At 73.1% G+C, this 57,671-nt stretch carries 45 protein-coding genes, 1 tRNA gene and 1 pseudogene (1 of these 47 running past the window's edge); 34 read left to right on the top strand and 13 right to left on the bottom strand.

From position 1 onward, the window contains the following. Positions 1-1,227, bottom strand: the beginning of a protein-coding gene (locus tag ACIRBY_RS12105; protein WP_403899758.1) for a SulP family inorganic anion transporter. The gene continues 1,272 nt to the left of window position 1, outside the view; only the first 1,227 of its 2,499 coding nucleotides appear in the window; its start codon is at positions 1,225-1,227; its stop codon lies beyond the left edge, outside the window. Between the two features lie 234 nt (positions 1,228-1,461). On the opposite strand from ACIRBY_RS12105, the gene ACIRBY_RS12100 reads away from it, so the two are divergent. Then, positions 1,462-2,772: a hypothetical protein gene (locus ACIRBY_RS12100; RefSeq protein ID WP_403899755.1), complete on the top strand. Its 1,311-nt coding sequence runs from the start codon at positions 1,462-1,464 to the stop codon at positions 2,770-2,772. On the opposite strand, the gene ACIRBY_RS12095 is transcribed toward ACIRBY_RS12100, so the two are convergent. Continuing rightward, positions 2,729-3,739 (bottom strand): ATP-binding protein, encoded by a 1,011-nt coding sequence (locus ACIRBY_RS12095; protein ID WP_403899752.1) that lies wholly within the window; start codon positions 3,737-3,739, stop codon positions 2,729-2,731. The two genes, ACIRBY_RS12100 and ACIRBY_RS12095, sit on opposite strands and share 44 nt — an antisense overlap. Before the next feature lie 109 nt (positions 3,740-3,848). On the opposite strand from ACIRBY_RS12095, the gene ACIRBY_RS12090 reads away from it, so the two are divergent. Continuing rightward, positions 3,849-4,670: an oxidoreductase gene (locus tag ACIRBY_RS12090; protein ID WP_403899749.1), complete on the top strand. Its 822-nt coding sequence runs from the start codon at positions 3,849-3,851 to the stop codon at positions 4,668-4,670. A gap of 431 nt (positions 4,671-5,101) precedes the next feature. Here the strand turns inward: ACIRBY_RS12090 and ACIRBY_RS12085 are convergent, their stop codons facing one another. Continuing rightward, entirely contained in the window at positions 5,102-5,971 is an 870-nt protein-coding gene (locus tag ACIRBY_RS12085) for an HAD family hydrolase (RefSeq protein ID WP_403899746.1), read from the bottom strand. 492 nt (positions 5,972-6,463) lie between these two features. Here ACIRBY_RS12085 and ssd point away from each other — a divergent pair, with 492 nt between their 5' ends. The 7 genes and pseudogenes from ssd to ACIRBY_RS12050 all read left to right on the top strand — a co-directional run. Further along, the gene (gene ssd / locus ACIRBY_RS12080) at positions 6,464-7,636 is read left to right on the top strand and encodes a septum site-determining protein Ssd (protein WP_403899743.1); all 1,173 of its coding nucleotides are present in this window, start codon (positions 6,464-6,466) and stop codon (positions 7,634-7,636) included. Then, positions 7,633-8,781 (top strand): TadA family conjugal transfer-associated ATPase, encoded by a 1,149-nt coding sequence (locus tag ACIRBY_RS12075; protein ID WP_403899740.1) that lies wholly within the window; start codon positions 7,633-7,635, stop codon positions 8,779-8,781. The genes ssd and ACIRBY_RS12075 overlap by 4 nt, the downstream gene beginning before the upstream one ends. After that, the gene (locus tag ACIRBY_RS12070) at positions 8,778-9,662 is read left to right on the top strand and encodes a type II secretion system F family protein (RefSeq protein WP_403899737.1); all 885 of its coding nucleotides are present in this window, start codon (positions 8,778-8,780) and stop codon (positions 9,660-9,662) included. Before ACIRBY_RS12075 ends, ACIRBY_RS12070 begins: the two co-directional genes overlap by 4 nt. Beyond that, complete coding sequence (locus ACIRBY_RS12065) at positions 9,659-10,441, top strand: type II secretion system F family protein (protein WP_403899734.1); 783 nt, start codon at positions 9,659-9,661, stop codon at positions 10,439-10,441. The genes ACIRBY_RS12070 and ACIRBY_RS12065 overlap by 4 nt, the downstream gene beginning before the upstream one ends. Positions 10,442-10,528: 87 nt before the next feature. Further along, positions 10,529-10,726: a DUF4244 domain-containing protein gene (locus ACIRBY_RS12060; protein WP_403899731.1), complete on the top strand. Its 198-nt coding sequence runs from the start codon at positions 10,529-10,531 to the stop codon at positions 10,724-10,726. A 49-nt stretch (positions 10,727-10,775) separates the two neighbouring features. Beyond that, on the top strand, positions 10,776-11,105 hold the full coding sequence (locus tag ACIRBY_RS12055; RefSeq protein WP_403899728.1) for a TadE family type IV pilus minor pilin: 330 nt from the start codon (positions 10,776-10,778) through the stop codon (positions 11,103-11,105). Next, a pseudogene (locus ACIRBY_RS12050) lies at positions 11,102-11,362 on the top strand (Rv3654c family TadE-like protein); the annotation flags it as partial. The gene ACIRBY_RS12055 and the pseudogene ACIRBY_RS12050, both read left to right, overlap by 4 nt. A 102-nt stretch (positions 11,363-11,464) precedes the next feature. Here the strand turns inward: ACIRBY_RS12050 and ACIRBY_RS12045 are convergent. Beyond that, a complete protein-coding gene (locus tag ACIRBY_RS12045; RefSeq protein ID WP_403899725.1) occupies positions 11,465-13,912 on the bottom strand; it encodes a DEAD/DEAH box helicase in 2,448 nt (815 codons plus the stop codon). A gap of 80 nt (positions 13,913-13,992) precedes the next feature. Here ACIRBY_RS12045 and bldG point away from each other — a divergent pair, with 80 nt between their 5' ends. From bldG to ACIRBY_RS11990, 11 genes are all read left to right on the top strand, one after another. Beyond that, on the top strand, positions 13,993-14,334 hold the full coding sequence (bldG, locus tag ACIRBY_RS12040; protein ID WP_049716377.1) for an anti-sigma factor antagonist BldG: 342 nt from the start codon (positions 13,993-13,995) through the stop codon (positions 14,332-14,334). A 116-nt stretch (positions 14,335-14,450) separates the two neighbouring features. Further along, entirely contained in the window at positions 14,451-14,891 is a 441-nt protein-coding gene (locus tag ACIRBY_RS12035) for an ATP-binding protein (protein WP_403899721.1), read from the top strand. A gap of 256 nt (positions 14,892-15,147) precedes the next feature. Continuing rightward, positions 15,148-17,553, top strand: a complete 2,406-nt coding sequence (locus ACIRBY_RS12030; protein WP_403899718.1) for a sodium-translocating pyrophosphatase — start codon at positions 15,148-15,150, stop codon at positions 17,551-17,553. A gap of 170 nt (positions 17,554-17,723) precedes the next feature. Then, positions 17,724-18,278, top strand: a complete 555-nt coding sequence (locus tag ACIRBY_RS12025; RefSeq protein WP_403899715.1) for a small secreted protein — start codon at positions 17,724-17,726, stop codon at positions 18,276-18,278. 175 nt (positions 18,279-18,453) lie between these two features. Continuing rightward, positions 18,454-19,968, top strand: coding sequence for a methyltransferase (locus tag ACIRBY_RS12020; RefSeq protein WP_403899712.1), 1,515 nt, complete (start codon positions 18,454-18,456; stop codon positions 19,966-19,968). Between the two features lie 139 nt (positions 19,969-20,107). Further along, a complete protein-coding gene (locus ACIRBY_RS12015) occupies positions 20,108-20,305 on the top strand; it encodes a hypothetical protein (protein WP_403899709.1) in 198 nt (65 codons plus the stop codon). A gap of 267 nt (positions 20,306-20,572) precedes the next feature. After that, complete coding sequence (gene topA / locus ACIRBY_RS12010; protein WP_403899706.1) at positions 20,573-23,413, top strand: type I DNA topoisomerase; 2,841 nt, start codon at positions 20,573-20,575, stop codon at positions 23,411-23,413. A 150-nt stretch (positions 23,414-23,563) separates the two neighbouring features. Next, entirely contained in the window at positions 23,564-26,803 is a 3,240-nt protein-coding gene (gene tmk, locus ACIRBY_RS12005) for a dTMP kinase (protein ID WP_403899703.1), read from the top strand. 109 nt (positions 26,804-26,912) lie between these two features. Further along, positions 26,913-28,124: a DNA polymerase III subunit delta' gene (locus ACIRBY_RS12000; RefSeq protein ID WP_403899700.1), complete on the top strand. Its 1,212-nt coding sequence runs from the start codon at positions 26,913-26,915 to the stop codon at positions 28,122-28,124. Positions 28,125-28,267: 143 nt separating this feature from the next. Next, positions 28,268-29,803: an alpha/beta hydrolase gene (locus tag ACIRBY_RS11995; RefSeq protein ID WP_403899698.1), complete on the top strand. Its 1,536-nt coding sequence runs from the start codon at positions 28,268-28,270 to the stop codon at positions 29,801-29,803. A 107-nt stretch (positions 29,804-29,910) separates the two neighbouring features. Then, positions 29,911-29,987, top strand: a tRNA-Thr gene (locus tag ACIRBY_RS11990). A 138-nt stretch (positions 29,988-30,125) separates the two neighbouring features. On the opposite strand, the gene ACIRBY_RS11985 is transcribed toward ACIRBY_RS11990, so the two are convergent. Then, positions 30,126-30,260 carry a hypothetical protein gene (locus ACIRBY_RS11985; RefSeq protein WP_403899695.1) on the bottom strand — a complete coding sequence of 45 codons (135 nt, stop codon included), beginning with the start codon at positions 30,258-30,260 and terminating at the stop codon, positions 30,126-30,128. Between the two features lie 1,291 nt (positions 30,261-31,551). Here ACIRBY_RS11985 and ACIRBY_RS11980 point away from each other — a divergent pair. Both ACIRBY_RS11980 and ACIRBY_RS11975 read left to right on the top strand, forming a co-directional pair. Then, positions 31,552-32,067, top strand: a complete 516-nt coding sequence (locus ACIRBY_RS11980) for a SigE family RNA polymerase sigma factor (protein ID WP_403899693.1) — start codon at positions 31,552-31,554, stop codon at positions 32,065-32,067. Between the two features lie 82 nt (positions 32,068-32,149). Beyond that, positions 32,150-33,418 carry a hypothetical protein gene (locus ACIRBY_RS11975; protein WP_403899691.1) on the top strand — a complete coding sequence of 423 codons (1,269 nt, stop codon included), beginning with the start codon at positions 32,150-32,152 and terminating at the stop codon, positions 33,416-33,418. A 60-nt stretch (positions 33,419-33,478) separates the two neighbouring features. On the opposite strand, the gene ACIRBY_RS11970 is transcribed toward ACIRBY_RS11975, so the two are convergent. From ACIRBY_RS11970 to ACIRBY_RS11940, 7 genes are all read right to left on the bottom strand, one after another. Beyond that, positions 33,479-35,212, bottom strand: coding sequence for a type IV secretory system conjugative DNA transfer family protein (locus tag ACIRBY_RS11970; RefSeq protein ID WP_403899689.1), 1,734 nt, complete (start codon positions 35,210-35,212; stop codon positions 33,479-33,481). Between the two features lie 86 nt (positions 35,213-35,298). Beyond that, entirely contained in the window at positions 35,299-37,347 is a 2,049-nt protein-coding gene (locus ACIRBY_RS11965) for a peptidoglycan DD-metalloendopeptidase family protein (RefSeq protein ID WP_403899686.1), read from the bottom strand. A 6-nt stretch (positions 37,348-37,353) separates the two neighbouring features. Further along, positions 37,354-38,028, bottom strand: coding sequence for a hypothetical protein (locus ACIRBY_RS11960; protein WP_403899683.1), 675 nt, complete (start codon positions 38,026-38,028; stop codon positions 37,354-37,356). A gap of 190 nt (positions 38,029-38,218) precedes the next feature. Further along, positions 38,219-38,608, bottom strand: a complete 390-nt coding sequence (locus ACIRBY_RS11955; protein ID WP_403899680.1) for a DUF4913 domain-containing protein — start codon at positions 38,606-38,608, stop codon at positions 38,219-38,221. Continuing rightward, a complete protein-coding gene (locus ACIRBY_RS11950) occupies positions 38,605-39,792 on the bottom strand; it encodes a hypothetical protein (RefSeq protein ID WP_403899677.1) in 1,188 nt (395 codons plus the stop codon). Before ACIRBY_RS11950 ends, ACIRBY_RS11955 begins: the two co-directional genes overlap by 4 nt. Beyond that, positions 39,789-40,424 (bottom strand): hypothetical protein, encoded by a 636-nt coding sequence (locus tag ACIRBY_RS11945; protein ID WP_403899675.1) that lies wholly within the window; start codon positions 40,422-40,424, stop codon positions 39,789-39,791. The genes ACIRBY_RS11950 and ACIRBY_RS11945 overlap by 4 nt, the downstream gene beginning before the upstream one ends. Before the next feature lie 40 nt (positions 40,425-40,464). After that, complete coding sequence (locus ACIRBY_RS11940) at positions 40,465-40,923, bottom strand: hypothetical protein (protein WP_403899672.1); 459 nt, start codon at positions 40,921-40,923, stop codon at positions 40,465-40,467. A 274-nt stretch (positions 40,924-41,197) separates the two neighbouring features. Here ACIRBY_RS11940 and ACIRBY_RS11935 point away from each other — a divergent pair, with 274 nt between their 5' ends. From ACIRBY_RS11935 to ACIRBY_RS11885, 11 genes are all read left to right on the top strand, one after another. Continuing rightward, positions 41,198-42,832 carry a conjugal transfer protein gene (locus ACIRBY_RS11935; protein ID WP_403899669.1) on the top strand — a complete coding sequence of 545 codons (1,635 nt, stop codon included), beginning with the start codon at positions 41,198-41,200 and terminating at the stop codon, positions 42,830-42,832. A gap of 83 nt (positions 42,833-42,915) precedes the next feature. Continuing rightward, complete coding sequence (locus ACIRBY_RS11930; RefSeq protein WP_403899666.1) at positions 42,916-43,176, top strand: hypothetical protein; 261 nt, start codon at positions 42,916-42,918, stop codon at positions 43,174-43,176. 107 nt (positions 43,177-43,283) lie between these two features. Next, entirely contained in the window at positions 43,284-43,838 is a 555-nt protein-coding gene (locus ACIRBY_RS11925) for a hypothetical protein (RefSeq protein ID WP_403899663.1), read from the top strand. A 7-nt stretch (positions 43,839-43,845) separates the two neighbouring features. After that, positions 43,846-46,842: an ATP-binding protein gene (locus tag ACIRBY_RS11920; protein WP_403899660.1), complete on the top strand. Its 2,997-nt coding sequence runs from the start codon at positions 43,846-43,848 to the stop codon at positions 46,840-46,842. A 49-nt stretch (positions 46,843-46,891) separates the two neighbouring features. After that, complete coding sequence (locus ACIRBY_RS11915; RefSeq protein WP_403899657.1) at positions 46,892-47,422, top strand: hypothetical protein; 531 nt, start codon at positions 46,892-46,894, stop codon at positions 47,420-47,422. 135 nt (positions 47,423-47,557) lie between these two features. Then, complete coding sequence (locus ACIRBY_RS11910) at positions 47,558-49,810, top strand: hypothetical protein (RefSeq protein WP_403899654.1); 2,253 nt, start codon at positions 47,558-47,560, stop codon at positions 49,808-49,810. Between the two features lie 276 nt (positions 49,811-50,086). Continuing rightward, on the top strand, positions 50,087-50,704 hold the full coding sequence (locus ACIRBY_RS11905; RefSeq protein WP_403899652.1) for a hypothetical protein: 618 nt from the start codon (positions 50,087-50,089) through the stop codon (positions 50,702-50,704). A 124-nt stretch (positions 50,705-50,828) separates the two neighbouring features. Beyond that, positions 50,829-52,208, top strand: a complete 1,380-nt coding sequence (locus ACIRBY_RS11900) for a WhiB family transcriptional regulator (protein ID WP_403899650.1) — start codon at positions 50,829-50,831, stop codon at positions 52,206-52,208. Positions 52,209-52,220: 12 nt separating this feature from the next. Then, positions 52,221-52,478: a hypothetical protein gene (locus ACIRBY_RS11895; RefSeq protein ID WP_403899647.1), complete on the top strand. Its 258-nt coding sequence runs from the start codon at positions 52,221-52,223 to the stop codon at positions 52,476-52,478. A gap of 188 nt (positions 52,479-52,666) precedes the next feature. Next, the gene (locus ACIRBY_RS11890) at positions 52,667-53,875 is read left to right on the top strand and encodes a serine hydrolase domain-containing protein (RefSeq protein WP_403899644.1); all 1,209 of its coding nucleotides are present in this window, start codon (positions 52,667-52,669) and stop codon (positions 53,873-53,875) included. A gap of 73 nt (positions 53,876-53,948) precedes the next feature. Beyond that, entirely contained in the window at positions 53,949-54,413 is a 465-nt protein-coding gene (locus tag ACIRBY_RS11885) for a GNAT family N-acetyltransferase (RefSeq protein WP_403899642.1), read from the top strand. A 70-nt stretch (positions 54,414-54,483) separates the two neighbouring features. Here ACIRBY_RS11885 and ACIRBY_RS11880 read toward each other — a convergent pair whose 3' ends face one another. Further along, positions 54,484-56,196 carry a bifunctional 3'-5' exonuclease/DNA polymerase gene (locus ACIRBY_RS11880; RefSeq protein ID WP_403899639.1) on the bottom strand — a complete coding sequence of 571 codons (1,713 nt, stop codon included), beginning with the start codon at positions 56,194-56,196 and terminating at the stop codon, positions 54,484-54,486. A gap of 177 nt (positions 56,197-56,373) precedes the next feature. Between ACIRBY_RS11880 and ACIRBY_RS11875 the strand changes: the two genes are divergently transcribed. Continuing rightward, positions 56,374-57,540: a DUF2786 domain-containing protein gene (locus ACIRBY_RS11875; protein WP_403900535.1), complete on the top strand. Its 1,167-nt coding sequence runs from the start codon at positions 56,374-56,376 to the stop codon at positions 57,538-57,540. Positions 57,541-57,671 lie beyond the last annotated feature (131 nt).

Raw genomic sequence — 57,671 nt, 5'->3', positions numbered from 1 at the left:
GATCCCGACGGCCACGCCCTCCAGCACCCCGCCCAGCACCACGGCCGCGATCGTGGTCGCGTAGACCAGGATCTCGCGGTGCCGCGAGACGGTTCGCAGGTGCGTGATGCTGACCATCTGGATCCCGACGAACATCACCAGCGCGGCCAGGGCCGCGAGGGGGATCAGGTCCAGGACCGGGACGAGCAGGCCGGCCGCGAGCACTACCCACAGGCCGTGGAACATGGCCGATTTCCGGCTGACGGCGCCCGACTTGACGTTCGCCACGCTGCGCACGGCCACACCCGTGATCGGCAGCCCGCCCAGCAGCCCGGAGACGATGTTCGCCGCGCCCTGGCCGCGCAGCTCCCGGTCGAGGTCGGCGCGGGGCGGGCGGTCCTCCGTACCGCGTTCGGAGGCGATCAGCTTGTCGGTGGCGACCGAGGACAGCAGGGACTCCACGCTGCCGACCAGCGTGATCGTCAGGACGGCGGCGATCAGCCCGAGCACCGGCCCCTCGGGCAGCTCGGGCAGCGCGTGGCTGCTCCAGGACGGCAGGTCGACCCGGGGCAGGGAGAGCCCGGCGAGCGCCGCGAACGCCGTGGCCGAGGCGACGGCGGCCAGCGCGGCGGGCACCTTGCGCAGGGCGCGGCCCGCCCGTCCGGGCAGCCGGTTCCAGCCGAGCAGGACGCACAGCGTCAGCGCGCTCACGGCCAGGGCGGCCGGATGCGGATCGGCCAACTGGGCGGGCAGGCCCAGCACGTTGGCCACCGCCGAGCTCTGCGGCGTGCCGCCGAGCACGATGTGCAGCTGGGCCAGCGCGATGGTCACGCCGATGCCCGCGAGCATCCCGTGCACGATGGCCGGACTCACCATCAGCGCTGACCGCGCGGTGCGCAGGAAGGCGAGCCCGAGCTGGCAGCAGCCCGCCAGGACGGTGATGGCGCAGGTGGTGCGCCATCCGTAGCGCTGGATCAACTCGGCGGTCACGACCGTGAGTCCGGCGGCGGGGCCGCTCACCTGGAGCGGCGCCCCGCCGAGCAGCCCGGCCACGATCCCACCCGCCGCCGCGGCCACCAGCCCGGCCTGCAGAGGGGCGCCGGTGGCCAGTGCGATGCCCAGGGAGAGCGGCAGGGCGATCAGGAAGACGGCCGTGGAGGCGGACAGGTCGGCCGGGAGGTCCTTGCGGAAGTTCCCCGCGCCCGATGGCTTCCGGTGGGCGGATGGGGCTGGTGCGGTGGCTGTCATGGGTTCCCGTCTCCTCTGCGGAGGGATGAAGCGGCGGGAGTTTCAACACTCAGTAAATGGATGGTAATGGAGAGTAAAGAAGGGTGGGGGAAAATACGGGCAGGCGGTCTAGAAACCCACCCTTGAGGGTGATTAAGCATTTTGTCTGGCTTGTCACACCTTCCTAAAACCGCACCGCATGGGACGTTGCGTCGCGAACGTCCTGCATCGGTACTGCGAGGGAGAGGTGTGCGGATGATGGCCGCCACGAAGAAGATCGCCGGCGGGCTGGTCGCCACGGCCCTGGTCCTGTGCGCCGCCGGGTGCAGCGGCTCGGGGTCCGCGGGGCGTGCGGCCCCCGGCGGGCCGAACGGGAGGAAGGGCGCCGCCGCCCCGGAGGCCCCCGGCAGCGCCAACCGGCTCATCGGCGACGGCTCGACCGCCTACACCGGTCCGCAGCCGAACGTGCAGAAGCCGCAGAAGCTGAAGCCCGGTGAGAAGCCGCCGCAGTTCGTGGTGTTCTCGTGGGACGGGGCCGGCGAGGACAGCCAGAAGCTCTTCTCCCACTTCCGCGAGGTCGGCAAGGAGCACAACGCGCGGATGACCTACTTCCTCAGCGGCGTGTACATGCTGCCCGAGGAGAAGCGTTCCCTCTACACCGCGCCGCAGCACGCGCCGGGCCGCTCCGACATCGGGTTCGGCGACCTCCAGGGCATCAAGGACACCGCCGACCAGGTCCGCGCGGCCTGGCTGGAGGGCAACGAGATCGGCACCCACTTCAACGGCCACTTCTGCGGCCCCGACGGCGGCGTGGGCACGTGGTCCGTCGAGGAGTGGAAGAGCGAGATCAACCAGGCCAAGTCCTTCGTCAAGAACTGGAAGACGAACGCCGGCCTGAAGGACATGGAGCCGCTCCCGTTCGACTACGACAAGGAGCTCATCGGCGCCAGGACCCCCTGCCTCGAAGGCCAGAAGAACTTCATGCTGGCGGCCAAGGACATGGGCTTCCGCTACGACTCCAGCGGGATCAGCAAGCAGGTCTGGCCGAAGAAGACGGACGGGCTCTGGGACCTCCCGCTCCAGCTGGTGCCGATGCCCGGCCGGGCCTTCGACACACTGAGCATGGACTACAACTACATGGTCAACCAGTCCGGTACGACCACACAGGGCGACCCCTCGCAGCACCAGTACTGGGGCGACCAGATGCGCGACGGCCTCAAGCAGGCCTTCGACCGGGCCTATCAGGGCAACCGCGCACCGCTGATCATCGGCAACCACTTCGAGTCCTGGAACGGCGGCACCTACATGCGCGCCGTCGAGGAGTCCATCAAGAGCATGTGCGACCAGAAGGAGGTCCGCTGCGTGCCCTTCCGGGAGCTGGCCGACTGGCTGGACGCCCAGGACCCGAAGACGCTGGACTGGCTGCGGTCCCTGGAGGTCGGCCAGGCACCGAAGGAGGGCTGGACGAAGTTCCTCACCGCGGGGCCGCCGGCCGCCCCGGCAGCCCCGCCGGCGGGCAGGGTCAAGCCGGCTGAGGGGCCGGCCGGCGAGCCGGACGAGGGCTGACCAGGCCCTCGTGGAGGACGAAGCCGGGGTCGACCTGCTCCGCCAGGTCGGCCCCGGTCTTGGCGTTGCCCCAGCTCTCCGCGTTGCGCAGGTGGAAGTGGACCATCTGCTCGGTGTACTTGTCCCAGTCGCGGCCGGAGTAGGAGTCCTCGGCCGCGTGCCGGAGGGTCTCCAGGGCGTGCCGGTTGGTCGCCTCCAGCAGCTCGAAGGCGGCCGGGCGGCCCCGCTCCATCGCCCGCACCCAGTCCGAGTGGCCGAAGGCGACCAGCAGGTCCTCGCCCACCTCGTCCTGGAGGAACTCGATGTCCTCCGGACCCTGCACCTTGTTGCCGACGACCCGCAGCGCGACGCCGAAGTCCCGGGCGTACTCCTTGTACTGGCGGTAGACCGAGACCCCCTTGCGGGTCGGCTCGGCCACCAGGAAGGTCATGTCGAAGCGGGTGAACATGCCCGAGGCGAAGGAGTCCGAGCCGGCCGTCATGTCGACGACGACGTACTCGTCCGGCCCGTCGACCAGGTGGTTGAGGCAGAGCTCCACCGCCCCGACCTTCGAGTGGTAGCAGGCCACCCCCAGATCGGACTCGGTGAAGGGGCCGGTCGCCATCAGCCGTACGGAGTCCCCGTCGAGCGGCAGCGTGCGCGCGCAGGCCTCGTAGACCGGGTTGTCCTCGTCCACCCGCAGCAGGCGCGAACCCGCCCCGGGCGGCGTCGTCTTGATCATGCTGTCGGCCGAGGCGATGCGCGGGTTCGAGCCGCGCAGGTACTCCTTGATCAGGGGCAGGTGCGCGCCCAGCGCCGGGAGCGCCGCGGCCTCCTCCTCGGCGAGCCCGAGGGCGGCTCCGAGGTGCTGGTTGATGTCGGCGTCCACCGCGACGACGGGGGCTCCACTGGCTGCGAGGTGGCGGATGAAGAGGGAGGACAGCGTCGTCTTCCCGCTGCCGCCCTTTCCCACGAAAGCGATCTTCATGTTCACCAAGAGTAGTTGACCGACAGCGGGGTGTGGTCAAGGTGAGTGAAGAAGACCACTCCAAGGAGGGGTCGGTGCTATGGGTCCGCAGTGCGTAGGCTCCCTACTTATGAGTAGCGCTTCCGACCCGCTGGCGCCCCTGGGTGCCCTCCCGGGCGTCGCAGAGTCCGTGGAATCCGTACGCAAGGCCGTGGACCGGGTCTACGGGCACCGGGTCATGCGCCGGCGGGGCGGGGAGATCACCTCGGAGGCCGCGCTGCGCGGTGCCCGGGGGAGCGCGGCGCTGTCGGGGGCCGACTGGGCGCTGGAGGAGGTGCGCCGCCGGACCGACTTCGGTGCGGACCCGGAGGCGCTGGCGGTCGGCGCGGCCCTGCGCCTGACGGCGGAGGCCGGCCAGCTGCTGAGCATCTGGCGCCAGTCGCCGATGCGGGTCCTGGCCCGACTCCACCTGGTCGCGTCCGGTTCGGCCGAGGCGGGGGACGTGGTGGGCCGTCCGCGCCTGGCCGGTGAGTCGGTGGACGAGCCGCTGGTCGACCTCCCGCTTCCGGACGCCGACGAGGTCGCGGGCCGGCTCGACGGACTGTCGAGGGTGGTCATCGCGGGCGGGTCGGCTCCGGCCCTGGTGACCGCCGCAGTGGTGCACGGCGAGCTGCTGGCCCTGCGCCCCTTCGCCTCGTACAACGGCCTGGTCGCGCGGGCCGCGGAGCGGATCGTGCTGATCAACAGCGGGCTGGACCCGAAGGCGATCTGCCCGGCGGAGGTCGGGCACGCCGAACAGGGGCCGGAGGCCTACCTGGAGGCGTTCAAGGGCTACGTCTCCGGCACCGCGGAGGGGATGGCGGCCTGGATCGCGCACTGCGGCCGCGCGGTCGAGCTCGGCGCCCGCGAGTCGACGGCGGTCTGCGAGGCGCTCCAGCGCGGCGCGGCGTAGGTTCGCGGCGGGGTGGGTCCGGGGCGGGCGGGGCGCGGGTGCGTGTCGGCCGCGCGGGCAACGGGTTGCGGCGACACCGTCCTGCTCTGGTGTCGCCGCTGGCATTCGCGCCCAGTTACCAAGCGTCCTCGATGGTGCCCATCAGGCCGGGTACTTTGCCCGTGGCCTGGTGCGGCTGGCCCGTAATCGACGGGTCGACGTCGCGTGGGTGCTCGGCGCTCCTGCTTCGGTCCGTGGGCCTTACTGCGTTTTAAAGATGATCCTCTCGGATGTTCTTTGGTCTCGCGGGCCGTGACTCCTTTGTACCTCGCTTCGCGGCGGAGTGAAACCCCTGGCCCGAGTTCTTTACTTTCCGGGACGATCCTGAGCGATTCGGACACCCCATATCGCCCCGGGCCCGGACGATTCCCCCGTCCGGAACGGGGCCGGACTCAGGCCGACGCGAGGGTCGCGGCGGCCCTCCGGCGGCTCGCGTACCAGACCAGGCCGGCGGTGACGGCCGCGGCGCCGACCGCCGCGGCGGCGACGAGCGCGGGCCGCGCGGGCACCGAGAATCCGGGCAGCCGCTGCTTCAGCCGCACCGGCTTGCTGAACACCAGCACCGGCCACTCCCGCGCGACCGCCTCGCGCCTCAGGGCCCGGTCGGGATTGACCGCGTGCGGGTGCCCGACGGCCTCCAGCATCGGCACGTCGGTGATCGAGTCGCTGTAGGCGTAGCACCGCGCGAGGTCGTAGCCCTCGGACTCGGCCAGCTCCCGTACGGCTTCCGCCTTCGTCGGCCCGTAGGCGTAGTACTCGATCTCTCCGGTGAAGCAGCCGTCCTCACCGACCACCATGCGGGTGGCCACGACCCGGTCCGCGCCGAGCATCTCGCCGATGGGCTCGACGACTTCGGCGCCTGAGCTCGAGACGATCACCACGTCGCGGCCCGCGGTGTGGTGGGCCTCGATGAGGGACGCGGCCTCGTCGTAGATGATCGGGTCGATCAGATCGTGCAGTGCTTCGGCGACGATCTCCCGCACCTGCCGGACGTTCCACCCCTTGCAGAGGGCGGACAGGTACTCGCGCATCCGTTCCATCTGGTCGTGGTCGGCGCCGCCGGCCAGGAAGATGAACTGGGTGTACGCGGTCCGCAGCACGGCCCGACGGTTGATCAGGCCACCCTGGTAGAAGGACTTGCTGAACGTCAGGGCGCTGGACTTAGCAATGACCGTCTTGTCCAGGTCGAAGAAGGCGGCGGTCCGAGGCGAGGAGTGCGGCAAGGGCTGATTTTCCACGACCCGAGCATATGCGCCCACCATTCGGCGTAAGGTGTGGCGCGTGGGTTTGCCTGAGAAGGCTCTCGGGTACACCATGGAAGTCACGGATCGTTCGCGACCGTGCTAACCCGGTCTGACTCCTCCCCCCCCGAGTCGGACCGTGGGGACGACCCCCGCTCTCCCCCCCGGCGGGGGTCGTCGCATGTCCGGACGCGGTTCGCGCCCCACATCCCCTGTCTTCGACGGCCATCCTCCCGGCCCTTCCGCTTCGGCGGGCCCGCCCGGCGCAGGCCCTCACACCCTCCGACGCGTCACGCTGCGTAGTCGTTCCGGCGCACTCCGGAACTCACTCGCCGGGGTGGAGAAGATATTCACAAGTGCCTTCTTGTCCACAGTTTTCCAGCAAGATCCACTTCTTTTTCCCGATCCCTGCACCGTGATTCCAGCCGCGAAGTCCGCGGCGTGTGGATTTGCAGCGAGAAGGGGGCGGAGATCGTGGCTGGATCGAAGTCGTGTGAAGCGCCGGCGTCCGTCGTGGCGGGTGGGAGCGGGCCGTCCGCCCGGGCCGCGGGAGCCGGGCCGGCGGGCGGGCGACCGCTGATCATCACCGAGGACCCGCTGCTGCTCGACGACCTGTTGCGGCTGTGCGCCGCCGCGGGCGCCGAGCCGTATGTGCACCACGCGGTGCCGGAGCGGAGCGGGGCCGGGGACGGGGACGGCCGGGCCGAGGGGGACGGTGCGGGCGCCGCCGGGCCCCGCGCGGGCGCCGGCTGGGACACCGCCCCGCTGGTCCTGGTCGGGGACGACGCCGCGCGGCGGGTCCGCGGGGCGCCGCGCCGGGACGGGGTCCTCCTCGTCGGCCGGGACCTCGACGACCCGTTCGTGTGGCAGCGGGCGGTGGGGATCGGCGCCGAGGAGGTGCTTCGGCTGCCCGACGCCGAGAACCGGCTCGTCGACCGCCTCGCCGACGTCGTCGAAGGGGCCGGACGGCCCGCCCTCACCGTCGGGGTCATCGGCGGCAGCGGCGGGGCCGGGGCCTCCACCCTCGCCTGCGCCCTCGCGCTGAGGGCCGCCCGCGCCGGGGAGCGCACCATCCTCGTCGACGGGGACCCCCTCGGCGGGGGCATGGACGTCCTGCTCGGCGGGGAGGGGGCCGAGGGGCTGCGCTGGCCCGATTTCGCCGCCTCCCGCGGCCGGGTCGGAGCCGGGGCGCTGGAGGAATCCCTCCCCGAGCTGCACGCGCTGCGGGTGCTGAGCTGGGACCGGGGGGACCGGGTGGTGGTGCCGCCCGCCGCGATGCGGTCGGTCGTGGCCGCCGCGCGCCGGCGGGGCGGGGTGGTCGTGGTCGACCTGCCCCGCCGGGTGGACGAGGCCGTGGCGGAGGTGCTGGCCCAGCTGGACCTCGTCCTGCTGGTGGTCCCCGGCGAACTGCGGTCGGTGGCCGCGGCCGGGCGGGTCGCCGCCGGGGTGCGGATGGTGGCCCGGGACGTCCGCGTGGTCGTACGGGGCCGCTGTCGACAGGGGCTCGACGCCGAAGCGGTCGCGGGGCTGCTGGGAGCGCCGCTGGCCGGCGAGGTGCCGGTGGAGGTGGGGCTCCCGGGGCGGGTGGCCGAGGGGGAACCCCCAGGGGCCCGGGGCGCGTTGGCCCGGTTCTGCGACGGGTTCTGGCAGCGGGCGCTCGGCTCCGCGCAGGGGGTGCCGGCATGAGCGCGGTGCTGCTGGACGCCGTCCGCCGGCGGCTCGCCGAAAGCGGCGCCGAGCCCACGCCCGCCCGGGTCGCGGCGGCCCTGCGGGCGCAGGGCCGGCTGCTCGGGGACGCGGAAGTGCTGGGTACGGCGGCCGAGTTGCGGTCCGAGCTCGTGGGCGCGGGCCCGTTGGAGCGGCTCCTCGACGACCCCGGGGTGACCGACGTGCTGGTGGCAGCCCCGGACCGGGTGTGGGTGGACCGGGGCGGCGGGCTGGAACTGACGGCGGTGACCTTCCCCGACGCCGAGGCCGTCCGGAGGCTGGCCCAGCGGCTCGCCGCCGTCGCGGGGCGGCGGCTGGACGACGCCCGGCCCTGGGTGGACGCCCGGATGCCGGACGGCACCCGGCTGCACGCCGTCCTTCCGCCGGTGGCCGTCGGGTCGGCGTGCCTGTCGCTGCGGGTGGTGCGGCCGAAGGCGTTCACGCTGGAGGAGCTGGTCGCCGCCGGGACCCTGCCGCCGGGCGGGCAGCGGCTGCTGCGGGCCGTGGTCGAGGCCCGGCTGTCCTTCCTCGTCTCGGGCGGGACGGGCACGGGCAAGACCACCCTCCTCAGCGCCCTGCTCGGACTGGTCGGGCCGGCCGAACGGATCGTGCTGGCAGAGGATTCCGCCGAACTGCGTCCGGACCACCCCCATGTGGTGCGGCTGGAGACGAGGCCCGCCAATCAGGAGGGCGCGGGGCTGGTCACCCTGGCCGACCTGGTGCGGCAGGCCCTGCGGATGCGCCCCGACCGGCTGGTGGTCGGGGAGGTCCGCGGCGCCGAGGTGGCCGATCTGCTGGCCGCCCTGAACACCGGGCACGAAGGGGGCTGCGGCACGGTCCACGCCAACGCCGCCGAGCACGTCCCGGCCCGGCTGGAGGCGCTCGGCACCGCTGCCGGGCTAGACCGGGCCGCCCTGCACAGCCAGGTGGCAGCCGCGCTGACCCTCGTGGTCCATCTGGTCCGGGACCGGTCCGGGCGTCGGCGGGTGGCCGAGGTGCATGTGCTGGAGCGGGATCCGGCCGGGCTGGTGGTGACCGTCCCCGCCCTGCGCTGGGGAGCGCGCGGCTTCGTACGGGAGCGGGGCTGGGAGCGGCTCGGTCCGCTGCTGCGGGGTGCCCGGTGAACGCCGGGGCGCTCGGGTCGGTGCCGGTGTTCGCCGGGGTGCTCTGCGCCGGTGCGGCCGCCTGGGGGCTGGCCGGGGGCGGTGGGTCGACCCGTCGGGTCCGGCTGGTGCTGGCGGGGGGAGTCCCGGCCGTGCCGCGCGGGCCGTCCCCCGGATGGCGGCTGGTGGCCGCGGCGCGGGTGCGGGCCGCCCGGTGGCGGGAGGGGGTGGCGCTCGCGGCCGGTGTGCTGGTCGCCGTCCTCGGCGGGTCGGTGATCCCGCTGGTGCTGGGGGCGGCCTCGGTGCCGCTGCTGCGCCGGTGGCTGCGGGCCCGGGAGCGCGAGCGGGCGCGGGCCGCCCGGGCCGGCGCGGTGGCGGCGCTGTGTGCGGCCGTGGTCGGGGAGCTGAGGGCGGGCGCCCAGCCCGGCCCGGCGCTGACGGCGGCGCTGCGGCGCACGGCGTCTGCTCCGGACGGCCCGGGAGCGGCCGAGACGGCCGTCCTGGCGGCCGCGGCGTTCGGCGGGGACGTGGCCGGCGCCCTGGGTGAGGCGGCGCGGGAGCCGGGCGCGGAGGGGCTGGCCGGGATGGCGGCCTGCTGGCGGGTCTCGGTGGACTGCGGTGCGGGCCTCGCGGCGGGGCTGGACCGGCTGGAGGGCGCCCTGCGGGCCGAGCGGGACCGGAAGGAGTCGCTGCGGGCCCAGCTGGCCGGAGCCAGGTCGACGGCGGTGGTGCTCGCGCTGCTGCCGCTGGTGGGGCTGCTGATGGGGACCGCGCTCGGGGCGGATCCGCTGCGGGTGCTGCTGCACTCCCCGGTGGGGTGGGGCTGCCTGGCGGCGGGCGGGGTGCTGGAGGCGCTGGGGCTGCTGTGGTGCCGGCGGATCGTACGGACGGGGGAGCGGTGAGGGGCGGGCCGGCGGTCCACAGCCTGGGGACGGCGCTGTGCCTGGCGGCGGCGGTGTGGTCCTTGGTCTCGGCGGTGTCGGCGCGGATGGGGCTGCGGGCGGTGCGGCGCAGGCTCGCCGTGGTCATACCGGCGGCGGAGCCCGTGCGGCGCGGGTCGCGGTGGGGGCCCCGGGTGCGGACGGCGGCCGTGGCCTGGGCGGGGCCCGCCGGGGCGCTGCTGGCGGCCTGGGCGCTGGTCGGCGGGGTGTGGGGGCCGGCGGCCGGGTGCGGTGCGGCGGCGGTCGTGCGGTGGTGGTCGCTCCGGCCCCGGCCGCCCGCCGGGGTCGACCCCCGGGAGGCGGAGCGGGAGCTGCCGTTCGCGGCGGACCTGCTGGCCGCCTGCCTGGCGGCGGGCGCGGGGCCGGTGGAGGCGGCCGAGGTGGTGGGGGAGTCGCTGGGCGGGCCGGTGGGCGAGCGGCTGGCGCTCGCGGGGGCGGAGCTGCGGCTCGGCGGTGAGCCGGGCGCGGCGTGGGGGAGCCTGGCGGGGATACCCGGGGCCCGGGGGCTGGCGGAGTGCCTGGAACGCGCCGCGCGGACGGGGGCGCCGGCGGCGGAGCCCGTCTCCCGGCTGGCGGCGGCCCTGAGGGCGGACCGCTCCCGGCGGGCGGCCGCCCGGGCGCAGCGGGCCGCAGTGCTCGTCACCGCGCCGGTGGGGCTGTGCTTCCTCCCCGCGTTCCTCGCGGTCGGGGTGGCGCCGGTGGTGATCGGAATGGCGTCCGGTCTGCTGTCGGCCGGCTGAAATGCCGAAGCCCCCGTGCTCCGCCGTGGAGTTCCGGAATCACAAACCTGAAATCACATCAAGAACGTAATCCCACAGGAGGTTGTCATGAGGATCATCGGGTTTCGTCTGCGGGCGGCTCTGGGGCGCCGCGGGAGCGACGCGGGAATGTCGACGTCGGAATACGCCATGGGCACGATCGCGGCCTGTGCGTTCGCTGCGGTCCTGTACAAGGTGGTGACGAGTGACGTGGTCTCGGCGGCACTCCAGTCGACCATCGGGAAGGCGCTCGATGCGCCCTTCTGAGGGAAAGCGGCCGCCCTTTGCGGACGGGAGATCCGCGGACCGCGGCTACGTGACGGCGGAGGCGGCGCTCGTCATTCCGGCCCTGGTGCTGTTCGCGGCGCTGCTGGTGTGGGCGCTGATGGCGGCGGCCGCGCAGATCCGGTGTGTGGACGCCGCCCGGGCCGGTGCCCGGGCGGCGGCCCGGTCGGAACCGGTCGAGGCGGCGCTGGCTGCGGCCCGGCAGGCGGCCCCGCCGGGGGCGCGGGTGGAGCTGGAGCGGACCGGGGACCTGTGGCAGGTGCGGGTGGCGGCGCCCGCCCCGGGTCCGGCCGGGCTGCCGGTGCGGATCGGGGCGCGGGCGGCGGCCCTGGCCGAGGACAGGATCGGGCCGCCGCCATGAGCCGGGACCGGGGCTCCGCGACGGTGTGGGCCACCGTGGTGGCCACGGCGCTGGTGGCGGTGTTCGGGGGCGTGCTGCTGCTCGGGCAGGCGGTGGTGGCCCGGCACCGGGCGGGCGCCGCGGCCGATCTGGCGGCCCTCGCGGCGGCGGCCACCTGGGCGCACGGCCCGCAGGCCGCCTGCGCGGCGGCCGGGCGGGTGGCGGCGGCCCAGGGGGCGGAGGTGGCCGGGTGCCGCGTCGGGGGCGAGGTGGCCGAGGTCACCGCGGTCGTCCGGTCCGGCCCCTTCGCCCCCGCGGTCCGGGCCCGTGCGGGCCCGCCCCCGGCCCCCGTACCGGCGCCCGCGGGCGGAGGCGGGCCGTCAGGGGGCGGGGGCGAGGAGCCGGGTGAGGAGGCGGATCGCGCCGCGCTTGTGGAGGGGGTCGTTGCCGTTGCCGCACTTGGGGGACTGGATGCAGGAGGGGCAGCCCGCTTCGCACTCGCAGGCGGCGATGGCGTCCCGGGTGGCCGTCAGCCATTCCCGGGCCGTGTGGAAGGCCCGCTCCGCGAAGCCGGCGCCGCCCGGGTGGCCGTCGTAGACGAACACCGTGGGCAGCAGCGTGTCGGGGTGCAGCGGGACGGAGACGCCGCCGATGTCCCAGCGGTCGCAGGTGGCGAAGAGCGGGAGCAGGCCGATGGAGGCGTGCTCGGCGGCGTGCAGGGCGCCGCCGAGGATCTCCGGGCCGATCCGGGCCTCGTCGAGCTGGTCCTCGGTGACCGTCCACCACACGGCCCGGGTGCGCAGGGTGCGCGGCGGCAGGTCCAGCTTGGCCTCGCCGAGCACCTCGCCGGTGATCAGCTTGCGGCGCAGGTAGGACACGACCTGGTTGGTGACCTCGACGGAGCCGAAGCAGAGCCGGGCCGCGCCCCACGGGACCTCCGTCTCGGTCTCCAGGATCGCGATCGAGGTGGTGTCGCGGGCCGTGGTGGAGAAGGGCGGGTCCGCCTCCTCGACCAGGGCCACGGACTCCTCCAGGTCCAGTCGGCGCACCAGGTAGGTGCGGCCCTGGTGGAGGTGGACGGCGCCGTCGTGGACGGCGGTGTGGGAGGCGGACTCGTCGACGGTGCCCAGCAGGCGGCCGGTCGCGGCCTCGACGATCTGGACCGGGCGGCCCCCGCCGCCGCGGATGTCGGCCAGGTCGGAGGCCCGTTCCCGGCGGGTCCAGTGCCAGGCCGCGGTCCGCCGCCGCAGCAGCTTCGCCGCCTCCAGCTGCGGCAGCAGCCCGGCCGCGGCCGGGCCGAAGAGGTCCAGGTCGGCCTCGGTCAGGGGGAGCTCGGCGGCGGCCGCGCACAGGTGCGGGGCCAGCACGTACGGGTTGTCCGGATCCAGCACGGTGGCCTCCACCGGCCGCCGGAAGAGCGCCTCGGGGTGGTGGACCAGGTAGGTGTCCAGGGGATCGTCGCGGGCGATCAGCACGGCCAGGGCGCCCTGCCCCGACCGGCCGGCGCGCCCGGCCTGCTGCCACAGCGAGGACCGGGTGCCCGGATAGCCGGTGATCAGCACGGCGTCCAGGCCGGACACGTCCACGCCGAGCTCCAGGGCCGTGGTGGCGGCCAGCCCGAGCAGTTCCCCGGAGTGCAGGGCCCGCTCCAGGGCGCGGCGCTCCTCGGGCAGGTAGCCGCCCCGGTAGGCCGCGACCCGCCGGGGCAGGGACCGGTCGACCTCGGCCAGCCGTTCCCGGGCGATCACGGAGATCAGCTCGGCCCCGCGCCGGGAGCGCACGAAGGCCACCGTCCGGACCCCCTGGACGACCAGGTCGGTCAGCAGGTCGGCGGTCTCCGCCGTGGCGGTGCGGCGCACCGGGGCGCCCTTCTCGCCCTTGAGCTCGGTCAGCGGCGGCTCCCACAGGGCGAAGACCACCTCGCCGCGCGGCGAGGCGTCGTCGGTGATCCCGGTGACCGGTAGGCCGGTCAGCCGGGAGGCTGCGGCCGCCGGGTCGCCGGCGGTGGCGGAGGCCAGCAGGAACACCGGCTCGGACCCGTAGCGGGCGCACAGCCGGCGCAGCCGCCGCAGCACCTGGGCGACGTGGGAGCCGAATACCCCCCGGTAGCTGTGGCACTCGTCGACGACCACGTAGCGCAGGGCCTTCAGGAAGGAGGACCAGCGGGCGTGGGAGGGCAGTATGCCGCGGTGCAGCATGTCGGGGTTGGTCAGCACGTAGTTGGCGTACTGGCGCACCCACTCGCGTTCCTCCACGGGCGTGTCCCCGTCGTACACGGCCGGTCGCACGGCGTTTCCGAGGGGTGCGGCCAGCTCCCGGACGGCGCGCCGCTGGTCGGCCGCCAGAGCCTTGGTCGGGGCCAGGTAGAGGGCGGTCGCACCCCGCCCGTTCGGCGCCTCGGCGCCGTCGGCGAGGGCGGACAGCACGGGGGCCAGGTAGGCCAGCGACTTGCCCGAGGCGGTTCCGGTCGCGACGACGACCGACTCGCCGTCCAGGGCGTGCTCGGCGGCGGCCGCCTGGTGTTCCCACGGGTGTTCGATTCCCGCGGCCCGGATCGCCGCCACCACATCCGTTCGGACGCGGTGCGGCCAGACCGCATGACGGCCCTCCCGAGGGGGCAAGTGCTCCGTATGGGTGATGCGCGCAGCTCGGGAAGGCCCCCGTGACAGGCGGTCCAGAACGGCGCCGGGGGTGGGTCGTGGGTCCTCCGGTGCCGTGGCCGGACCGGGGCGGTGAGTGTTGGCCATTGGAACCGAGTGTGTCACCGGCGTGCGGGACAATGGACTCAAGGCGTCGTGCGCGCCTGCCGGTAAGTGATTGAATGCCATCGCGGCAGCCGATCCCTCCCCTACCTTCGGGTGGGAGGCCCCTGGGGGGCGCCGCTCGATAGCAAGGTGCTGGAGGATCCGTGGACCTGTCCCTGTCGACTCGCACTGTCGGCGACCGCACGGTCGTAGAGGTCGGTGGCGAGATTGATGTGTATACCGCGCCCAAGCTGCGCGAGCAGTTGGTGGAGTTGGTGAACGACGGCAGCTACCACCTGGTTGTCGACATGGAGCGAGTGGACTTCCTCGACTCCACCGGCCTCGGTGTGCTCGTGGGAGGCCTCAAGCGCGTCCGCGCGCACGAGGGCTCGCTGCGTCTGGTCTGCAACCAGGAGCGCATCCTGAAGATCTTCCGGATCACCGGTCTGACGAAGGTGTTCCCGATCCACACCTCTGTGGACGACGCCGTCAGCGCCACCGACTGACGGCTCCCGGCGAGCGCCGCCTCGGCGGCGCGGGAGCCGATGAGGAGCAGGGGGTACCGGACCACGGGTGGTCCGGGCCCCTGTCAAGGCACGCCTGTAGTCCGAGGGGGACGAACATGGCCACCGTTGAACTGCGCTTCAGTGCCCAGCCCGAACACGTCCGCACGGCCCGCCTGGTCGCGGCCGCCGTGGCGCGCCGGGCCGGGGTGGAGGAAGCCGTCCTCGACGAGGTCCGCCTCGCCGTGGGTGAGGCCTGTTCCCGTGCCGTCGGACTGCACCGCAGCAACGGGCTGACCGCGCCCGTCCGGGTGGTGCTGATCGAGGAGGAGAAGCAGTTCTCCATCGAGGTCGGCGACCAGGTGCCCGGGCCGGGTGGCGGCTCGTCCGAGCCGGTGGCCGGCATGGACGCGGCCCTGGACCCCGATGCCGACGGCGAGGACGAGATGGGGCTCGCGGTGATCAGCGGGCTCGTCGACGACGTCTCGGTGACCAGTGGGGAATCGGGCGGAACGATCCGCATGCGCTGGCCCGTCTCCGGCGTCGCCGATCTTCCGTAAGGCCCGCCCGTCCTATCTTCCGATCTTTATCAAGGCCCTGCTGAGCAGGGCCTTTTTCATTTCCCGGGAAATCCTCTAGATCGCTGAACGGCCGTCAATGGCTTTGTCCCATTACTTCTTTCGGGGGTAAAGGAGTGACGCGATCTATTGCTGAGGAGCGAGAGCACGCCAATTCCGTTTCACGCCCACTGTTTTGATCGGGTCGCGCTCCCTACAATCCGTCCACATCTTGAGCTCATCACGTCAAGGAGGACGAATGACGGGGCTCTTCACCCCCAATGCCGCGGTTCCCGCCGATGATCTGGCGGCCGCAGTACTCACCGATGACAACCGGCTCATCGTGTTCGTCATCGCGGGCATCGCACTGGCCGCCCTCGTCGTCGCGCAGGTCCTGGTCCGCCAGGTCCTCGCGGCCGACGAGGGCACCGGAAACATGAAGGAGATCGCCGCGGCGGTGCAGGAGGGCGCGAACGCCTACCTGGGCCGCCAGTTGCGCACCCTCGGCATCTTCGCCGTCGTGGTCTTCTTCCTGCTCTTCCTGCTCCCCGCCGACGACTGGACGCAGCGCTCCGGGCGCTCCGCCTTCTTCCTCGTCGGCGCCCTCTTCTCGGCCACGACCGGCTACATCGGCATGCGCCTCGCGGTCCGCGCCAACGTCCGCGTCGCCGCTGCCGCCCGCGAGGCCACCCCCGCCGAGGGCGAGCCCGCCAAGGACCTGACCGAAGTGGCCCACAAGGCCATGAAGATCGCCTTCCGCACCGGTGGCGTGGTCGGCATGTTCACCGTCGGCCTCGGCCTGCTCGGCGCCTCCTGCGTCGTGCTCGTCTACGCCGCCGACGCCCCCAAGGTCCTGGAGGGATTCGGCCTCGGCGCCGCGCTCATCGCGATGTTCATGCGCGTCGGCGGCGGCATCTTCACCAAGGCCGCCGACGTGGGCGCCGACCTGGTCGGCAAGGTCGAGCAGGGCATTCCGGAGGACGATCCGCGCAATGCCGCGACCATCGCCGACAACGTGGGCGACAACGTCGGCGACTGCGCGGGGATGGCGGCCGACCTCTTCGAGTCGTACGCCGTCACCCTCGTGGCCGCCCTCATCCTGGGCAAGGCCGCCTTCGGCGACCTCGGCCTCGCCTTCCCGCTGATCGTGCCGGCCATCGGCGTCGTCACCGCCATGATCGGCATCTTCGCCGTGGCCCCCCGCCGCGCCGACCGCAGCGGGATGACCGCGATCAACCGCGGCTTCTTCATCTCCGCCCTGATCTCCCTGGTGCTCGTCGGCGCCGCCGTCTACGCCTACCTGCCGGCCACCTACAAGGAGCTCGCCGGGGTCGAGGACCCCGCGATCCTGGCCCACTCCGGGGACCCGCGCGTCCTGGCCGTGGTCGCCGTCGCCATCGGCATCGTGCTCGCGGCCCTGATCCAGCAGCTCACCGGCTACTTCACCGAGACCAGCCGCCGCCCCGTCCGGGACATCGGCAAGACCTCGCTGACCGGCCCCGCCACGGTCGTCCTCGCCGGCATCTCCGTCGGCCTGGAGTCCGCCGTCTACACGGCGCTGCTCATCGGCCTCGGCGTCTACGGGGCCTTCCTGCTCGGCGGCACGTCGATCATGCTCGCGCTCTTCGCGGTGGCCCTGGCCGGCACCGGCCTGCTCACCACCGTCGGCGTCATCGTCGCGATGGACACCTTCGGACCGGTCTCCGACAACGCCCAGGGCATCGCGGAGATGTCCGGCGACGTCGAGGGCGCGGGCGCCCAAGTCCTCACCGACCTCGACGCCGTCGGCAACACCACCAAGGCCATCACCAAGGGCATCGCGATCGCCACCGCGGTCCTGGCCGCCGCCGCGCTCTTCGGCTCGTACAACGACGCCATCACCAACGCGGTCAGGACGGTCGGCGCCAAGGCCGGGGAGATGAACCTCAGCCTCGCCATCGCCCAGCCCAACAACCTGGTCGGCCTGATCCTGGGCGCGGCCGTCGTGTTCCTGTTCTCGGGCCTGGCCATCAACGCCGTGTCCCGCTCCGCGGGCGCCGTCGTCTACGAGGTGCGCCGCCAGTTCCGCGAACACCCCGGGATCATGGACTACACGGAGAAGCCCGAGTACGGGCGCGTCGTGGACATCTGCACCAAGGACGCCCTGCGCGAACTGGCCACGCCCGGCCTGCTCGCGGTGCTCACCCCGATCGCCGTCGGCTTCACCCTCGGCGTCGGCGCGCTCGGCTCCTTCCTCGCGGGCGCCATCGGCTGCGGCACCCTGATGGCGGTGTTCCTCGCCAACTCCGGCGGTGCCTGGGACAACGCGAAGAAGCTCGTGGAGGACGGCCACCACGGCGGCAAGGGCAGCGAGGCCCACGCCGCGGTCGTCATCGGCGACACGGTCGGCGACCCGTTCAAGGACACCGCCGGCCCGGCCATCAACCCGCTCCTGAAGGTCATGAACCTGGTGGCCCTGCTGATCGCCCCGGCCGTCGTGCAGTTCAGCTACGGCGAGGACACCAGCGCGGTCGTACGGGCCGTCGTCGCCGCGATCGCGCTCCTGATCATCGTCGGCGCGGTGTACGCGTCCAAGCGGCGCGGCATCGCCGTCGGCGACGACGAGGGCGCCAACGCGACCGCGGAGCGCGTGGGCAAGCCGGCGGACCCGGCGCCCGTCTCCTGACCCCGCGGACCCCTTGAGGGCGGTCCGCGGCCCCTTGGGCCGACCGGCCCGGGGATGCGCCCGAACGGCGGACGGGCGGCGCGTACTGACGCGCCGTCCGTCCGCCTTTCTGCGTGCTCGGATGGCGGGCGTGTATCTTCCGGCCGAGAGCCTTCGAAGGGACCAATCCGGTGAACAAGAAGCTTGCGACCGCGGTGTCCTGCGGTGCGGTACTGATGCTCGTGCTGTCCGGCTGCGGCGGTGACGACGGCGGCGACAAGAAGGCCGACGCCTGGGCCAAGAAGGTCTGCGACAAGTGGGAGCCCGAGCTCACCAAGATCAAGACGACCAATGACGAGCTGAAGCGGGTCGCCTCGCAGAGCAGCAAGCCCGAGGAGGTCCAGAAGACCGACTCGGCCGCCTTCCAGTCGCTGTCCGACTCGTACAAGAGCATGGCGGGCTCCCTGACGGCGGCCGGCACGGCCCCGGTCACGGACGGCAAGACCGCCCAGGACTCGGTGGTGAAGAGCTACGGCGAGATCTCCAAGGGCTACACCGATCTCAAGACGAAGATCGACGCGCTGGACCCCAAGGACCAGGCCAAGTTCGCGGAGGGCCTCCAGCAGGTCGCGGGCGGCCTCACGGAGGTCGCGGCCAACGAGACCGCGAGCAAGGAGAAGCTCAACTCGACGGGCCTCAAGGTGATCTACACCCAGAAGGGCTGCCAGGTCTCGGCGCCCAAGTGACCGCCCCCGCGCGGTGCGCGGGCGGGCGCACGCCGTCCGCGGCGGCCGGCATCCCGGACGGGCCCGGCCGCCGCGCCCCGCGCGGCCCCGGCCGGACCGTCCCGCGGGCCCCCGGACGCCCCGTCGCGCCCCGCGCTTCGCACGGATCGCCGGTGCCAGCGGCCACAATGGACGCGTGAGTACCACCAGCCTCCCCAAGCCCGACCGCGCCGCCGAGCTCCGCGAAGCCTTCCTCGCCGCCGGTTTCACCGCCGACGGGCTGCTCGACCTGCTCGGCGCCCCCGCCTACGCCGCGCTCGCCCGCAGCGAGACGGTCCCCGCCCTGCGCGCCACCCGCAGCCACGGCGACGGCCCCCTCGCCACGCTGGTCCGGATGTTCCTCCTGCAGTGCCCCGTGCCCCACGTGCACGCCGCTCAGGCGCTGCCCCTGGAGGCCGCGCTCGCCGACGGCTGGCTGCGGCGGGAGGGCGACGAGGTGCACGCCACGGTCGACGTGCGCCCGTACGGCGGCCCCGACGGCGAGGACTGGTTCATCGTCTCCGACCTCGGCTGCGCCGTCGGCGGGGCCGGCGGCATCGGCAGCCGCGAGGAGGGCGTCGTCCTCGGCGTCGGCGGCGCCTCCACCACCCTGGCCGGGATCACCGTCCGCGTCCCCGTCGGATCCGCCCTCGACCTGGGCACCGGATCGGGGATCCAGGCGCTGCACGCCGCCCAGCACGCCACCCGCGTCACCGCCACCGACGTCAACCCGCGCGCCCTGGAATTCACCCGGTTGACGCTGGCGCTCTCCGGGGCCCCGGAGGCCGAGCTGCTCGCCGGGTCCCTGTTCGAGCCCGTCGGCGACGCGACGTACGACCTGATCGTGTCCAACCCGCCCTTCGTCATCTCCCCCGGGGCCCGGCTCACGTACCGGGACGGCGGGATGGGCGGCGACGACCTGTGCCGCACCCTGGTCCGGCAGGCGGGGGAGCACCTCAACCCGGGCGGCTTCGCCCAGTTCCTCGGCAACTGGCAGCACGTCGAGGGCGAGGACTGGCACGACCGCGTCCGCTCCTGGGTGCCGCGCGGCTGCGACGCGTGGATCGTGCAGCGCGACGTCCAGGACGTGACGCAGTACGCGGAGCTGTGGCTGCGCGACGCCGGCGACCACCGCACCGAGCCGGCCGAGTACGCGGCGCGCTACGAGGACTGGCTCGACGAGTTCGAGTCCCGCAAGACCAAGGCCGTCGGCTTCGGCTGGATCACGCTGCGCCGCACCGACGCGGCCGAGCCCTCGATCGTGGTCGAGGAGTGGCCGCACACGGTGGAACAGCCGCTCGGCGAGACCGTCCTGGCGCACTTCGCCCGCCAGGACTACCTGCGCGAGCACGACGACGCCGCCCTGCTGGCCGGATACTTCCGGCTGACCGAGGAGGTCGTCCAGGAGCAGGTCGGCGCGCCCGGCGCGGAGGACCCCGAGCACGTGGTGCTCCGGCAGAACCGCGGGATGCGCCGGGCCACCAAGGTGGACACCGTCGGCGCGGGCTTCGCCGGCGTCTGCGACGGCTCGCTCAGCGCGGGCCGGATCCTCGACGCGATCGCACAGCTGGTCGAGGAGGACCCGGTCCTGCTGCGCGACCGGACCCCGGAGGCGATCCGGATGCTGGTCGAGCAGGGCTTCCTGGAGCCCGTCCGGGAGCAGGGCCGGTAGCCGCGCCGGGGCCGCCGCGCCGGGCGAACCCGTGATGTAACCCGGGGTTCGCCCGCCGTATCCCCACGGGTGGCAGGCTCCCGTGCAGCGGGGGATTCGGGGGGATCCCCCGGGCGGCCCGGGGTGAAGGGGGAACGGTATGGAACGCGGTCCGGCGGTCTTCGCGGCGGGCGTGTTCCTGCTGTTCGGGGCCGCTCTCCTCGTCTGGACGGGGGCGCGCGCCAGCCGTCGCGCGCCGGTGGCCGAAGGCGTGCGCCCCGCGGTGGCCGTACCGCTCGCCCTGGTCGCCGGCGCGGGGTCGCTGGCCCTGGGAGTCTGGTGCCTCCAGCGGTTCTGAGGCGCGGACCGGCGATGATCTCCACGGGGGTGTGAAACCCGACGTCGCGGCGGGTGCGGGGAGGGGGCCAGACGGCCCCCGGGCCACCCGGCCCGGTGACCGGGAGGGGTCCGGCGCGGCATCCGGGCGGCAGAAATGGCACTTGTCGGGTTACCGTTCGAGTGGCCGTTGCGGGCTTGTGCCGTTTGACACGGGGGCGGGTTGTACCGTCACACTCCGCAGCGTCGCCGTACCGCGACCGAGTGCCGACCGGAGAGAAGAGCCAAGTTGTCCCCGACTAGCGAGACCGCACAGGGCGGCCGCCGACTCGTCATCGTCGAGTCCCCTGCCAAGGCGAAGACGATCAAGGGCTACCTCGGCCCTGGGTACGTCGTCGAGGCGAGCGTCGGGCACATCCGCGACCTCCCGAACGGGGCCGCCGAGGTCCCCGACAAGTACACGGGCGAGGTCCGCCGTCTCGGCGTGGACGTCGAGCACGACTTCGCGCCGATCTACGTCGTCAACGCCGACAAGAAGGCCCAGGTCAGGAAGCTCAAGGACCTGCTGGCCGAGTCCGACGAACTCTTCCTCGCCACCGATGAGGACCGCGAGGGCGAAGCCATCGCGTGGCACCTCCAGGAAGTCCTCAAGCCCAAGGTCCCCGTCCACCGGATGGTCTTCCACGAGATCACCAAGGACGCCATCCGGGACGCCGTCGCCAACCCGCGCGAGCTGAACCAGCGGATGGTCGACGCCCAGGAGACCCGCCGCATCCTCGACCGCCTCTACGGCTACGAGGTCTCGCCGGTCCTGTGGAAGAAGGTCATGCCGCGGCTGTCGGCCGGCCGCGTCCAGTCCGTGGCCACCCGCCTCGTCGTCGAGCGCGAGCGCGAGCGCATCGCCTTCCGCTCCGCCGAGTACTGGGACCTGACCGGCACCTTCGGCACCGGCCGCGCCGGCGACGCCTCCGACCCGTCGTCGCTGGTCGCCCGCCTGAACACGGTCGACGGCAAGCGCGTCGCGCAGGGCCGCGACTTCGGCCCGAACGGGCAGCTCAAGGGCGAGGTGCTGCACCTCGACGAGGCCGGCGCGCGGGCGCTCGCCGCCGCGCTCCAGGGCGCCGACTTCTCCGTCCGCTCGGTCGAGTCCAAGCCGTACCGCCGCTCCCCGTACGCCCCCTTCCGCACGACGACCCTCCAGCAGGAGGCCTCGCGCAAGCTGGGCTTCGGCGCGAAGGCGACGATGCAGGTGGCGCAGAAGCTGTACGAGAACGGCTTCATCACCTACATGCGTACGGACTCCACCACGCTCTCCGACACCGCGGTGGCGGCGGCGCGGGCGCAGGTCACCCAGCTCTACGGGGCCGACTACCTGCCGGAGAAGCCGCGCGTCTACGCCGGCAAGGTCAAGAACGCGCAGGAGGCGCACGAGGCGATCCGGCCTTCGGGTGATCGTTTCCGCACCCCGGCCGAGACGGGCCTGACCGGCGACCAGTTCCGCCTGTACGAGCTGATCTGGAAGCGGACCGTCGCCTCCCAGATGAAGGACGCCACCGGCAACTCGGTCACCGTGAAGATCGGCGGCCGCGCCTCCGACGGGCGGGACGCCGAGTTCAGCGCCTCCGGCAAGACGATCACCTTCCACGGCTTCATGAAGGCCTACGTCGAGGGCGCCGACGACCCGAACGCCGAGCTCGACGACCGCGAGCGCCGGCTGCCCCAGGTCGCCGAGGGCGACGCGCTGACCGCCGAGGAGATCACCGCCGACGGCCACGCGACCAAGCCCCCGGCCCGCTACACCGAGGCCTCGCTGGTCAAGGAGCTGGAGGAGCGGGAGATCGGCCGCCCGTCGACGTACGCGTCGATCATCGGCACCATCCTCGACCGCGGCTACGTCTTCAAGAAGGGCACGGCGCTCGTCCCCTCGTTCCTGTCCTTCGCCGTCGTGAACCTGCTGGAGACCCACTTCGGCCGGCTCGTCGACTACGACTTCACCGCCAAGATGGAGGACGACCTCGACCGCATCGCGCGTGGCGAGGCCCAGTCCGTGCCGTGGCTGAAGCGGTTCTACTTCGGCTCCGAGAGCGCCTCCGAGGTCGTCCCGGCCGACGGCGACCACCTCGGCGGCCTGAAGGAGCTGGTCACGGACCTCGGCGCGATCGACGCCCGGGAGATCTCCTCCTTCCCCGTCGGCGACGGCATCGTGCTGCGCGTCGGCCGCTACGGCCCGTACGTGGAGAAGGGCGAGAAGGACGCGGAGGGCCACCAGCGGGCCGACGTCCCCGACGACCTCGCCCCGGACGAGCTCACGATCGCGTATGCGCAGGAACTGCTCGCCGCGCCGAGCGGGGACTTCCAGCTGGGCAAGGACCCCGTCAGCGGCAACGAGATCGTCGCCAAGGCCGGCCGCTACGGGCCGTACGTGACGGAGGTGCTGCCCGAGGGCACCCCGAAGACCGGCAAGAACGCGGTCAAGCCGCGGACGGCCTCGCTCTTCAAGAGCATGTCCCTGGACACGGTCACCCTCGAGGACGCCCTGCGGCTGATGTCGCTGCCGCGCGTCGTCGGCGCGGACGCGGAGGGCGTGGAGATCACGGCCCAGAACGGCCGCTACGGCCCGTACCTGAAGAAGGGCACGGACTCGCGGTCCCTGGAGACCGAGGACCAGCTCTTCTCGATCACGCTGGACGAGGCGCTCGCGATCTACGCGCAGCCGAAGCAGCGGGGCCGGGCCGCGGCCAAGCCGCCGCTGAAGGAGCTGGGCACCGACCCGGTCAGCGAGAAGCCGGTGGTCGTCAAGGACGGCCGCTTCGGCCCGTACGTGACGGACGGCGAGACGAACGCGACGCTGCGGCGGGACGACGACGTCGAGACGATCACGCCGGAGCGGGGCTACGAGCTGCTCGCGGAGAAGCGGGCCAAGGGGCCGGCCAAGAAGACCGCGAAGAAGGCCCCCGCGAAGAAGGCCCCCGCGAAGAAGGCGCCGGCGAAGAAGGCGACGACGGCCGCGGCCAAGAAGACGGCCGCGAAGAAGACGACGGCTTCGGCGGCCAAGAAGACGGCGGCGAAGAAGACGACGACGGCCGCCGCCGCGAAGAAGGCGGCCGCCGCGGCCCCGGCGGACGAGTAGGCGCCCCGCCCCGTCCTCCTCCCCCGGCCACCACCGGGGGAGGAGGACGGGACCGGCTCCGCGCGCCGCCCCGGAAGGTGGGTCCTGGGTCACATGCGGCGCCGTCCACAGGCCACGGCGACGGCCCATCGCAGCGGATAGGCTGGGCGGATGACGCGAGCCGAGCAGCCACCGGTCGTGACCGCCTCCGAGAACCCCGCCTACGACGAAGCCCTAGCCGCGGACTCCCGCGAGCGAGCGGTGCGCGCCCTGCTGCGCACGCCCGGGCTGCGCCGGCTGTGGAGCGCCCAGCTGGTGAGCGGCATCGGCGACGCCCTCGCCCTGCTGGTCCTCGTCCTGCTGACGCTCCAGGCGACCGTCACGACCACCACCGGCGGCCTCTTCGGCACCGGTTACCGGGGTGCGGCCCTCGCCGTCGCCACCGTCTTCGCGGTGCGCGTCCTCGCCACCGTCCTGTTCGGCGCGGTCCTGCTCGGACCGCTCGCCCGGTTCACCGCCCCCGGCGGGAAGCTGGACCGGCGCTGGACGATGGTCGGCGCGGACGGGCTGCGGATCGTCCTGTTCGTCGTCGCCCCGCTGTGGCTGGACTGGATCCCGGCGCACGCCACGATCGCCCTGCTGGCCACCGTCTTCGTCTCCGGCGCCGCCGAGCGCGTGTGGACCGTGGCCAAGGAGAACGCCGCGCCCGCGCTGCTGCCCGCGACGCCGCCGGAGGGGGCGACCGTCCGCCCGCTCCCGGACCACCTCGACGCCCTGCGCCGCCTCAGCCTGCGCACGGCCTTCGCGGCGATGCCCGCCGCGGCCGCCGCCCTGCTCGTCGCGACCCTGGTCGGCCGGGCGCTGGGCCTGGGCGTGGACTGGTTCGCCGTGAACCAGTCGGCGCTGGGGTCGTACGTCGCCGCCGGCCTGTTCGCCGCGTCCGTCTCGCTGCTGCTGCCGCTGGCGCTGCCCGCGGTCAAGACCTCGCGGCCGCGCTCCCCGCTGGAGGGGCTGCGGCCCCCCCGGGCGGGCGAGCGGACCGAGAAGGGCCGTACCGGCGCGATCCCGCTCCTCGTGCTGGCCTGCGCCGCCGTGTCCGGGGCCGTGGCCTGCGCCGCCTCCGTCTCCGTACTGCACGCCTTCGACCTGGGCGGCGGACCGTCCTCGTACGCCCTGATGGTGCTCGCCCTCGTCGGCGGCACCGGCGTCGGGATCCGTGCCTCCCAGGCCGGCAAGGCGCTGCCCGGGCTGTCCCGGCGCCGGCTGCTGGCCCTGGCCATGGCGGTCACCGGGCTGGCGCTGCTGCTGAGCGGGCTGGTCCGGGACACGGCGACCGTGCTGTTCCTGGCGCTCCTCGCGGGCACCGCCGCCGGCGTCGCCGCCAACACCGGCCACACGCTGCTCGACCAGGAGACCGAGGAGTTCCGCCGGGCCCGGGTCACCGAGCACCTCCAGGCCGTGGTCCGGGTGGCCGTAGCCGTCGGTGCGGTGGCCGCCCCCCTGCTGGCCGCCGCGATCGGCCCGCACCGGCTGGACGCCGGCCGGATCGTCCTCACGCACGGCGGCGCGGCCTACACCCTGATGCTGGTCGGCGCGCTGCTGCTGCCCGCCGCCGTCGTGGTCCTCACCAAGGCCGACGACCGCGGCGGCGTACCGCTGCGCCGCGACCTGCGCGACGCGCTGCGCGGCGGGGAGCCCGTACAGGCCCCGTCCGCGACCGGGTTCTTCATCGCCCTGGAGGGCGGCGACGGCGCCGGCAAGTCCACCCAGGTCGAGGCGCTGGCCGACTGGATACGGAGCAAGGGCCACGAGGTCGTCGTGACCCGGGAGCCGGGCGCCACCCCGGTCGGCAAGCGGCTCCGCTCGATCCTGCTCGACGTCTCCTCCGCCGGGCTGTCCAACCGCGCCGAGGCGCTCCTGTACGCCGCCGACCGCGCGGAGCACGTCGACACGGTCGTGCGGCCCGCCCTGGAGCGGGGCGCGGTGGTCATCTCCGACCGCTACATCGACTCCTCGGTCGCCTACCAGGGCGCCGGGCGCGACCTGTCCCCGACCGAGATCGCCCGGATCTCGCGCTGGGCCACGGACGGCCTGGTCCCGAACCTGACCGTGCTGCTCGACGTGTCCCCCGAGACCGCCCGGGAGCGGTTCACCGAGGCGCCCGACCGGCTGGAGTCCGAGCCGACCGAGTTCCACCAGCGGGTGCGGGCCGGCTTCCTGACGCTCGCCGCCGCCGACCCGGGGCGCTACCTGGTGGTCGACGCCGGCCAGGACCCCGGCTCCGTGACCACCGTCGTCCGCCACCGGCTGGACCGGATGCTCCCGCTGTCGGAGGCGGAGGTCGCCGCGCAGCTGGAGGCCCGCCGCCTCGCCGAGGAGGAGGCCCGGCGCAGGGCCGAGGAGGAGGCCGCCCGCAAGGCGGAGGAGGCCCGGCTGAAGGCCGAGGAGGAGGCCCGCCTGGCCCGGGAGGCCGAGGAGGCCCGGATCAGGGCCGAGGAAGAGGCCGCCGAGGCCCGGCGCAAGGCCGAGGAGGAGGCGGCGGAGGCCCGCCGTCTCGCCGAGGAGGAGGCAGCCGAAGCACGCCGCATCGCCGAGGTGGAGGCCGCCCGCAGGGCGGAGGAGGCCCGGCGCAAGGCCGAGGAGGCCCGGATCAGGGCCGAGGAGGAGGCCCGGGCCCGGGCCGAGGCCGAGCGGCTGCGGGCGGAGGCCGAGGAGCGGGCCCTGGCCGCCGAGCGGGAGCGGATCCGGCTCCAGGAGGCGGAGGAGGCCCGGCTGCGCGCCGAGGCGGAGGAGCGCCGGCTGGAGAAGCAGCGGCGGGCCGAGGAGGCCCTGCTGCGCGCCGAGGAGGCCCGCAAGCTCGCGGAGGCCTCGGCCGCCGCTGCCGCTGCTGCCGCGCCGAAGGCTCCCCAGGCCCCCGCGCCCAAGGTCGTGATGAGCAAGGACCCGCTGCCGGCGGACGAGGCCGTCACCGTCGAGACGCCGGTGGTGCGCCGGTTCGTGCAGCCCGACGACGTGACCCAGACGGTCCCGGTGCCCAAGATCGACCCGTCCGCGGCGCGCGCGGCGGAGGAGACGGCGGTCCTGCCCGCCGTACGGCCCGACGGCCGGGCCCCCGCCGCCCCGGGCGGCCGGACCCGCCCGGCGGAGCGGCCGACCGCCCCGCACACGCAGGAGCCCCCGGCCGACCGGGTCCCGCCGGAGATCTTCCGGGACTCGGCGAACGACGTGACCCGCGAGCTCCCCGTCTTCGACGAGGACGGCCGACCGCGCGGGACCGCGCCCGAGCGCGCCGGTGCGGCCCCGGCGGACGACCAGCCGACCCTCGCGGACGAGCTGCTGGGCCCGCGCCCGGACGACGGGGACGACCGCGGCGACGCGGGCGGCCGCAGCGGCCGGCGCCGGCGCCGCTGACCCGGCGGGCGGGCGCTCCCGGCGCCGGGGACGGATTGTCGGCGGCGCGCGCCACAATGTGAGCAGACGGGTGCGCGGCATCCACGGACGGTGAAAGGCGGTGGGCGGGATGCCCGTGTGGGACGACCTGGTGGGACAGGAGCGCGTGCACGCGCAGCTGGCCGCCGCCGCCCGCGACGCCGACGCCCTGGTCACGGCCGCGGCCGAGGGCGAACCGCCGCCCCCCGGCTCCAAGATGACCCACGCCTGGCTGTTCACCGGCCCGCCCGGATCCGGGCGGGCGACCGCCGCCCGCGCCTTCGCGGCGGCCCTGCAGTGCGTCAGCCCGGACCGCGCCCTCGGCGGCGAACCGGGCTGCGGGTTCTGCGACGGCTGCCACACCACCATGGCCGGGACCCACGCCGACGTGGAGGTCGTCCGCACCGACCTCCTGTCGATCGGCGTGAAGGAGACCCGCGACCTGGTCCGCCGGGCCCAGCTCTCGCCGGCCGTGGGCCGCTGGCAGGTCATCGTCCTGGAGGACGCCGACCGGCTCACCGAGGGCGCGGGCAACGTCCTGCTCAAGGCCGTGGAGGAACCCGCCCCGCGGACCGTGTGGCTGCTGTGCGCGCCCTCCCTGGAGGACGTGCTGCCCACCATCCGCTCCCGCTGCCGGCACCTCACCCTGACCACCCCGTCCGTGGCGGCGGTGGCCGAGGTGCTGGTGCGCCGCGACGGCGTCGAGCCGGCCGCCGCCGCGGCCGCCGCCCGCGCGACCCAGGGACACATCGACCGGGCGCGCCGGCTCGCCACCGACGAGGCCGCCCGCTCCCGCCGCGCCGCCGTGCTGAAGCTCCCCCTGCGGGTGGACGACGTGGGCGGCTGCCTCAAGGCCGCGCAGGAGCTCGTCGACGCCGCCGCGGAGGACGCCAAGCAGGTCGCCGAGGAGGTCGACGCGAAGGAGACCGAGGAGCTGAGGGCGGCCCTCGGCGCCGGAGCGGGTGCCGGAGGCCGGCTGCCGCGCGGTACGGCCGGCGTGATGAAGGAGCTCGAGGACCGCCAGAAGCGCCGCCGCACCCGCACCCAGCGCGACAGCCTCGACCTCGCCCTCACCGACCTGACCGGCTTCTACCGGGACGTCCTGGCCCTCCAGCTGGGCTCGGCCCTGGCCATCGCCAACGAGGACATACGCCCCGACCTCGACCGGATCGCCCGCGCCTCGGGCCCCGAGCGGACGCTGCGGCGCATCGAGGCGATCATCGCCTGCCGCGGGGCCCTCGACCGGAACGTGGCCCCGCTCCTGGCGGTGGAGGCCATGACGATGGCGCTGCGCGCCGGCTGACCGGTTCACCCGTACGAGCGATCCCGGGCCGCGGGCCCGGCGGACGGTACGGTCGCCGCACCCGGGGCGGGTCCCCGGTCGGCGGTCGGCCGCCCGGCGCGCGGCCGACGGACAGGCGCCCCGGCAGGACGTACGCTCGCCGCATGGACACCAGGCGACTGCTGCGCACCACCGGGATCGTGATCGCAGCCGCCGGGCTGCTGCTCTCCGGCTGCACTTCCGGCAGTCCGGACGTGGCCTCCGCCTCGGCCGATCCGTCCTCGGTGCCCGCCGGGCTGCGCCCGTACTACGAGCAGAAGCTGACCTGGCGCGACTGCGGTGTCCAGGGGTTCCAGTGCTCCACGATGAAGGCGCCGCTGGACTACGCGAACCCGGGCTCCGGCCAGGACGTGGACATCGCGGTGGCCCGCCGGACGGCGACCGGGCCGGGCAAGAAGCTCGGCTCCCTCGTGGTCAACCCGGGTGGTCCCGGCGGTTCCGGCATCGGCTACCTCCAGGCGTACGCCGGCATCGGCTACCCGGCGCCGGTCCGCGCCCGCTACGACATGGTCTCCTTCGACCCGCGCGGGGTGGCCCGCAGCAGCCCCGTGGAATGCCTGAGCGGCCCGGCGATGGACCGTTTCACCCAGGTGGACCAGACGCCGGACGACCAGGAGGAACGGGCCCGGCTCGTGGCGGCGTTCAAGGAGTTCGCGGCGGGCTGCGAGCAGCGCTCCGCGCGGGTCCTGCCGCACGTCTCCACCGTGGACGCCGCCCGCGACATGGACATCCTGCGGGCGGTCCTGGGCGACGGGAAGCTGAACTACGTCGGCGCCTCGTACGGCACCTTCCTCGGCGCGACGTACGCGGACCTCTTCCCCGGCCGGGTGGGCCGGCTGGTCCTGGACGGGGCGATGGACCCCTCGCGGCCGGCGCTCGACCTCAACCGCGACCAGACGGCGGGCTTCGACACGGCCTTCCGCTCCTTCGCCAAGGACTGCGCCCAGCAGGCCGACTGCCCGCTGGGGCAGGGCGGGCCGGAGGCGCAGGGCCAGCGCCTGAAGGACTTCTTCCGCAAGCTGGACGCCCAGCCGGTCCCCTCCGGCGACCCGGCCCGCCCGCTGGGCGAGGCCCTCGCGACGACGGGCGCGATCGCGGCGCTGTACGACGAGAGCGCCTGGCCGCAGCTGCGCCAGGCCCTCACGGACGCGATGAACGGGGACGGCGCCGGCCTGCTGTCCCTCGCCGACAGCTACTACGAGCGCGAGGCGGACGGGAAGTACGCCAACCTCATGTTCGCCAACGCCGCCGTGAACTGCCTCGACCAGCCCCCGGCCTTCAGCGGCCCGCAGGCGGTGGACGCCGCCCTGCCCTCCTTCGAGAAGGCCTCGCCGGTCTTCGGCGCGGGGCTGGCGTGGGCCTCGCTGAACTGCACGTACTGGCCGGTCAAGGCCACCGGCACGGCCAAGCGCCTGGAGGCCAAGGGCGCGGCCCCGATCGTGGTGGTCGGCACGACCCGCGACCCGGCGACCCCGTACAAGTGGGCCCAGGCCCTGGCGGAGCAGCTCGACTCGGGCACCCTCCTCACGTACGACGGCGACGGCCACACGGCGTACGGCCGGGGCAGCGACTGCATCGACACCGCGATCAACCGCTACCTCCTGGAAGGCCAGGCCCCACCCGCCGGCAAGCGCTGCTGACGCCGGCGGTCGACCCTGGTTCGGGGCATCGGGTTCGACCCTGTAGACTTGGCGACGCTGCTGATGAGAGGCTCCCTCCGGGGAATTTTTCTCGTCTTCCCAGCGGTGCCGCCTTAGCTCAGTTGGCCAGAGCAACGCACTCGTAATGCGTAGGTCTCGGGTTCGAATCCCGAAGGCGGCTCCATGGAAGCCCCAGGACTCACTCACGTGACCTGGGGCTTTTGCTTTTCGCTCCGTGGAAGGGCAGGTGGCGTGCCCCGGATTCCGGTGTCCGTCGCCTGGTACGCCGACCGGGCTCGGCGGCCGGGTCGAGCACGGCGGGTCAGTGCTCGATCCCGGAGGACTTCGGCGTGATCTGGGGTGGTGCGGGCTCGCTCACTCGGTGGCCGGTGAGGACGCTGCGGGGCGCGCGCATGACGCCGTGGCCCAGGTTCACGCCGGGTACGAAGGCACTCATGTGCGCCCTCCGCTTCGCCTCGGCGGTCGTGGGGTTCAGCTCCTCGTAGGAGTTGGCCGTCGACAGCCGGTCGACGATCGCCGCATGGGCCTGCTTCCGGTCCTCGGGGACCGATGGCGTGCAGCTTCATGGCGAATTCCTCGGGGGACCTCCCGGGGGCGTCGTCCCCCATGCGCAGCTGGCAGCGGATGGGGGGATCGGCCATGAACGCGGTGATGTCGGGCGGAAGGTGCGCGTGCTGAGGCAACGGCGTCGCGAACCTGATGCCCTCCTTGCCGACGGCGGTGTTCCTGAGGAGCGCCGGTATCTCGGTCTTGCCGAGGACCGAGTCCGCGGTGATGTCGGCGGCGAACCCGATCACGAGCCCCTCGGTCGCGATGGCGTACCGGTCCGAGAGGGTGCCCCAGGCGGCACCGTGAGCGGCGTCCGGCTCCTCCGGATCGAGCGTCGACAGGTGGTCGCCGTACAGCCTGCGGGCCACCGCGGCCCCGGACTGCCTGTCACGTGGTTCCGCCGCGGCATGTTCCTGCTGGAGGGCGAAGGCCCGGGCTGTCTCCTCCGGGGTCGGAGGAGCGTCGGGGTCCACGGGTTCCTCCGTGAACCTTCAGGGGCATTCACGGTCAACTGGATCCGAGAACCGCCCGGCGCGTCAGTGGCCCACGCTGTGAACGACACCGACTGCGCCAGCACGATGAAGGCCTGCCCGGGGTGGTCACCCACCGGCTTCCAGTACGCCATCCGGTAGGGGGTGCGGGTCTCGAGGCGGTATGCACGGCTCTCCCAGAACGCCGGTTCCATCGGCTCCGGGAAGTCCGGTGCATCCCAGGGGCCGGTCCATACCGCAGGCCCCAGCACACTCTCGGCCGCCTTGACGAAGTCGGGCCATTCGTCGGCCGCGCAGGTCAAGAGACCGGGGTTCTCGGTCGCCTCGTCTGCCTTGAGGTGCCACGCCCAGTGGGTCAGACGGCGTACGGGATGCCAGTTGCCACCCGCTTCGAAGGTCCACCTGCCGCCGGCCCCGCTGCGCACCGCCAGGTCCTGGGCCGTGCGGCCCGATGTCTCCGTCAGCATCGTCTCAAGCTCCTCGCCCGGGTTGTGTGCGGGCACCATGGCATGCCGTCAGCACAGGGCGATCTCCGGTATCGGCAGGCAGACGGCCGGCGCGCCCATGACGCCGCGGAGCCGTCGGCCGGCTCGGTGAAACGCGGCGACGGCATGCGCGCGAACCCGGCTGAAACATTCCGGCACCGCCATCGCGTCGAAGGAGTGAGACGGACACGAGGGGGAGTGGATGCGGCAGGGGCGCAGGGACGGGTTCCGGGAGTTCGCGGCGGGCCGGTCGGGGCCTTTGTACCGGTCGGCGTGCCTGCTGGCGAGCGGCGACGTCCACCTGGCGGAGGACCTGGTGCAGGAGACCCTGGGGCGGATGTACCTGCTCTGGGGCAGGATCTCCCGCATCGACAATCCCGCCGCGTACGCGCAGACCGTACTCGTACGGTCCTTCCTGACGCACCAGCGGCGCCGCTCGGCGGGGGAGCGCCCGGTCGGGGAGTTCCCCGAGTCGGGGGCCCCGGAGGCCGGCGCCGCCGACCCGGAGCTGCGGGTGACCCTGCTGCAGGCGCTGGGGCAGCTGGCCCCGAAGGACCGGGCGGTGCTGGTGCTGCGGTACTGGGAGGACCGCAGCGTCGAGGAGACCGCCGAGGCGATGAACGTCAGCTCGGCGGCGGTCCGCACCCGGACCACGCGGGCGCTGACCCGGCTGCGCGGGCAACTGGGCGGCTCGCTGTCCGAGTTGGTCGGCCGCTGAGCGCCGCGGGTCCCTTCGCGACGCCCCCTCTCGATGTCATTCCTCGTTCCTCCTCGCTACTGAGTGGAAGGTCTGGGTTCGCATGTCCTTTGAAGATGAGCTCGGTGAAGCCCTGCGGCAGGCGGGGGACGGCTTCACGCCCGACCGGCAGGCCCTCGTCGCCGCCGGTGAGCGGCGCGGACGGCGGCTGGTGGTCCGCCGCCGGGCCGCCGTGATCGGCGGATCGGTGCTGGGGCTGGCGCTGGTCGGCAGCGCCGGCGCCTTCGCGGGCGGCCTGCTGGGCGGTTCGGGCGGTGCGCGCGGCTCGGGGACGGTGGACGTCGCCGCCCCGCCGGCCCTGTCGAGCACTCCGCCCGCGAAGGGGGCGCCGGGGTCCGGCACCGGTGCCGTCTCGGACGAGCAGATGGTCACCTGGCTCAAGCAGCTCCTGCCCGACGGGCAGCTGACCGAGGCCAAGGGGCACGGAACGGGCCCCGGACCCGGAGGGATGACGGGGGTCTCGGGCGTGTGGGACGACGGCAAGGGCAAGGCGGCCGTCGGGGTCAGCCTCAACCGGGTGGACCCGAACGGTGCGAGCACCGCCGAGATGCTCACCTGCCCCGACAAGAACAAGTTCGACTACGACGGCTGCACGTCCGAGACGCTGGCGGACGGGTCGAAGGTCATGGTCTACCAGGGCTACGAGTACCCCGACCGCCGCGTCCCCACGAAGTCGTGGCGGGCCACGCTGGTGACCCCGCAGGGCTACCAGGTGGACGTACAGGAGTGGAACGCGCCCGCGGAGAAGGACGAGCCCGTCTCGCGGCCCAACCCTCCGCTGGAACCGGCCCGGCTGAAGTCCATCGCGCACTCGCCGTTGTGGCGCCGTGCGCTGGAGGACCTGCCGGCGGCGCACCTGGAGTCGCCGCGCTCGGCCCCGCGTCCGGGCACGTCGGTCGCGCCGGTCCTGGACGGCCTGCTGGCCGGGTACGGCATCCCGGTCGTCGCCAAGGGGGACGAGGGCGCCAGCGCCTACGCCGTGCTCGACGACGGCAAGGGCACGTCGATGGTCACCGTGGAGGTCCAGTCGGGCCGGAAGTCCGGCGGCGCGGTGGACAGCCTGTTCGCGGGCGCCACGGTGATGCCGGACGGCACGAAGGTGGTGACCCGCCAGACGCCCGGGGAGAAGGGCGGCAAGAACGTGGTCTGGTGGAACGTGGACACGCTGCGGCCGAACGGTACCCGCGTGATCGTCTCGGCCTTCAACTCCAAGAACCAGGAGAGCGACGCGACCCGGAAGGACCCGGCGCTGACGATGGCGCAGCTGAAGGAGGTGGCGACGAGCGACAGGTGGGCGCTGTACGCGGAGTAGCATGCGGAAACCCCAGGTCGCAACGCTTGTGACCTGGGGTTTTCCGTTTCGGTAGGGCGCTCAGCGGGCGCCCGGGTCGTACTTCGACAGGGAGGCCTTCACCTCGCGGGCGTGCTGGCCCTCCCACCAGGGGATCGTCTCCACCAGGACCGGCTTGGTGCCCGAGGCCAGGACCAAGGCGCGGCCCGGGGGCATCGAGCCCAGGTCGGAGACCTGGAGGACGCGCTCGCGGCGGACCGTCTCGTTCACGGTGCGGTTGCCCGACCAGTGGCCGCGCTCCGACTCCTGGGTCGCCGAGAACTCGCGGAAGTCGTACTCGCCCGCCAGCTCCGAGAGGTCGCCGAGGAAGCGGGTGTCGGAGACGCCGCCGCCGTAGACGCGGACGTTGGCGGCGGACCAGAGCTTCTCCATGCCGCGGTCGCCCCACACCTCGACGCCCTGGGCCCAGGACTGGAGGATCGTCATCAGGATGATGCCGCGCGAGCCGTAGTGCGAGTACAGGTCGGGCAGGGCGCGCCAGCGGCAGACGTTCGCCGCCTCGTCCAGGACGCCGACCATCGGCAGTGAGAGGCGGCCGCCGCGCTGGGTGGTGGCGTACTCCTCGGCCGCCTCGACGACGGCCACCGTCAGGGCCGTCACCAGCGGGCCCGCCGAGTCGCTGCCCTCACGGGAGAGCGAGTAGAGGGTCGAGCGGGTGCGGACGAACTCGTGCGGGTCGAACTCGGGTCGCCCGTCCGTCGGTCCGAGCGGGCTCACCCACTTGTTGACCTCGGGGTTGATCAGGCAGGAAGCCATCTGCTGGGCGACGCCGTAGATACCGCTGCGCTGCTTGTCCGGAGCGGTGATCACACCGTTCAGGGCGTCGGCGGGCATGAGGTGCCCGGCGCCGCGCAGGATGCGCTCCGGGGTGTCGTCCTTGGGGTTGGACAGCCAGGTGTAGATCTGGGTGACGGGCATCTTGGCCGTGGCCGCCGCGAGCAGCAGGTTGGCGAGGAGGTCCTGGCCGGCCGGGTCGAAGAAGGCGTCGGTGGAGGCGTCGGCGTCGCGGGAGCCCGAGGCGAAGTGGTCGGCCAGCTTGCGGGCCTTGGCCACGTCGGTGACGTACGAGAGCGGGTTCCACCACCAGGCCGGCGCCTCCTGGGCGACCTGCTGCGGGTCGAAGACCCACACCTGCCCGTGGGCCTGGCGCGGTCCGCGGGTGGCGTCGACGATGTCCCGCTTGTTGGAGGTGACGAGGACCGCCCCGGGGCCGTCGAGGATCGCCGGGATGGCGCGCCGGGTCGTCTTGCCGGTACGGGGGCCCCAGATGTCGACGTGCATGTCCTCGAAGGAGCCGAACAGGGGCTGGCGGCCCTTCACGGACCGGCCGATGAACACGCCGGGCACCTGGGCCTTCACCCCGAGGCGCTCCGCGGTCGCGGCCGCGCCCTTCATGGTGAGCTTGCCGAGGTCCGTCCCGTCGACCATGTGCTTGGCCGCGCGGTCCACGTCCGGCTTGTTGCGCAGCCGCTGGCGTATCCGGTACCCGGCGGTGATCAGGCCGGCGAGCAGCAGCGCCTCGGCGGCGGCGATCGCGCTGGCGGCGCCGCCGGGCCAGGAGTAGTCGCCCTTGGCCAGGGCGATGGCGAAGGAGAACGGGTTGCCCGGGGGCTCCGGCTGGTCGGTGAACGACGCGCCGAGGCGGGCCGCGAGCCAGGCGGCGGACAGGAGGGCCAGGACGGTGACGACGAGGAGGACGATCTCGATCGTCCAGTCGTCCTCGGCGCGCGGCTTCTTCTGTGGTTCTTGGGCCATGGTCAGGGCGTTCCTTCCGCCGGGCCCGGGGTGGACATCGGCATCTCGTTCTGTCTTTGGTTCCGTGCGCCGTGCGCGCCGCTGGTCTAGGGGAAGTTCCCGGCCGTGGGCACCCGGTAGACGCCCGTGATCTGCCCCTGCCACTCCCAGTTGCTGAACTCGACGTTCTTGCCCGGCCTCGGGGCGTGCAGGATCGTGTGCTTGGCCGGGTCCCAGACGATGCCGACGTGCTCCGAACCCGCCGCGCTGGGGTGGAAGAAGATCACGTCGCCCGGCTTGGACTGGCTCAGTTCGACCTTGTACTTGGAGAGGTTGGGCTGCTGGTCGTAGGTGGTGGACCCGATATTGATCTTGCCGCCGCTGGCTTGGTAGTACATCCACTGCGTGAAGCTGGAGCAGTCGAAGGACGTGGGGTTGTCGCCCTGGAGGCGGGCGGCCCCCCAGACGTAGGGCTTGCCGATGCCGCGCTGGGCCCAGCCGAGCGCCGCGCGGACGACCTGGTCGTCCACGTCCGGCAGGGGGCCGGACGAGCCGGCGCCGTCCGGCGGGACGCCGGTGCCCTTGCCGTTCTTGGCGCAGTCCCGGTAGGCCGCGTCCTTGCCGTTGCCGTTGCCGTTGCCGCTGCCGCCGGGCACGCCGCCGTAGTCGGGGCTGGCCGTGATCTTTCCGGCCAGCCAGCCCTCGGGGTCGATCTCGCCGGGGCCGTTGTCCTGGCCGCTGCGGAAGGGGTCGTCGACGCCCGGCATCAGCACCTCCCAGTGGAGGTGCGGGCCGGTCACGTTGCCCGTGGCGCCCACGAGGCCGATCTGGTCGCCGCGCTTGACGGTGTCGCCCATCTTCACGGCGACGCTGCTCTGGTGGGCGTAGAGGGTGATGACGCCGCCCGCGTGCTCCAGGCGGGTCTCGTTGCCGTACGCGCCGCCGCTGCCGACCTTGACGACCTTGCCGTCGGCCGGGGCGTAGATCGGGGTTCCGGTGGACGCCACCAGGTCGAGGCCGGTGTGGTAGCCCAGGCTCCAGTGCGGGCCTTCCTGGTGGTACTTGGTGCCGATCGTGTACGTGCCCTGCTTGAGCGGCCACTGCCAGTCCTTGCCGCCGGTGGTCGCGGGCGGGTCGTCCGGGCGGAACGGGGCCGTGAGCGGGCGGGAGAACCCCATCGGTGCCATGGCCGTCGTGGTGCCGCCCTGTCCGCCACCCTCCAGGGGCGGGGTGGACCAGCTGTGGGGGCCCTTGGAGCGGATGCTCAGCGCCTCGCTCGGCTGGGCGTCGTTGCCGACGGGCTCGGGGATGTCCGAGCTCTTGCCCAGGACCGGGAAGGAAGGATTCTTCTCGACGGTGGTCTTCAGGTGCGCGTACCAGCGGTTGATGAGGTCCTTGTCACCGGTGAGGGTGCCGCGGTAGCGGGCCGCCTGGGTGAGGACCACCCGGGGATAGACCGTGTTGGTCTTGGTCGAGCCGGAGTAGCCGAGCAGCGCGTCCCAGGAGTTGGTCTCCGCCTTCAGGGCGTGCATGTAGTTGGCCGCGGCGAAGGCCAGGTCGTCGATGCCGTAGCGGTCCTTCTGGCCGTCGCCGTTGCCGTCCTCGCCGTACTGGCCCCAGGCCCAGTCACCGAACTGCAGCAGGCCCTTGTAGCCGAGGCCGTTGTCGCCGCCGGGGGCAGCGGACTTGTCCTGGCCGTACCTCGTCTCCTGGTACATCTGCCCGGCGATGATCGTCCAGTCGAGGCCGTCGTAGCGGGCGGCGGCACGCATCGAGGCGAGGATCATCTTCGGGGGTATCTCGTCGCGTGCGGTGTCGCTCGGCATGTACATCTTGCCGGCGGGCATGATCGGGTTCGTCGCCGCCTGGTCACTGGTGTTGCCCGCCCCCGCGGTATCCCCGTATCCGGCGCAGGCGGCCTGGGCGGCGCCGCCGCCGACGCCGCCCACCAGGGCGATGAGCAGGACGATGAGGACGATGCCGATGCCGAACATCGGCATCCCGCCGGCGGCGATGAGCAGCACCCACTTGAGGTTGCTCTTCTTCTTGCCGCCGCCTCCGCCGCCCTGTCCCGAGGCGAGTTGGGCCGCCCCCTTGGCGGCCTTCGCCACCTTGGCGGCCTTCGACGCGGCTGCCAGTACGGCAGGAGCCACCACGGGCGCTCACTCCCCCTTCGGCTCGGGCGCGCCCACGTTGCCCAGGCCGTAGATCTCGAAGCCCGCCACCTGCCACTCGGCCCCGCTCCTGCGCGCGCTCACGAGCCAGGTGTTGGTCTCGGTCTCGGCACTGTGGCCGTCCTTCGAGCGCGTCGCGGTCACCTCCACCACGCTGGAGATGGTCTGGCCGCTGCCGCGCGCGAGGTCGTCGGCGATCTGCGCGTCGCGGCGCACGACCGCCTTCCCGGTGGAGGAGCACTTGGCCTGCTGGCACTCCGCCCACGCCTTGCCGGTCGGCAGCACGGTCAGCTGCTTCATCTCCTCGTTGCGCACGGTGTGGTCCAGCAGCGGGGGTGCCCAGGCGGCGGCCGTGTCGGTGTGGTTGTAGGTGGTCAGCCCCGACATGTACACGGCCATTGCGCGGTGCGCCGCGGCCAGGTCGTCCGGCTTGACGATGGGCGGCACGGAGTCGGCGGCTCCCGACTGCGCGGCGGGGGCGCCGGCGGCGGCACCCGCGCCCGCCGCGCCGCCCCGCGTGGCCGTCGGGGTGCGCGTGTCCCCGGACTTGGCGTCGTCCTCGCCGTCGAAGACGGTGAAGACGACCACGGTGCCGATCAGCAGGACACCCAGCAGCACCAGCGCCAGTACCGCACTTCGCTTGTTCTCGGCAGGTGAATCCACCGTCCGGGCCCTCCCTCAGTCAGGTCGCCGAGACACCGTAGGTGGCGGGAGGGCCGGGGGAGCGCGGGTTTTCCCCGTCGGGAAAACCGAGGAAAGGACGGGAGCGGACTGAGGAAAGCGGCGCGGACGTGGGGTGGTTGAGGCTTGTGGGGAAACGGTGAGGAACGCCCCGTGCGTCCTCACCGGTCCCTCACAAGGGCTGTGCCTCGGGGTCGTACTCCTCCAGCGGGAGCGGGTCGAAGGGGTACGCCGTGTGCCCGCCGGTCTTGGGGGAACAGGCGGCGAACGGGCCCAGATCCGTGTCCATCAGCACCCGCAGGTGCGGGTCGGCGTGGTGCAGCCACCACGTCGACAGGCCGAGCATGGGTTCCAGGCGCAGCTGTTCCCAGGCCAGCCAGAGCGCCGAGAGGCGTGCGCCGGCCTCCTGGTGCTCCCACCAGCGGGGGCACCAGGTGGCGGAGGAGCCGTTCAGGCGGCGGCGGACGGTCGGGGCGAGGAACTCGCTGACGAAGGCGAAGACGTCCGGGAAGAAGAACTCGGCCTTGTCCCCGGCGGCGGCCGGATCCTCGTGGTCGGTCACTGCTCGATCCCCTGGGACTTCGGTGCGGTCTCGACCGCAGGCGGAGTCCAACCGTGCATCCCGGCAACGGCCTGGACCGGGCGCGTCGGCCTGGTGGGGACCTGGGGAAGGTCCGCGCCCACGACGAAGGAGTGGCCGTGCACGAGCACCTTGCGCTCGGGCTGCGGGGGCGCCGGCGCCTCGGGTGCCGGCTGTTCGGTCTCGGGCGCCTTCGGGTCGGGTAGGTCGGGCTGGGCGGTCGCGGGCTCCTGCAGCCCGGGCTGATCGGCGCCGACCTGTTGGGGTGCGGGCTCGGTCGGTCCGGGCCCATCCACCTCGGGCTCGGCGAGCTCTGCCGGCGGTGCGGCCAGTTCGGGGTAGGTCTCGGCCGCGTTCAGTCTCGCGACGGCCGCGGCGTGTGCCTCCTTCAAGTGCTCGGGGACGTCGAGGGCGGCGAGTTTGGCCGCGAACTGCGCGGGGGTTGTCTTCTTCGCGTCGAAGTCCTCCATCCGCACTTGGCACCGCAAGGCCTCGTCCGAGATCAGCTCGTCGATCGCTGCAGGCAGATGCTCGTGCCGGGGGAGGGGGAGGGGGAACCTGACCCCTTCCTTGCCGACGTTCTTGTGCACGAGGAGTTCGGGCATCTCGATGCCGCCGAGGACCGAACCGGCACCGATATCGGCGGCGAACGCCACGGCCGGCCCTGTGGATTCCTTGGCGTACTTCAGTGAGGCGGCCTTCCAGATTTCCGGAGGGAAGTCCTTCATATCCGCCCTGGGCACGCCGTAGTCCTCGACGAGCGCATCCTGTACGCCCGGCTCCCACAGGTAGTAGGAGTCGAGCTTTTGGCCCGCCTCGGTCTCCTCCAGGACCTGGTAGCCGCGGCTCTCGCCGCATGCCTGCGCCAGGAAACGGTGGCTCACGTCGCGCGCGGCGCCCTCGGGTTGGGACCGCCAGGACCAGAACGCGCGGACATCGCCGCGGTCCGCCCTGGTGACGGACCGGCTGTCGACGACGCCCCGGATGAAGTCCAGGAGGGGTGGCCTGTTCTTTGGGTCCGGGTACTCCGCCGCCCAGTCCGCCCCTATTCGCTCTGTGACTGCCGCGACCTCCTCCGGAGTGCGCGGCTTCGACGCCTCATACGCGGCTTCGAGGGCGATGGCGCGTGCGAGCTCGTCCGGAGTGGGCGGTGACACGTCCGTCATCGGCTACCGTCCCGCAGCTCCTCGGGCGCGTGGACGTTGAGAGCGATGGCCGCTCCGCCCGCCATGTTGTCGGTCCAGGTCGGGAACGTGACCGACTGGCTCAGGACGATGAACGGCTGCCCCGGAGCGTTTCCGTCCGGCGCCCAGTACGCGAACCGGTACGGACGGCGGGTCCGCATGCGCGCCGCGCGATCATGCCAATACGACGGGTGCGGCGGTTCCGGGAAGTCCGCGGCATCCCAGGAGCCGGCCCAGGTGGGCGTGCCGAGGACGCCTGTGGCTGCTTCGAGGTGGGCCGACCAGGCAGTGGCGGCGGTGGCGAACACCTCGCCGTTCTCGGCCGGGGAGTCGGCCTTCAGCTGCCACGCGTAGTGCGTCAGGCGCACCAGCGGGGCCCACTCGCCGCCCAGGCGGTCGTAGAACGTCCAGTCACCACCGCTCCGGGTCACCACCGACAACTGCCTGTCGAAGGTTTCCGGCTGCCAGCCGTATCGCCCGCACCACGCATCGAAGTCTCCCGATCCGCCCTGTGGCGGTCCCGACCACACGGAGGGCCAGTCGTCGACGGCTCGCATGCCCGTCAGTTCGGCGGCCAGGCCCTGTGGTGTGCGGCCGGTTGTCTCCGTCAGCATGGTTGGCTCCTTCGTCCGTGGTGGGTTTGACCGTATCCGCTCAGGACAGGAACATCCCCAATGCGAAAACGGTGACGACGATCGCGCCCATGATGAGCCGGACCTTCGGGTCCTCGCGCTCCCACAGTTCGTGGACCACGGACCAGCCGGTCAGGCGCGCCGCGCGGCCGTTGTGGATGCTCGTGGGCTCCGCCGGCTCGTCGGGCTCCGGGCCGACCTCGGTTTCGTCGGCGTCCGCGTCGTACAGGGCGTCCGCCCCCGTCACCCCCTGCTGCTCCTGGGCGACCACCACCAGGCCCTCCAGGAGGTCCGGCATGGTGTGCGGGGTGAGGGGGTACGCGACCGTGCCGTGCGGGGTGCGCAGGCAGAGCTTCGACTGCCAGGGGTTTCCCGGCTCGTAGCCGGAGATCCAGGCGTGCTCGGCCTCCACCGACGGCGGTTCGGGGGCCTCGGGTGCGGTGCCCGGATCCTGCCACGCGTGCACCTTCTGATCGCTCAACTCTCGTCCTTCGGTTAGTCGGGGACGGCTCGGCGCCCGCGACTGGGGGCACAACCCGGCATTGTGACGGAGCCTCGGGCACGTCGGGGCGCTGTCGGCTCCGCCGCTTTCCTCACGGGGATTCCTTATTTTTTCCTCACCCTCTCCCGTGAGGAAAAGAGGGAGGGGAATGTCAGCTCGATTTGCCACACTGCCGACCGCACCTGATCTCACCAGGGCCCGCCGCACGCCCGACCGGCGGACGGGGAACACACGCGGGGAGAGAGCCGATCCGATGACGGACCACAGCAGTTCTGCGGACGCGGTCGGCGAGGGCCGGCCCGCCGGGCACCCCGCGCAGCAGGCGCCGGGTCCGTACGAGGCCCCCGCCGCGCCCCAGCTCTCCGCCGAGGCGGCCCGCAGCCAGGTGGCCGCCGCCTGGGTGCGCGTGGCCCCGCAGTCCAACGTCCCGCCGGGCCAGGCGGCCGTGCCGAGTCTTCCGCCGCGCGCGGAGCAGCCCGTCGCCGAGTCGAAGAAGGACAAGCGGGAGCAGGCGAAGGCCGAGCGCAAGGCCGAGTACGAGCGCAAGAAGGCGGCGCGCAAGGCCGAGTACGAGAGCAAGAAGGCCGCCCGCGAGAGCCGCAAGGGGGGCGGGAAGGCTCCCGCCTCCGCGACCCCCGCCGGGACACCGGCCGCGGTCACCGCCCCCGCTGCCGCCGCGGACCCGACCTCCGCCCCGAGCGCTTCAGCCTCCGTGCCGAGCGGCGCCAAGGGGCCGGACGCCCGGTTCGACGTGCCGCGCCCCGGCGGCCGGCTGCCCTCCAACGGCAAGAACACGCACGTGGCCCTGCGCGCCACGCTCCTGATCACCGCATGCGTCTTCGCGCTGGGGTCCTGCGGTGTCACGGGCCTGGTCATCGGCAGGTCGTCGGTCACCGTGAAGCCCGCCGCCCTGGACAGCCAGGACCTGACCCGCTACCGGCTCACCGACTTCCCGGTCCAGGCCGCGGCCGTCTTCGCGGAGGAGTACGCCTCCCTCTGCATGACGTACTCGCCGGAGACCGCCGACAAGCGCCGCGAGTCCCTCTCCCACTACACGTCGTCCGGCGTCGACCGGGACTGCGGCTGGAACGGGAAGGGCAAGCAGCAGGTCAAGCAGGCGAACTGGGACGGGACCGTCGAGGAGCTCCCCGAGTACGGGAAGAACGGCCGGTACCTCAACATCCAGGTCACCTACACGGGCGGCCGCACCACCACCCTCTCCGTGCCGGTGTACGTCAAGGACCTCGCCGGGGCCTCGGGGCTGCGGGTCGTCGGCAACGTCGGCGAGATGCCGCTGCCGATCCGCGACACCGCGCCCGCGCTGGAGAAGGAGGAAGAGGTCGTCGACCAGGAGCTGTCCAACCAGCTCCGGGACCAGGTCCTGACGGGGTACTTCAAGGCGTGGGCCGCGTCCGACACCACCGCCCTGGCCCGCTTCACCACGCCCGATGCCACTCCGGCAGCGATATCGGGACTGGCCGGCGCGCTGACCGCACCGGTGGTCCAGGAGGTCCAGGCGCTGGCACCGGAGGGCACCAAGTCCGGCGACAAGATCAGCTATGCGCAGGGTCAGTCGGTCCCCGCACGGGTGACCGTCGTCTGGGGCGGCGGCGGGGCCGACGACGCGAAGGGGGAAGCGGCCCTGAAGCGCTCGTACCGGGTGACCGTGGTGAACACGGCCCAGGGCTGGTTCATCAAGGACATCCGCGGCGGAGTCATGGATCCGACGGGTGGGAGGGCGGACACGCCGGGCACGGCCTCGCCGAGCGCCACCCCGTCCTCCGGGGCGAACTCCTCTCCCGCACCGTCCGGTTCGCCCTCCCCGTCCGACTCGGCCTCCTCCAGCCCGTCCCCCTCGCCCAAGCCGACAGCTTCCAAGTCCCACTGACGCGTCATCCCGCGGGGCGGTGTTCCGGCCGCCCCGTGCGACGCGTCACCGATCCGTACGCCCCTCACAACGAAGGACACATCATGATCCTGGCAGCAACCACTCTCGACGGCATGTTCAAGTCGATCCAGGGCATCCTGGCCGGCCTGGGCGGCACGGTCGCGGCCTGCGCCCTCCTCATCCTCGGCATCCGGATGCTGCTGTCGATGAAGCGCGGCGACGGCATGCGCGAGGCCTTCCAGGGCTTCGGAATGATCGCGCTGGCCGCCTTCATCATCGGTGGCGCAGCCGGTCTCGCCGGAATGCTCATCAGCCTCGGCAAGCAGATCGGCGGCACGGGCTGATCCCGGGGAACGGGCCGCGGCGAACGGAACGCGGCCCGCGACCGTAGACGTGCCGTCCGCGACCGCGAAGCGCGACGCGCAACCACGCCAGAGAGGGGGACCGACTGATGACGCAGAACACGCCGGAGGCACCGGCGCCCATGGTCGCCTACGACCACACGGACCTGCTGAACCGGCCCAAGCGCATCTGGAACTGGGGCAACATCCCGCTTCCCGGTCTGCTCCTGCCCGCCCTGGGTGCCGCCTTCGGCTTCGGCGTGCTGTGGCTCGTGCTGTTGCTGACGCTGTCGGCCGTGCTGCCCTTCCTGGGCCTGTCGCTCATCACTTCGGTCCTGTACCTGGGGCCGCCGGTCGGCATCTATTTCGTCTGGGGCCGGCCGCTGCCCTCGGCGCTCACCCTCAGCCAGCAGATCGTGGTGTGGGCCGACTACTGGGTCCAGCCCAAGCGCCTCCAGGGACTTGCCGCGGACCGTGAACCGGAAGAGCTGCACTGGCAGGTCATCCTCTGGCAGCCGCAGGCGGACCGCTGGCACAAGCGGTACGACGCGGCGCTCGTGACAGCGGCCCGGCACGGCTCCTCGTACGCCGCCTCCGCCCCGTACCCGAGCGTGTCCTCGCCGAGCGCATTCGCCGAGACCGCAGACTCCGAGACCGCAGGATGACTCCTCCATGTTCGTGCTGATCTTTTTTGGCGGGGCGGTCGCCTTCTTCCTGATCGCCATGCTCCTCGCGTCCACGTCGTCCAAGAAGAACACCGGGGCGAAGAAGGGTGGTTCGGGCAGTCCGGCCAAGGCGGGCGGCTCTTCCTCCCGCGGCCAGGCCACCCAGGCCAAGCGCCGCGAGGAGATGCGGCTGCCCTACCGGTACGCCGACGACATGATCTTCGTCCACGGCGACTCCGTCTGGACGGGCATCGCCCTGCCCACGGCCATCGACGAATACCTCAACGCCGTCGAGCTCCAGGCCATGGCCGAGGCCCCGGCCCGCGCGCTGCTCAACCTCGCGCGCGGTGACCGCAACGTCGAGTGCCACTACCGCAAGGTGTACCGGCCGATCACCGCCCAGGACTGGGCCGAGCAGCTCAACGCCGTGGCCTGGGACCCGACGGACAACTACAAGGCGTACAACTTCCGCAAGGCCGAGTACCAGGAGCGCATCGGCGCGCAGCGCGAGCGCAACATCCTGCTGGTCAAGCTGGGCTCGATGAAGCGGAAGTCCGGCGGCGACAGCGGCGTGCTCCCGGGCGGCGACGACCCGGTCGAGGAGTCGGGTGCCACGCGCGCGGTGCGGGACGCCGCCGACGCGGCCGCGGCCGGTGCCACGGGCGTGCACGACGAGCACCTGTCGCCGGAGCTGCTGGCCCAGTGGACCCAGGTCGCCCGCGAGGTCCACGAGAGCCTCGACGGCCTCGGCGGGACCCCGCTGAGCCGCGAGGAACTGGTCTGGCTGATCCGCAAGCCGCTCCACGGCGACCTGCCGATCCCCGCCGAGCCGGTGCTGGGCAGCCGCGCGTGGGGCCCCGACCAGTTCGACCTGGTCGTCGACTTCTCCGGCGAGAACCGCAAGACGCACATCGTGCTGCACCAGTACGACGAGATGACCGGCGAGCGGCACACCAGCTACACGACGACCCTCGTCGCCGCGAGCTGGCCCACCGAGACCCGCTTCCGGCAGTCCACCGCCTGGGCCCGCTACGCGGCGCAGCACGTCGACTTCCCGGTCGAGATCGACATGCGGTTCACCCTGATCCCGTACCTGAAGTTCCAGGACCGGGCGAAGAAGATCAGCGGCAACCTCGTCGACGAGATGAACGACATGGCCAACTCCGGCCGTGTCCCCGGTACTCAGCTCGCCGCCCAGGTCACCCGTGCCCAGAACCTCGTCGACGACGTGGAAGAGCACAAGATGCCGGGCATGGAGGCGCAGATCCGCTTCACCATCTCGGCCCCCGACCTCGCCGAGCTGGAGCGCCGCCGCCGCGTCCTGGAGATGCAGTTCAAGCAGGACCTGAAGGTCACCCTGCTGCGCCCGAGCCGCCAGCAGTGGAGGCTCCTGCAGTCGCAGCTGCCGGGTGACGCGCCCAAGCTGCCCGTCGCGCCCTACCTGCGGCTCCAGGAGGTCGAGCAGCTCGGCGCCGGGCTGCCCACGGCCGGCACGGAGCTGGGCGACAACCCCGAGCACCGCTCCGGCAAGCAGCTCGGCTGGGTCGGCAACCTCGTCGGCTGGGCGGGCAAGACCCCCGTCCACTACTCCCTGCACGTCGGACCCGCCCGCAACGACGGCGGTGGCGTCGCCATCGTCGGCGCCTCCGGTGGTGGCAAGTCCTCGCTGGCCCTGCAGAAGTTCTACGAGGAGTCGGAGGCGGGCGTGCGCTGCCTGGTCATCGACCCCAAGACCGACTTCGCGCAGCTCTGCTACTACCTGGCCTTCGGGTCCCAGGTGAACGACCCGGAGTTCCCCCTCGACGCCGAGGCGGGCCTCCTCGGGACCCCGCAGAGCCGGTTCCAGCCGGTCAACCCGGAGTTCTGGGACGAGACCGAGGTCGTCGACCTCCTCAAGGGCCAGGCCGGCGTGCTCGACCCCTGGGTCGTCGCCCGCGACGTCCCCTCCGGCCGACTGCTCGCCGAAACGATGCTGCGCGGCTTCCTCGGCGACGAGGACTACCAGCGGGTGCGCCTGCCCGTCATCGAGGCCATGGCCACGGTGGTCGGCTGGTACAACTCCGCGATCCGGCAGGCCACCGAGCAGGGCCTGAGCGCCCGCGACGCCGAGCGCCAGGTGCCGCGGCCCACGCTGTGGCAGGTGGTCGACGAGGTGGCCAGGGCCTACGACGAGGCGGTGGCCGGCGGTGACCGCGAGGCCGTGAAGGACCTCAAGCTCGCCCAGATGCTGCTCACCGAGCTGCGCACCCTGCCGTACGCGCGACTCGCCTTCGCGGAGAAGCCGCAGACCCTGTCCGCGATGCGCAAGCGCCGCACGGTCATCACCCTGCGCGGTTTCCAGACCCCGGCCTCCTCCGACCCGCGCAGCTGGAACCCGGCCGAGCGGCTGGCCGCGACCGCACTGATGGCGGTCGTGGAGCTGGGCAGCCAGATGCTCGACGTCGGCTACGAGAAGAACCCGGTGACGGGCGAGGTGGGCCTGCGGCCCAAGGCGCTGTTCGTCGACGAGGCGTACGTGGTCACCGCGACCGAGAGCGGCCGCGACCTGATGCGGCGCGCCCTCAAGCAGGGCCGTTCGTACCTGGCGGTGATCGTGCTGATCACGCAGCAGGCCATCGACCTCGTGCAGATCGAGGACTCCGAGGCCCGCAGCGGTGGCGCCAACCAGATCCACACGGTCTTCGCCTTCAAGCAGAAGTCCGCGCAGGAGGCCTCGCTGGTGGCCCCGCTGCTCGGCCGGCCCGAGAGCGACACCAAGGTGTCCAACTCCCTCCAGGAGCTGCGGACGGGTGTCTGCCTCCAGCGGGACGTGGACAAGCGGGTCGGCACGGTCGCGGTGGACCTCGTCTTCCAGGAGATCCTCGCCGCCACGGACACCAACGGCACCACCCGGCCCGGCCGCCAGTCCGTCGACGCGCCGCTGAGCGTGTGGGACTGGACCTTCATGCAGGAGGCCGCCCGCGAGGAACGCCCGGCCGAGGCCGAGCCGGCCGCCTCGCGGTAGCGGCGCCCTCGCCCAGCCAGTTCCTCACCCCCGTATCCCAGGAGATTCCGTGCGACTGACCAAGACCCTCACCGCCGTGACCGCCGCCGTGGCACTGGCGGCGCTGACAGGCTGCGGCAGCGACGCGAAGGGCGACGACCTCGGCCTTCCCTCCGCCGGTGACATCGCCGCCGTCGAGAAGTTCGTCAACCAGTACGCGCAGTGCGCCCACCCGAGGAAGGCCGCCGCCGAAGGCACCGAAGGCATCCTGACGGACGAGGCCAAGGACCCCGAGTGGTCGATCAAGGACCGCGAGGTCTGTGACGACGGCGCGCACGAGGTCGTCACGCTGCTGTCGATCTCCGACATGGCGAAGTTCCAGGCGGCGAACCTCAAGGCCTCGCAGAACGGAAAGAATTACAAGGCGCTGGTCGGCAAGGACTTCGCGGTCGTGCCCGCGGGCGACGAAACCGTCAAGAAGCTGGTGGACGCCAAGCTGCTCCTCCTGACCTGCGGGGGCAAGTACGAGATCCCGGGCGGCTTCAAGAAGCACGCCGGAATGGCCGAGGGCTGCGTCCTGACGGACTACGTCCGCTCGTAGCCGCCGACTCCTCACGTCCCCCTGCCGCGGAAATCCCGAAGGAAGCCGATGCTCGTGCGCCGTAGCGCCAAACCACGTGGAACCGCCGCCGGTACGCCGTCGCTCCGCGACCGGGCGGGGGGTGTCGGCCGTGCCGTGCGCGCCGGCGTCTTCCTCGTCCTCGCGTTGATCGCCCTGTCGCTCGCGGTCCCCGGCACGGCGCGTGCCGAGGACTTCGCGTGCAGCTTCACCGGCGATGACAGCTACAGCCGGGACAACCCCGGAGCCAGCGGTGAGTTCCTCATACCCGCGGTCAACCAGTGGGAGAACGAGGCGAAGCGCGCCAAGAACCTGAATGACACGACGGGAATGGTCACCGGCGCGGTCAGGATGCCTGAGGCCCCCGAGCGGTACACCTTCTACGAGCTCAACGCCATGCGCGGCATGAACTGGTCCATGACCTTCAGGGGTTCGGGCAACGCCTCGGATGAGAACGGCACCGTGGGTAGCGGTGCAGACCACTGCTCGATCATGGACATGATCAACAATGGTGTGGCCAACATGGTCTTCATGGGGACCAAGTACCTGGCCCGTACGGCGATCTCCATCAAGGAGCTCGCGTCCAACCCGAGTCCGCTCAGCGGCCTCTACACGGGTCGCGACAGCGTCGTGGGCACCATCAAGAACCACGTCTTCATCCCCGCCGTCCCGGTCATGATCATGCTCACGGGCTTCTGGGTGTTCGCCAAGTGGCGCAAGGGCGAGATGCGCGAGGCCTGGTCGGGAGTGGGCTGGGCGTCACTGACGACGGTCGCCGTCGTGGCGCTCCTGACCGGCGGCAACTACGTCAACGTCATCAACCAGGCGGACGCGGGCATCGCCCAGGCGAACTCGCTGTTCTCCGAGGCGGTGCTCTCGGGCGCCTCGGGCAAGTCGCAGTCTCCCTGCGACTTGGAGGGGGACTACAACCGGGGTCTGCGCATTTCCAGCTGCTCGATGTACGACACCCTCGTGTTCCGCCCGTGGGCCCTCGGCCAGTTCGGCGAGCACGGCACGAACTGCATCTTCAAGAAGAGCGGCGGCGGCCGGATCGACGGCGGCGCCTGCGTGCCGGCGAGCGCCGGCACCACGTGCAGCTTCGGAAAGGGCGCACGCTGCGAAGACGTCCGGGTCAAGCAGGCGGTGTCGCAGTCGACGACCAACAAGGACGCCTTCCCCGGAGCGGACGGTGATGAGAAGAGGGTCAGCAGCGGCGACAAGGAGAAGAAGGAGTGGATGCCCATCCGTCAGGACATGGCGGGCGGGCCGGGCAAGGGGTATCCCAGTGACTTCAAGGACCAGAGGATCTACCCCGTGTCCTTCGACGAATGGGCAGGGAAGAACTCCGGGGCCCGGGTCGGACTCGCCGTCTACTCGGTCTTCGCGGCGCTGATCGTCGGCGTCATGGTGATCGTGCTCAGTGCGCTCACCCTGCTGTGGCACGCCGTGACCCTGATCATGATCATCATGCTGCCGCTGATCGCCACGCTGGGCATCCATCCGTCCCAGCAGAAACTGCTCAAGGGCTGGCTGCAGACCTTCATCCACAGCTTCGTGCTCCGCGCCGGCTTCGGCGTCATCCTGACCGTGCTCCTGGTGCTCTACCAGATGATCCTGCCCGCCAAGATCTCCATCGGTATGCAGCTGCTGATGCTGCTCCTGGTCACCGTCGCCGTCGTGATGATGTTGAAGAAGCTGCTGTCGGGGGCCTACAGCCCGCAGATCGCCGGGGCGCAGGACGCCCTCGGTGTCGGGGACATGGCGAACACCGTGGGGGGCAAGCTGGCCCAGTACGCCCCTGGTGCCGCGGCCGGTGTCGCGAAGACGACGGGTCGTGTCGCCGGCGGCACGGCGAAGGTGGGCAAGAAGGGCACGCTGGCCGCTCTGCGGACCTACGACAACAGGAAGAACGACGGCCGGTGGCAGAAGGAAGGCAAGCTTTCCACCTCCCCACCCTCCAAGCGTGAACAGCGCAAGACCGAGTACCAGACCGCAGTGGTCCAGAAGGACCAGCTCGAGGAGCAGTACGCGGCAGTTGAGGCCAAGCAGGAGCGGGCCCAGAGAATCGGCCGTCTCGTTGGCGGTGGTACGCCGTCGGCCCACGTGCCCCCGCCGCGGCCCGCGCCGCCCCTGCCGGCACCGGCCCCCGCGCCCGCCGCTCCCGGGCAGCAGGACACCCAGACCTCCCGGGCCCGGGTCAACATGCCGGACAACGGCCCCGTGCGCCAGCAGCCGGGTGTGCCGGCGCCCGCCCCCGGGCCGGTGCGGCAGCAGTCGCCGACGCCCGCGCCCGACCCGCGGACCCCGCCGACGCAGGCCACCCCGCCCGCGCCGCGGGGGGAGGGCGGCAGTGGCCGGTTGTCCGAGTAGGAAGGCCTGAGCCATGGCAAGCGTCATCGCCGACCACCCGCCCCAGGAGCTCGCCGCCGAGCCGGCCGGGCTCCTGCGGGTGGACCGGCGCACCGTGTGGCCCGGGGTGGCGGACGGTGAGGCCGAGCGTGCCGACCGGCGCGCGGGCCGTCTCGCCCCGATGACCGCCGTGTCGGGTGCACGGATCCGGCCCGCGCACGCGGGGCCGACCCAAGGCGTAGGCCCCGCAGCAGCTCCCCCCACTCGATCTCTCGCACCAGGTATGGACGGTCCGTGATGACCCCTCGTCCCACCCTCGACTCCGTGCGCCGGCTGCTCCGCCAGGAGCGGGACGACGCCTGGGCCGTGCGGATGCTCCCCCGCCTGGTCCTCGGGCTGGCGGCCGCCTACACGCTGTTCGTGCTGGCCTCCACCGGCATGGCCTCGTTCATCACGGTGTGCGCCCTGCTCGTCCTCGCCGGGATCCTCTGGCTGCTGCGCCGCCGGGGCCAGCTGCTGCTCGCGCTCGGGTCGACGGCCGTCACCGCCGCCATGACCGGCTACCTGGCCGCCGCGGGCGACATCGCCCGCGGGTCGGCCGGCGGGCTGCTCAGCGGGCAGGCCGTGTTCGGCTACTGGGCGCTCGGCGGGATGGCGCTGCTGGGGGCCTGGATGCTCAAGCGGCCGCGCGGCCGGCGCGGGGTCACCGTGGTGCTGGCCGACCTCCTGCTCATCGGCGCGTCCGGGGTGGGAATGCTCGCCCCGCTCTTCGGCGTTCCCCTTGGATTCCTCGGCGTAGTGGGGGTGCTGACGGCGCGTAGTAAATTCGCTTCCCCTGTGAGCGGGCGCGAACAGAGGGTGAGGCGACGGGTCTTCCGTCGGTCCGTGGCAGCCGCCGACACGGAAGCGCGGTGAGATGTCGCACCGTCAGCACCGCTGTGTAATAAACGCTTCACAGCACATGGGACGGCTTTGCCGCTGCCAATTCGCCTGTTCTAGAGTCCCCGATGGTTACAGAAAACATCGGGGGACTTCTTCCATGGCGAAGACAGCACTGAGAACCCGGCCGGCAGGCGTGCTGCCGGCCACCACGGCGCTTCTGCCCTGCCAGCGGCGGCCCGACATATTCGAAGAGCCGCTCCTGGAGCACCCGCCCGCGGGTGCGCCGGAGCTTCCGTTCCGGATGCGCCGGAGCCAGGCGCTCACCCTTGCCGCCCGGCAGCTCTGCTTCTCCTGCCCCCTGTGGGCCGAGTGCCTGCAGGACTCCGTCGTCCGGTCGGATCCGGGCGGGTACGCCGCCGCCACCACCGAGCAGGACCGGCGGTGGATCCGCCGGTGGCTGCAGATCGGCGACAGCCTGGGGCGGCTCGCCGCCACCGCTTCGGCCGCCGGCGGGCGGGGCGAGGCGGCCCCGGCCGCCGCCGTGCTCGATGCTTTCAGCGCCCTCCAGGAGCACCGGACCCGCCGGTCCTACGGGCCCGGAGGCGGAGCGGTGCCCGCCCAGCGGCAGGATCCGGCACAGCACTTCCCAGCAGACCGCCGACAGCGCGCCGACACAGACGAGGTACCGAAGATGGCCGCTCCGGCCCTGTCGGGAGAACGGATCACCTACTCACTGGACGATCCGGCCCTGGCCATCCAGAAGACCGTGCTCGGTCCGCTGGCGCGCGCCACGCTCCTCGTGCTCAAGGCCGCCGAGCAGCTCGCCGGCATGCTCGCGCTCACGCCCTCCGCCGCCGTGGCGCCCGAGTTCCTCGCCGCCGTGGGACGGACCCGGCTGAGCCTGGAGGCCTGGCGGGCGGCGGCCGACGGCGACGGCGTGTACGAGGTCGCGGACAGCGGTCTGACCGGGTCCGTGAGCATAGAGCTCGCGACCAGCGACCCCGTCGCCGCGCTGCGGCAGGACATCTTCGAGCCCCTGCTGGGCCGCCTGGCGGACTCGCTCCGGCGCGTCGAGGCCATCACGGCCGTGCTCGTCCCCGACGCGGAGGCCGCCGACCCGGCCGCCGTCCCGCACGGCCGGGAGCTGGCGGCCGTACGCGAGGCCGTGCGCGAGCTCGGCCCGCACCTGGAGCGGTACCAGAGCCCCGCCCCCCGCCCCCAGGAGCCCGGCGGGGGCCCCTCGGCCGCCCCGCGCGACGCCTACCCGCAGCACACGGACGCCGGTGCCGGCGGGGCGGGCTCCTGGAGCGCCCCCAGCCTGCGCCGGGCCGTGGAGACGGCGGTGGCCTCCTTCCCCGGCCACTTCACCGGCCGCGACGTGGTGCGGGCGCTGCCTCCGGGCGCGTACCCGGACGCGGGGAAGTCGGTCAGCAACGCCCTGTCCGCCATGGTCAAGTCGGGCCGGCTGCTGCGGATCTCGCGCGGCACCTACACCGCCGGTCCGACGCCCACCGGCGCAGCCGACCCGACCCCCTGAAAGGCAGTCGCCGTGCAGCCCACCTCCCCGGCCGCGGAAGTCCGCGTCTTCTCCCACCACGCCGGTCTGATCGACGGCGTCCCCGTGACGGCCCCGCCGTTCGGCAACATCCAGGACGTCGTCATCGGCATCCTCCAGCAGCGCGCCCAGCAGCTCGGCGCCCCGACCCCCGCGGTCGTCACCGACGACCGCTACGGCGGTGCGGTGCGCCTCCTCATCCACCCCGACGGCAGGACCGAGCCCCTGCCCGAGCCCGACGCCGCCGGCTGAGGCGGGGCGAGGGGGCCGGTGCTCCGGGAAGGCCCGGGTCGCGTGCGCGCGGCCCGGGCCTTTCGCATGCCAAGCGGAGGGCTCCGGCCGGCGGGGAGGGGCCGCGGGTTACGTTGGTCGGGAGGTGCGTGGAGGTCACAGGCCCGGGCGGCGGGCGGCGGGCGGCGGGCGGGGGCGGGAGGCCGGGCATGGCGGCACGGTGGCGCGGCGCCGCGGTCGGAGCGGCCGCGGTGGGGCTCGTGGTGGTTCCGCCCGGGTTCGGGCCCGGGCGCGCGGGGGACGCGCCCGCGCCTGCCGCCGCATCCGCCGCCCCGGCGTCCGACGGGTTCCCGCGGCTGACGCCCCCCGTCGCCGCGCGGCTGGACCGGGCCGTGCTGGAGGTGCTCGACGAGGCCCGGGTCCCGGGGGTGGTCGTCGCCCTGTCGGCGCCCGGCAAGGGGGAGTACGTGCGGGCCTTCGGGGTCGCCGACGAGGCGACGGGCGCGCCCATGAAGACCGACATGCGCATGCGGATCGGCAGCGTGACCAAGACCTTCACCGTGACCGCGCTGCTGAGGCTGGTCGACGACGGGAAGGTCGGGCTGGACGACCCCGTCGGGAAGTACCTGAGCGGGGTGCCCAACGGGGACCGGATCACCCTGCGCGAACTGGCCGCGATGCGGAGCGGGTTGTTCAACTACTCCGAGGACGAGGGGTTCCTCAAGGCCCTGACCGCCGGCCCCCGGCGGCCGTTCACCCCGCAGGAGCTGCTCTCGTACGCCTTCAGGCACCCCGTGCAGTTCGCGCCGGGCGCGGAGTTCGACTACTCCAACACCAATCTGGTCCTGCTGGGGCTGGTCGTGGAGAAGGTGAGCGGGAAGCCGCTCGACCGGTTCGTCACCGAGCGGGTGATCGCGCCGGCCGGGCTGCGGCACACCCTGTTCCCCACCGGCGCGGAGTTCCCGGAGCCGCACGCCCGGGGCTACACCGACCAGACGGCCACCGGGAAGGTCGGGGAGTCCACCGACTGGAACCCCTCCTGGGGGTGGGCCGCCGGGGGGATGGTCTCCGACCTGGCCGACCTGCGGAGCTGGGCCGCGACCCTGGCCACCGGCACCCTGCTGACCCCTGCCACCCAGGCCGCGCGGCTCGACGTGACCCGGGCCGCGCCGGACGCCGGCTACGGGCTGGGCGTCTTCGACGTCGCCGGGTGGATCGGGCACAACGGCTCCCTGCCGGGCTACCAGGCCCTGGTCGTCTACCTGCCCGAGTCGCGGGCCACGCTGGTGGTCCTGCTCAACACCGACATCTGCGCCCGGGGGGCCGAGCCCAGTACGCGCTTCGGCGAGGCGATCACGAGGGTGGTCACCCCGCGGCACGTCTTCCGGCTGCCCGCCCAGCCCGTCACCGGCTCCTGAGGAATGCCGGTGGTGCGGGCCCCCGGTAGCGCGCACAATGGACCGCCTGGCGCGAGTGATCGAGGGGTTGCGGATGGCTGAGCGGGGCGGGGCGTCGGTTCGGGTGGCGGGGGAGGCGGACCTCGATGTCGCCGCCGAGCTGTTCCGGGGGTACCTCGACTTCTACGAGGTGGACGTCGAAGACCCGGGCCGGCCCCGGGAGTTCCTCGCGGAGCGGATCGCCAAGGACGAGTCGCTGGTGCTGCTCGCCGAGGTGGCAGGGGCGGGGACGGTCGGGTTCGCGCAGGTCTACCGGACCTTCTCGTCGCTCACCCTGCGGCCGGCCTGGGTCCTCAACGACCTGTACGTCGCCCCGTCCGGCCGTCGCACCGGCGCAGGGCGGGCGCTGCTGCGCGAGGTGCTGGAGCGGGCGCGGGAGGCCGGAGTGGCCGGGGTGCAGCTGGAGACCGCGTACGACAACCACGTCGCGCAGGGCCTGTACGAGTCGGAGGGGTTCGTGCGCGAGGGGTTCCACCTCTACTTCCACGACCTGGGCTGAGCCACTTCCGCGACCCGGGCCGAGCCACTTCCACGACCTGGGCCGAGCCACCTCCACGAACCGGGCCGAGTCACTTCGCGTCCGCGTAGCACTCCACGACCGCGGTCGTGAAGGGGAAGCGGACCGGGGTGTCGCCGAAGGCGAGCCGGCCCGCGCGGTCGCCGGCCGCGCGGATGGCCTCGGCGACGGCCCCGGCCTCGTCGGCCGGGCAGTGCACGATCACCTCGTCGTGCTGGAAGAACACCAGCTCCGCGCGCATCCCGGCGGTGGCCTGGCGCAGCGCCGCGAGCATCAGCAGGGCCCAGTCGGCGGCGCTGCCCTGGACGACGAAGTTGCGGGTGAAGCGGCCCCGGGCGCGGGTGTCGGTCGAGGCGTAGGACGGGGCCCGGCCCGGGCCCTCGTCGTCCCGGTCCTGGGGGAGGCCCGCCTCCCCGTCCTCGGCCGCGCCGGCCGGGGGCGGACAGGTGCGGCCCAACCAGGTGCGCACGAGCCGGCCCTCCTCGCCGGCGCGGGCCGCGTCGTCCACGTAGGCCACGGCCCGGGGGAAGCGGCGGCGCAGGGCGGCGAGGTTCTTGAGCCCGTCGCCGGAGGTCTGCCCGTAGACCGCGCCCAGCACCGCGATCTTGGCCTTCTCCCGGTCGCCGGAGAAGGTCTGGCGGGAGACGGCCGTGTAGAGGTCCTCGGGCCGGCCGGCCACCTCCATGAAGGCCGGGTCGCGGGAGATCGCGGCGAGGACGCGCGGCTCCATCTGGTCGGCGTCGGCGACGACGAGCCGCCAGCCCGGGTCGGCGACGACGGCCCGGCGGATCACCTTGGGGATCTGCAGGGCACCGCCGCCGTGGGTGACCCAGCGGCCGGTGAGGGTTCCGGCGGGGACGAACTCGGGGCGGAAGCGGCCGTCGTGGACCCAGTCGGTGAGCCAGGACCAGCCGTGGGCGGTGTAGATCCGGTACAGCTTCTTGTAGAGGAGGAGCGGCTCGACCGCCGGGTGGTCGACCTCCTGGAGCTCCCAGCGGCGGGTCGAGCGGAGTGCGATCCCGGCCCCGGCGAAGGCCTTGACCACGTCGGCGGGCAGGTCGGGGCGGACGCGGCGGCCGAACGCGGCGGAGATCTCGTCGGCCAGCTGCGCCAGGCGGCGGGGTTCGCCGCGGCCGGCGTAGCGCTCGCCGAGCAGCTCGGTCAGCAGGGCGCGGTGCACGTCGGCCCGCCAGGGCATGCCGGTGTGCTGCATCTCGGCGGCGATGAGGAACGCCGCGGACTCGGCGGCGGTGAGGAGGCGGAGCCGGTCGGGATGGGCGGTGGCGGCGTGCCGGCGCGCCTGGTCGGCGTGGACGGCGAGGAGGGCGTCCAGGGGGAGGGGGGTGGCGGGGCGGTGGTGCGGGTCGGCGAGCCCGGCGGCGTCGAAGAGGGAGTCCTGGGCGCGGGACGGGGCCGGGGCGGCGGCGCGCTGCGGGGGGTCCGGGGGGACCGGGGCGTCGGTGAGGCGGGCCCAGGCGGCGGCGGCCGAGCGGGGCTCGCCGGAGCGGCCCTCGTGGCCGAGGAGGAGCGACTCGGCGTCCTCGACGTCGTAGCAGCGGTCCACGCGGACGCCGGCGGCGAGGAGGCGGGGGTAGACGGCCTGGGTGGAGCGCCAGATCCAGCGGGTTGCGGGGGGCGCGGAGCGGATCGCCTCCGCGGGGGTGGCGGTGGTGAGGGGACCCGCGGGGGTGGGGGGTACGGGGGTGGCCTGCCATCGGCCGTCGGGGGTCTCCGTCAGGGCCCAGGGGGTGGGGTGGTCGCTCACGAGTGCGAGTGTCCCACCGGGCGCCGACAGGGGGCCGCGCGAGCGCCTCCGCGGGCTCCGCCCCCCCCGCACCCCCCCGGCACCCCCTCGCCTCCCGGGCCTCGGACGCCTGCGGGGCCGGATCCCGGCCGGTCCGGCCGGCGGAACGCGGCGTGACACCCTGAAGGGGTGAGTGAGATCAGTGGGCTGGTTGACCGGGCCTTCGCCGCCGCGCTGTACGCCCAGGACGACGCCGGGCTCGACAGCGGGGCCTCCGTGCTGGCCGCAGACGGGGGCCTGTGGGGCGGGGTCGGGCGGGAGCTGCTCGGGCGCGGGGAGGCCTACGCGCGGCAGGCCTGGGAGCGCGGGTGGCGGCCGGCCGACGTGGCGCGGCTGGTGCGGCGGGACCTCGGGGAGGTGCACCTGCGGCTCCTCGGGGACGTGGTCGCCGCCGAGGCGCGGCGGTACGCGCGGCTGCCCGACGGGTGGGGCGCCGGGGAGGTGTGGTGGTCCGGGGACGAGGCGTACGCGCAGGAGTGCGCGCGGCGCGAGCGGGCCGACCGGTTCACCCTGGCCACCGCCGTCCTGGAGGTGTACCGGCTGCTGATCCGGCTGCCGTCCGTCGAGCCCGTGGGGCCGGTCCCCGGCGATCCGGCCGGGGACGCCCTGGAGCACGCGCACATCGAGCCGCGGATGCTGGGGCGGATCCGGGCGCTGCTGGCGAAGGCCGAGGCGACCACCTATCCGCAGGAGGCGGAGGCGCTCAGCGCCAAGGCGCAGGAGCTGATGGCCCGGCACACCGTGGACGAGGCGCTGCTCGCCGTGCGCGGCGGCGGTCCGGCGCAGGTGCCCGGGGCCTGCCGGATCGGGGTGGAGCCCCCGTACGAGGAGGCCAAGGCGGTCCTGCTGGACGCGGTGGCCACCGCCAACCGCTGCCGGGCGGTGTGGAACAGCGCGTTCGGCTTCTCGACCGTGGTCGGCTTCGAGAGCGACCTGGAGGCCGTGGAGCTGCTGTACACCTCGCTGCTCGTGCAGGGGACGGCCGCCATGACGCGGGCCGAGGCCGCCCAGCGGGCCGGCGGGCGCAAGCGCACCAAGACCTTCCGGCAGTCGTTCCTGCTCGCCTACGCCAGCCGCCTCGGCCGGCGCCTCGCCGAGACCGCCGAGCACACGGCCGCCGAGACCCCGGACAACCTGCCCGCGCTGGTGGCCCGGGACGTGGCCGTCACCTCCCGGGCCGACGAGATGTTCCCGCGGACCACCACGACCCGGCTGCGCGGGGCCACCGACCACGCGGGGTGGGAGGACGGGACCGCCGCCGCCGACGCGGCCCATGTGGGAGGGAAGCGGCCCGCCCTGCCGTAGCGGCCCGCCCTGCCGAAGCCGGGCCCCCGGCCGGGTCTAGGTTCTGTCTGGCAAAGGATCTTGGAGGGGTTCGCGGAGCCAGAGGATGAGTGCGGCGAGGTGGACTCCGGCCTTGTAGCGGGCGGCGAGTT

This window comes from Streptomyces sp. NPDC096136 (assembly GCF_044763325.1).
GTDB lineage: Bacteria > Actinomycetota > Actinomycetes > Streptomycetales > Streptomycetaceae > Streptomyces.
This window is presented reverse-complemented; position numbering and strand designations above follow the sequence as displayed.

What these genes read in the sequence shown, in the direction of transcription:
- ACIRBY_RS12100 (WP_403899755.1), top strand. Translation starts at nt 1,462, where the DNA reads ATGATGGCCGCCACGAAGAAGATCGCCGGCGGGCTGGTCGCCACGGCC.
- ACIRBY_RS12095 (WP_403899752.1), bottom strand. Translation starts at nt 3,739, where the DNA reads ATGAAGATCGCTTTCGTGGGAAAGGGCGGCAGCGGGAAGACGACGCTG.
- ACIRBY_RS12090 (WP_403899749.1), top strand. Translation starts at nt 3,849, where the DNA reads ATGAGTAGCGCTTCCGACCCGCTGGCGCCCCTGGGTGCCCTCCCGGGC.
- ACIRBY_RS12085 (WP_403899746.1), bottom strand. Translation starts at nt 5,971, where the DNA reads ATGGTGGGCGCATATGCTCGGGTCGTGGAAAATCAGCCCTTGCCGCAC.
- ACIRBY_RS12075 (WP_403899740.1), top strand. Translation starts at nt 7,633, where the DNA reads ATGAGCGCGGTGCTGCTGGACGCCGTCCGCCGGCGGCTCGCCGAAAGC.
- ACIRBY_RS12060 (WP_403899731.1), top strand. Translation starts at nt 10,529, where the DNA reads ATGAGGATCATCGGGTTTCGTCTGCGGGCGGCTCTGGGGCGCCGCGGG.
- ACIRBY_RS12045 (WP_403899725.1), bottom strand. Translation starts at nt 13,912, where the DNA reads ATGGCATTCAATCACTTACCGGCAGGCGCGCACGACGCCTTGAGTCCA.
- ACIRBY_RS12035 (WP_403899721.1), top strand. Translation starts at nt 14,451, where the DNA reads ATGGCCACCGTTGAACTGCGCTTCAGTGCCCAGCCCGAACACGTCCGC.
- ACIRBY_RS12030 (WP_403899718.1), top strand. Translation starts at nt 15,148, where the DNA reads ATGACGGGGCTCTTCACCCCCAATGCCGCGGTTCCCGCCGATGATCTG.
- ACIRBY_RS12015 (WP_403899709.1), top strand. Translation starts at nt 20,108, where the DNA reads ATGGAACGCGGTCCGGCGGTCTTCGCGGCGGGCGTGTTCCTGCTGTTC.
- tmk (WP_403899703.1), top strand. Translation starts at nt 23,564, where the DNA reads ATGACGCGAGCCGAGCAGCCACCGGTCGTGACCGCCTCCGAGAACCCC.
- ACIRBY_RS12000 (WP_403899700.1), top strand. Translation starts at nt 26,913, where the DNA reads ATGCCCGTGTGGGACGACCTGGTGGGACAGGAGCGCGTGCACGCGCAG.
- ACIRBY_RS11995 (WP_403899698.1), top strand. Translation starts at nt 28,268, where the DNA reads ATGGACACCAGGCGACTGCTGCGCACCACCGGGATCGTGATCGCAGCC.
- ACIRBY_RS11985 (WP_403899695.1), bottom strand. Translation starts at nt 30,260, where the DNA reads ATGAGTGCCTTCGTACCCGGCGTGAACCTGGGCCACGGCGTCATGCGC.
- ACIRBY_RS11980 (WP_403899693.1), top strand. Translation starts at nt 31,552, where the DNA reads ATGCGGCAGGGGCGCAGGGACGGGTTCCGGGAGTTCGCGGCGGGCCGG.
- ACIRBY_RS11975 (WP_403899691.1), top strand. Translation starts at nt 32,150, where the DNA reads ATGTCCTTTGAAGATGAGCTCGGTGAAGCCCTGCGGCAGGCGGGGGAC.
- ACIRBY_RS11970 (WP_403899689.1), bottom strand. Translation starts at nt 35,212, where the DNA reads ATGGCCCAAGAACCACAGAAGAAGCCGCGCGCCGAGGACGACTGGACG.
- ACIRBY_RS11950 (WP_403899677.1), bottom strand. Translation starts at nt 39,792, where the DNA reads ATGACGGACGTGTCACCGCCCACTCCGGACGAGCTCGCACGCGCCATC.
- ACIRBY_RS11945 (WP_403899675.1), bottom strand. Translation starts at nt 40,424, where the DNA reads ATGCTGACGGAGACAACCGGCCGCACACCACAGGGCCTGGCCGCCGAA.
- ACIRBY_RS11935 (WP_403899669.1), top strand. Translation starts at nt 41,198, where the DNA reads ATGACGGACCACAGCAGTTCTGCGGACGCGGTCGGCGAGGGCCGGCCC.
- ACIRBY_RS11930 (WP_403899666.1), top strand. Translation starts at nt 42,916, where the DNA reads ATGATCCTGGCAGCAACCACTCTCGACGGCATGTTCAAGTCGATCCAG.
- ACIRBY_RS11925 (WP_403899663.1), top strand. Translation starts at nt 43,284, where the DNA reads ATGACGCAGAACACGCCGGAGGCACCGGCGCCCATGGTCGCCTACGAC.
- ACIRBY_RS11920 (WP_403899660.1), top strand. Translation starts at nt 43,846, where the DNA reads ATGTTCGTGCTGATCTTTTTTGGCGGGGCGGTCGCCTTCTTCCTGATC.
- ACIRBY_RS11905 (WP_403899652.1), top strand. Translation starts at nt 50,087, where the DNA reads ATGACCCCTCGTCCCACCCTCGACTCCGTGCGCCGGCTGCTCCGCCAG.
- ACIRBY_RS11900 (WP_403899650.1), top strand. Translation starts at nt 50,829, where the DNA reads ATGGCGAAGACAGCACTGAGAACCCGGCCGGCAGGCGTGCTGCCGGCC.
- ACIRBY_RS11890 (WP_403899644.1), top strand. Translation starts at nt 52,667, where the DNA reads ATGGCGGCACGGTGGCGCGGCGCCGCGGTCGGAGCGGCCGCGGTGGGG.
- ACIRBY_RS11885 (WP_403899642.1), top strand. Translation starts at nt 53,949, where the DNA reads ATGGCTGAGCGGGGCGGGGCGTCGGTTCGGGTGGCGGGGGAGGCGGAC.